Annotated in this window: 33 protein-coding genes and 3 tRNA genes; 14 read left to right on the top strand and 22 right to left on the bottom strand. The window is 58.7% G+C overall.

Annotated features, from left to right (window positions below):
* From AB5758_RS07690 to AB5758_RS07655, 8 genes are all read right to left on the bottom strand, one after another.
* On the bottom strand, window positions 1–2075 hold a 2075-nt coding region (locus tag AB5758_RS07690), incomplete at its 3' end, for a C39 family peptidase (RefSeq protein ID WP_368141439.1).
* 100 nt (window positions 2076–2175) lie between these two features.
* Window positions 2176–3909 (bottom strand): GH25 family lysozyme, encoded by a 1734-nt coding sequence (locus tag AB5758_RS07685; protein ID WP_368141440.1) that lies wholly within the window; start codon window positions 3907–3909, stop codon window positions 2176–2178.
* A gap of 262 nt (window positions 3910–4171) precedes the next feature.
* The gene (locus AB5758_RS07680; protein ID WP_368155475.1) at window positions 4172–6382 is read right to left on the bottom strand and encodes an N-acetylmuramoyl-L-alanine amidase family protein; all 2211 of its coding nucleotides are present in this window, start codon (window positions 6380–6382) and stop codon (window positions 4172–4174) included.
* An 80-nt stretch (window positions 6383–6462) separates the two neighbouring features.
* Window positions 6463–7728: a cell wall-binding repeat-containing protein gene (locus tag AB5758_RS07675; protein WP_368155473.1), complete on the bottom strand. Its 1266-nt coding sequence runs from the start codon at window positions 7726–7728 to the stop codon at window positions 6463–6465.
* A gap of 484 nt (window positions 7729–8212) precedes the next feature.
* On the bottom strand, window positions 8213–9280 hold the full coding sequence (locus AB5758_RS07670) for a glycosyltransferase family 2 protein (RefSeq protein ID WP_368141443.1): 1068 nt from the start codon (window positions 9278–9280) through the stop codon (window positions 8213–8215).
* A 12-nt stretch (window positions 9281–9292) separates the two neighbouring features.
* Complete coding sequence (locus AB5758_RS07665; RefSeq protein WP_195234479.1) at window positions 9293–10411, bottom strand: glycosyltransferase family 2 protein; 1119 nt, start codon at window positions 10409–10411, stop codon at window positions 9293–9295.
* A gap of 74 nt (window positions 10412–10485) precedes the next feature.
* Window positions 10486–11526, bottom strand: a complete 1041-nt coding sequence (locus tag AB5758_RS07660) for a glycosyltransferase family 2 protein (RefSeq protein ID WP_195645312.1) — start codon at window positions 11524–11526, stop codon at window positions 10486–10488.
* A 6-nt stretch (window positions 11527–11532) separates the two neighbouring features.
* Entirely contained in the window at window positions 11533–12636 is a 1104-nt protein-coding gene (locus AB5758_RS07655; protein ID WP_368141444.1) for a glycosyltransferase, read from the bottom strand.
* 256 nt (window positions 12637–12892) lie between these two features.
* On the opposite strand from AB5758_RS07655, the gene AB5758_RS07650 reads away from it, so the two are divergent.
* Window positions 12893–13912: a glycosyltransferase gene (locus tag AB5758_RS07650; protein ID WP_368141445.1), complete on the top strand. Its 1020-nt coding sequence runs from the start codon at window positions 12893–12895 to the stop codon at window positions 13910–13912.
* Between the two features lie 24 nt (window positions 13913–13936).
* Here the strand turns inward: AB5758_RS07650 and AB5758_RS07645 are convergent, their stop codons facing one another.
* Window positions 13937–15595, bottom strand: a complete 1659-nt coding sequence (locus tag AB5758_RS07645; protein ID WP_229030456.1) for an AAA family ATPase — start codon at window positions 15593–15595, stop codon at window positions 13937–13939.
* A gap of 55 nt (window positions 15596–15650) precedes the next feature.
* Here AB5758_RS07645 and AB5758_RS07640 point away from each other — a divergent pair, with 55 nt between their 5' ends.
* Complete coding sequence (locus AB5758_RS07640) at window positions 15651–15827, top strand: hypothetical protein (RefSeq protein WP_368155477.1); 177 nt, start codon at window positions 15651–15653, stop codon at window positions 15825–15827.
* Window positions 15828–15935: 108 nt separating this feature from the next.
* Here AB5758_RS07640 and AB5758_RS07635 read toward each other — a convergent pair whose 3' ends face one another.
* The 4 genes from AB5758_RS07635 to AB5758_RS07620 all read right to left on the bottom strand — a co-directional run bounded on the left by AB5758_RS07635 (window position 15936) and on the right by AB5758_RS07620 (window position 18976).
* Window positions 15936–17714 (bottom strand): VgrG-related protein, encoded by a 1779-nt coding sequence (locus AB5758_RS07635; RefSeq protein WP_161145064.1) that lies wholly within the window; start codon window positions 17712–17714, stop codon window positions 15936–15938.
* Window positions 17715–17842: 128 nt separating this feature from the next.
* Window positions 17843–18262: an HI0074 family nucleotidyltransferase substrate-binding subunit gene (locus AB5758_RS07630; RefSeq protein ID WP_035138648.1), complete on the bottom strand. Its 420-nt coding sequence runs from the start codon at window positions 18260–18262 to the stop codon at window positions 17843–17845.
* On the bottom strand, window positions 18249–18536 hold the full coding sequence (locus AB5758_RS07625) for a nucleotidyltransferase family protein (protein WP_055252283.1): 288 nt from the start codon (window positions 18534–18536) through the stop codon (window positions 18249–18251). The genes AB5758_RS07630 and AB5758_RS07625 overlap by 14 nt, the downstream gene beginning before the upstream one ends.
* 8 nt (window positions 18537–18544) lie before the next feature.
* Window positions 18545–18976 carry an RrF2 family transcriptional regulator gene (locus tag AB5758_RS07620; RefSeq protein WP_161145062.1) on the bottom strand — a complete coding sequence of 144 codons (432 nt, stop codon included), beginning with the start codon at window positions 18974–18976 and terminating at the stop codon, window positions 18545–18547.
* Between the two features lie 224 nt (window positions 18977–19200).
* Between AB5758_RS07620 and sufC the strand changes: the two genes are divergently transcribed.
* The 5 genes from sufC to sufU are packed head-to-tail and all read left to right on the top strand — an operon-like array spanning window position 19201 to window position 24446.
* Window positions 19201–20001, top strand: a complete 801-nt coding sequence (gene sufC, locus AB5758_RS07615) for a Fe-S cluster assembly ATPase SufC (protein ID WP_161145061.1) — start codon at window positions 19201–19203, stop codon at window positions 19999–20001.
* 12 nt (window positions 20002–20013) lie between these two features.
* Complete coding sequence (gene sufB / locus AB5758_RS07610; protein ID WP_195246950.1) at window positions 20014–21426, top strand: Fe-S cluster assembly protein SufB; 1413 nt, start codon at window positions 20014–20016, stop codon at window positions 21424–21426.
* Entirely contained in the window at window positions 21426–22697 is a 1272-nt protein-coding gene (locus AB5758_RS07605; RefSeq protein ID WP_368141446.1) for a SufB/SufD family protein, read from the top strand. The genes sufB and AB5758_RS07605 overlap by 1 nt, the downstream gene beginning before the upstream one ends.
* Window positions 22694–24019, top strand: a complete 1326-nt coding sequence (locus AB5758_RS07600) for an aminotransferase class V-fold PLP-dependent enzyme (protein WP_368141447.1) — start codon at window positions 22694–22696, stop codon at window positions 24017–24019. The genes AB5758_RS07605 and AB5758_RS07600 overlap by 4 nt, the downstream gene beginning before the upstream one ends.
* Window positions 24012–24446: a Fe-S cluster assembly sulfur transfer protein SufU gene (gene sufU / locus AB5758_RS07595; protein WP_117770218.1), complete on the top strand. Its 435-nt coding sequence runs from the start codon at window positions 24012–24014 to the stop codon at window positions 24444–24446. The genes AB5758_RS07600 and sufU overlap by 8 nt, the downstream gene beginning before the upstream one ends.
* 322 nt (window positions 24447–24768) lie before the next feature.
* Here the strand turns inward: sufU and AB5758_RS07590 are convergent, their stop codons facing one another.
* Together AB5758_RS07590 and AB5758_RS07585 are read right to left on the bottom strand one after the other, a co-directional pair.
* Entirely contained in the window at window positions 24769–25023 is a 255-nt protein-coding gene (locus tag AB5758_RS07590; RefSeq protein WP_368155471.1) for a hypothetical protein, read from the bottom strand.
* Window positions 25024–25107: 84 nt separating this feature from the next.
* Window positions 25108–25920 carry a transposase gene (locus tag AB5758_RS07585; RefSeq protein WP_368141448.1) on the bottom strand — a complete coding sequence of 271 codons (813 nt, stop codon included), beginning with the start codon at window positions 25918–25920 and terminating at the stop codon, window positions 25108–25110.
* Window positions 25921–26323: 403 nt separating this feature from the next.
* Between AB5758_RS07585 and AB5758_RS07580 the strand changes: the two genes are divergently transcribed.
* The 3 genes from AB5758_RS07580 to AB5758_RS07570 all read left to right on the top strand — a co-directional run bounded on the left by AB5758_RS07580 (window position 26324) and on the right by AB5758_RS07570 (window position 29864).
* Window positions 26324–27058 carry an iron-sulfur cluster assembly scaffold protein gene (locus AB5758_RS07580; protein WP_006235554.1) on the top strand — a complete coding sequence of 245 codons (735 nt, stop codon included), beginning with the start codon at window positions 26324–26326 and terminating at the stop codon, window positions 27056–27058.
* Window positions 27059–27076: 18 nt separating this feature from the next.
* Window positions 27077–28081 (top strand): GGGtGRT protein, encoded by a 1005-nt coding sequence (locus AB5758_RS07575; protein WP_006235553.1) that lies wholly within the window; start codon window positions 27077–27079, stop codon window positions 28079–28081.
* A gap of 256 nt (window positions 28082–28337) precedes the next feature.
* On the top strand, window positions 28338–29864 hold the full coding sequence (locus AB5758_RS07570; RefSeq protein ID WP_195246947.1) for an FAD-dependent oxidoreductase: 1527 nt from the start codon (window positions 28338–28340) through the stop codon (window positions 29862–29864).
* A gap of 215 nt (window positions 29865–30079) precedes the next feature.
* Here the strand turns inward: AB5758_RS07570 and AB5758_RS07565 are convergent.
* The 3 genes from AB5758_RS07565 to AB5758_RS07555 all read right to left on the bottom strand — a co-directional run bounded on the left by AB5758_RS07565 (window position 30080) and on the right by AB5758_RS07555 (window position 30373).
* A tRNA-Lys gene (locus AB5758_RS07565) sits at window positions 30080–30155 on the bottom strand.
* 43 nt (window positions 30156–30198) lie between these two features.
* A tRNA-Lys gene (locus AB5758_RS07560) sits at window positions 30199–30274 on the bottom strand.
* A 22-nt stretch (window positions 30275–30296) separates the two neighbouring features.
* A tRNA-His gene (locus AB5758_RS07555) sits at window positions 30297–30373 on the bottom strand.
* A gap of 148 nt (window positions 30374–30521) precedes the next feature.
* Between AB5758_RS07555 and AB5758_RS07550 the strand changes: the two genes are divergently transcribed.
* On the top strand, window positions 30522–31721 hold the full coding sequence (locus AB5758_RS07550) for a pyridoxal phosphate-dependent aminotransferase (protein ID WP_240134732.1): 1200 nt from the start codon (window positions 30522–30524) through the stop codon (window positions 31719–31721).
* Between the two features lie 141 nt (window positions 31722–31862).
* A complete protein-coding gene (locus AB5758_RS07545) occupies window positions 31863–32753 on the top strand; it encodes an ROK family protein (protein ID WP_138112797.1) in 891 nt (296 codons plus the stop codon).
* Window positions 32754–32867: 114 nt separating this feature from the next.
* Here AB5758_RS07545 and AB5758_RS07540 read toward each other — a convergent pair whose 3' ends face one another.
* From AB5758_RS07540 to argS, 4 genes are all read right to left on the bottom strand, one after another.
* Window positions 32868–33317: a VanZ family protein gene (locus tag AB5758_RS07540; RefSeq protein WP_161145054.1), complete on the bottom strand. Its 450-nt coding sequence runs from the start codon at window positions 33315–33317 to the stop codon at window positions 32868–32870.
* A 7-nt stretch (window positions 33318–33324) separates the two neighbouring features.
* The gene (locus AB5758_RS07535) at window positions 33325–34725 is read right to left on the bottom strand and encodes a hypothetical protein (protein WP_138112801.1); all 1401 of its coding nucleotides are present in this window, start codon (window positions 34723–34725) and stop codon (window positions 33325–33327) included.
* Between the two features lie 310 nt (window positions 34726–35035).
* Window positions 35036–37462 carry a transcription termination factor Rho gene (gene rho / locus AB5758_RS07530; protein WP_368155470.1) on the bottom strand — a complete coding sequence of 809 codons (2427 nt, stop codon included), beginning with the start codon at window positions 37460–37462 and terminating at the stop codon, window positions 35036–35038.
* A 943-nt stretch (window positions 37463–38405) separates the two neighbouring features.
* Window positions 38406–40259: an arginine--tRNA ligase gene (gene argS / locus AB5758_RS07525; RefSeq protein WP_055286535.1), complete on the bottom strand. Its 1854-nt coding sequence runs from the start codon at window positions 40257–40259 to the stop codon at window positions 38406–38408.
* Window positions 40260–40601: 342 nt separating this feature from the next.
* Here argS and AB5758_RS07520 point away from each other — a divergent pair, with 342 nt between their 5' ends.
* The gene (locus tag AB5758_RS07520; RefSeq protein WP_006235480.1) at window positions 40602–41087 is read left to right on the top strand and encodes a CarD family transcriptional regulator; all 486 of its coding nucleotides are present in this window, start codon (window positions 40602–40604) and stop codon (window positions 41085–41087) included.
* Between the two features lie 108 nt (window positions 41088–41195).
* Window positions 41196–41795 carry an HD domain-containing protein gene (locus tag AB5758_RS07515; RefSeq protein ID WP_161145052.1) on the top strand — a complete coding sequence of 200 codons (600 nt, stop codon included), beginning with the start codon at window positions 41196–41198 and terminating at the stop codon, window positions 41793–41795.
* Window positions 41796–41904: the final 109 nt, after the last annotated feature.

The following is a 41904-nucleotide window of genomic DNA, read 5'->3' as shown; positions in this document are numbered from 1 at the left end:
CCAGATTCTAGGACAGGGGCCGCTTGCGTTTGGCGGTCAGCCGTCGGCGCGCTTACACCAACATTTCCGACGCGATCATTACCGCCCCACAGACCATAGGAATGCCCGTTATACCAACGAGCAGCATAACGGCCCCCTGGCCAACTTCCCCACTCGGTATTCCACATCTCAACAGGTTGACCACAGGTCAGCCTGTTCTTAATGGAAGAAATTGACGAGAAAGAGACGTCTTTTGCCTGCTTGCCACTTCCAGCAGCACGCAGAAAATTATTTCCAGCAATAGTAATCGCAGGGGCGACACATCCCATGAGACCCCCGCTGCTACGCCTCGGGTTGCCATCAAAAGCGGTAACAAAGTTGCCGTTGCTTCCCTTGGGCAAGTAATAATCCGCAATAATCGTCTTACCTAAACCGAAACCATAGTAGTTAAGCAAGTTTGTAAGGGCAACCGACTCACAGCCAGTAGGAAGTTCCGGATACTGCGAATAGCAAGGGACATCGACCCAAGCGCCAACCATTGCGCCGGATGAACTGAACTTGTAGTCAGTAGAGCCGATCCAATACCAACCGTTACTCAACATTACTCCCCCACGTGCGACATCAAGGTAATACCATGTGCCTCCAAGGGAAAGCCATCCCGTTTTCATCGCGCCAGAAGCGGAATCCAGCCAGTACCAGTTGCTGCCATCGTTAAGCCAGCCGGTCGCCATTCGACCATCCGGGTTAAAGTAATACCAAGACCCAGCAATTTGCTGCCACCCAGTCAGAATTACTCCACTAGCAGAACAATAATATCGAGCACCCTGACTCTCAATCCAACCAGTTCTGGCATTACCGTCATCGTCAATCAGCTGGATTCCCGAATCGGTCATGATGCCTTTAAGGTCAATTGCGCCGCTGGATGACGAATGATACATCCAAGACCCATCACCATTTGACCAGCAATTAGCCACCATCTTGCCGGTACTATTAAATATGTATTCACATGATCCGATAGTTTGAACGCCCGTGGTCATAGCATGCGTCGAGGGGTCGAGCCAGTACCATGCACCGCTTAGGCTGAGCCATCCGGAGGCGAGGGCACCGGAGCCCGTCGCGTAGTACCAGGTCCCGCCGTCGAGCACCCATCCGGTCGCCATCGCGCCGGAGGCGCTGAACCAGTACGCTGAGTCGTTGCACGCGTGAAGGCCCGTCACCATGGCGCCGCCCGCGTCGGGGTCGAGCCAGTACCAGGAACCGCCGGTGTAAAGCCAGCCGGTCGAGGCGATGCCGTTCGCAAACCAGTACCAGGAGCCGTCGACGAGGCCCCATCCGTTAAGGGGGCCGCAGCTGCCGAAGTAGCGGCGGACGCCCTGCGCATCGGTCTGGTAGCCCGTCAGCATGGCCCCCGTCCGGGCGTCGAAGCAGTAGGGCACGCCGCCGACGGATACGGGGCCGCGCGCCAGCGCGCCGGAGCCCGTCGCGTAGTACCAGGTACCGCCGTCGAGGAGCCATCCGGTAGCCATCGCACCGGACGCATTAAACCAGTACAGTGAGCCGTTGCACTCGTGAAAGCCCGTCACCATGGCGTGCGTCGAGGGGTCAAGCCAGTACCACGTACCGTTTAGGTTGAGCCAGCCGGAGGCGAGGGCGCCGGAGCCCGTCGCGTAGTACCAGGTGCCGCCGCCGAGCACCCACCCGGTCGCCATCGCGCCGGAGCCGTCAAACCAGTACGCGGAGCCATTGCACTCATGGAGCCCGATGGCCATGGCATGCGTCGAGGGGTCGAGCCAGTACCAGGCCCCATTGGTATAGAGCCAGCCAGAATGCAGCGAGACCGGATTAACTGAATCCACATAGAACCAGTTACCGTCAAACGAATTCCAACCCTGATTCCATTTAACGGATTCTTGAGCAGACCCATCATTGATTGAATCGGAAGAATTAAGAGTCGAGGAGACAGATCGCTGCTCAGAAACAGCGGGGATGGATGAGCTTATGGAGTCCGCATTCGCGATATCAACCACACCGGGCCCAGCGAGCAGTAGAGTCAAAAGAATAATTAGGGTTAATGTAATTCGCTTTTTCTTTGCCATGCGTAGCCCCCGGTAGTAACCAATTTTTACATAAACATAGTCTACAAATGGATAGCTAAGAGCAATATGTAATTAGAAAAAAGCAATTAAAGAAGAGTTGCTAGCCGAGCCAAGCACCATTATTAGCAAAAGAGTATTTCACCCCATCGATTTCTTGAACACCCGTAGTCATAGCGTGCGTCGAGGGGTCAAGCCAGTACCAGGCGCCGCCGAGATAGGCCCAGCCGGAGGCCAGCGCGCCGGAGCCCGTCGCGTAGTACCAGGTTCCGCTGTCAAGCAACCATCCGGTCGCCATCGCTCCGGAGGCGTTGAACCAGTACGCAGAGCCGTTGCATGCGTGCAGGCCCGTTGCCATGGCGCGCGTCAAGGGGTCGAGCCAGTACCACGTACCGTTTAGGTTGAGCCAGCCGGAGGCGAGGGCGCCGGAGCCAGTCGCGTAGTACCAGGTCCCGCCGTCGAGCACCCAGCCGGTCGCCATGGCGCCGGAGGCGTTGAACCAGTACGCTGCGCCGTTACACACATGGAGGCCCGTCGCCATGGCGCCGCCCGCGTCGGGGTCGAGCCAGTACCAGGAACCGCCGGTGTAAAGCCAGCCGGTCGAGGCGATGCCGTTCGCAAACCAGTACCAGGAGCCGTCGACGAGGCCCCAGCCGTTAAGGGGGCCGCAGCTGCCGAAGTAGCGGCGGACGCCCCGCGCGTCCGTCTGGTAGCCCGTCAGCATGGCCCCCGTCCGGGCGTCGAAGCAGTAGGGCACGCCGCCGACGGATACGGGGCCGCGCGCCAGCGCGCCGGAGCCCGTCGCGTAGTACCAGGTGCCGCCGTCGAGGACCCATCCGGTCGCCATGGCGCCGGACGAATTAAACCAGTACAGGGAGCCGTTGCACTCGTGGAGCCCGGTAGCCATGGCGCCGCCCGCGTCGGGCTCGAGCCAGTACCACGTGCCACTCTGAAACAACCATCCGGTATACGCCTTGCCGTTGGAGGCTGCATAATACCAGGTGCTGTCAATTAGTTGCCAATGATAAAGAGAGACATCAACATACGCGTAGTTCATATCAACGTTGCCGTTGATTCCAGGGATTTTTCCGTTGCTCTTATACTGCCAAAAACTGTAATTACCGGTATAGTCACATTGCGAGTTATATTGAGCAATCCAATGATCCCAAGAGCTACTCTTAAAAACAGAGTCAGTCAAAATGTTGTTAAACCAATTTAAATTTGCATAAATACCAGGCTCATATCCTGCGGCAGAAATCCTATTACAAAAAACCTGCGCCCTCGATGCAATTCCGGTTTGACGTCCATTTGCAATTATCGAGTTATCCTCAAGATCGTAATACACCGGCAATCTTGGATTATGCCCAGAAAGGCAATTGATCACCATTGATGCCTCATCGGCTGCCTGCTGATTATCAAAAGCATATGAATAGATATAGACGCCGTAGGGAATTCCGAGTCGCTCGCACTCAGAAATATTTCGATTAAATTGATAGTCAACTCGACCGCCCCAAGATGGAGCGCCAAATCCAACACGCAGAATAGCGAAATCGATACCAGAAGCCTTAACAGCATTCCAGTCAATACGTCCTTGATGCTCACTGACATCGATACCCTGCGCCGTAGCCCCATCGGGAAGAATGTCCATGGACAATAAGGCTATTCCATCTTCATCGGAAGAAGCATCCTCTGCGACCAATTGCCCATCCTCATAACGCCAGGAATTCTCAACTAGGGACCGCGCAGCTTCCGCGTTCGAGGGAAAAACAAACACAGAAATGGGCGCAAGGACAATCAGCACCAACAATGCCGAAAATAACTTAAGATGTTTGCTCATGTAAACCTCGTCATTCGTTCTTGTTTGCGTCTAGCTTACAGCATGGCTGTGAAAGATTCCCGAACATCCAACTGGACAAGGTGCCATCTAGGACGACAAATAACTGCACGCAATACCACAATGTAAACAAGAACTTCCCAGCAGGGTGAAACCAAGGACTCCTAGTCCCTACTCTTTGCCCAAAGAATGCCGACATCAGTTAGCTTTCAAACCAGATGTCAAAAAGGCAGGGAGCCCAGAGAGTCCCCTACAACTCGGAATTCTAACGAATCAATATTACTTTCGATGGACCCAAAGCAGTCAAACCAGAAATACGGTTTCCATAACCGTCACTATGCCAAAACAAGTTTTCGCTCGGCGAATTGCCCCAGAAAAAGCCAATGTGACTATCGTCCGCATATGGGTTGTAAGGATTGAAGAACACAATGTCCCCCTTACGAGCCAAACCGCTACGTAGCAACTCATCAATAGAGTTGAAATAAGTCACGTTTGCGCACGTATCGATAGCGTAGCCGTACCAACGATAAGCGTTAACGCAGCCGCCCCTTCCGGGACCACCACTCCAAGGGGAATGGCTCTGCTCGGCGGCAATTGGAGCTAAATTCCCGCCCGCTTTCATATATGCATGCGATACAAATCCGCCGCAGTTCATACCGGTATACCCGTCCCAACGAGGATCACCCTTTGGATACATGCATGTTTCTTGGCTAAGATGCGTATCATAGCGTGTTCCACGGTAATAGCCATCGTTCTCGTGGCTCATAAGCCAATTGACCAGGCTGGACCTATTAACCCCTAAAACAGAACCAGACGTATTCAACCATGCACCACTTGCATTGAAGTAATAGTCAACACCATCGATTTTCAGCCACCCGTTAGCAAACATGGCGCCCGAAGGCTGGAGCCAGTACCACGTACCGCCGTCATTAAGCCATCCAGTTTTCATCTTGAATGTGGAAGGGTCCATCCAATACCACGCACCGTTGACATATTGCCAACCAGACTTAAGGACACCATTGGAAGATGCGTAGTACCAAGTATTGCCACTTTCGCCAGAAGCGTCTTTCGACAAAATCCAACCAGACGCCACGTTAATGGCACCATTCGCATCCGCATAGAAAACCGAGTCTCCAATATGAATGATACCCGGCAACGAAGACGAGTCGACGCAGCCCGATGCCACAGGGGACCCGTCGGGTGCAATAGGCAATGGATCATTCAACGCACCAGAAGAATCCGCCCATGACATCCCGTCGCTCAAGTTGATCCAACACGAAGAAGCCATCGCGCCGGAGCCAAAAGAATAATAGCGCGTGTCGCCTACCGTATATTCACCAGTGCGCATTGCGCCGGATACGTCATCAAGGTAATACCAGGCGCTTCCGGACTTTATCCATCGTCCTCGTTGAATAGCTCCGCTTGATGCGGCGTAATACCAAGTACCATCAGCAAGTGCCCAGCCTGTTGCCATGGCACCTGAGCTCGTAAGGAAATAGGTGGACGAGCCCACTTGAACAAAGCCCGTAGACATAACATGGCTTCCTGGATCCAGGTAATACCAAGAATTCCCCAGAAGTAACCAGCCTCCATGCAGCAAACCGTTGGAGTCAGCGTAATACCAGTTGTTGTCAATAAGCGCCCACTGGGAGGAGAGCATGGCCCCTGAACTGTTAAAGATATAAGGGGTGCCATTACATTCTTTCAACCCGGTGGCCATAGAACCGTCTGCAGGATCAAGCCAGTACCAACGACCCCCATCCGAGAGCCAACCTTTTACCAGGGGGCCAGAGCCGGAGAAATAGTGCCAAACGAAAGCATCAAGATGCCATCCGATAAGCATCGCACCAGAAGAAGAGAATCCATACGTGGCTCCCCCGATCTGCAGCATCGAGTCGTGGACCATCTTGCCTTCATCATCCAGCCAATACCAGTTGCTGCCGTCTGAAAGCCAGCCTTTTACCATGGCGCCAGAACCGGAGAAATAACGCCAAGCAGAAGTGGAGCCCGTAGAATCTAGGTACCAGCCGACACGCATTGCGCCCGAAGAGGAGAAGGCATACGTCGCACCCCCGACTTGAACCAACCCATCCTGAGCCATTCGACCTTCGTCGTCGAACCAGTACCAGCTACCGTTTATATGTCTCCAAGAAGAAACAGCGATTGTTCCGTCAGACAAGCCCCAACGCCAAAAACCAGCCCCCTCTTCGGGCGATATCCACCCCTGATGCCAAATAATTTGATTTGAATCCTCAGAAGGGGTCTCATTATCCACCTGAGAGTTCTGCTCGACGGCAAAGGTCGATTCGCGATGAGCATCAACGCCTGACTCGACAGAAGCAATAGCAACGTTAGATGCGGGACCTTCGTCAGTGTTATTCAAATCAAGGGCGTATAACATCGAGGGCGAACCCAAAAGGAGCCCCAAAGAAACAAGGCCCGAAAAGACCAGCACCTCGAATGAGCATTTCTTCATAGCAGCACGGTATCCAATCACGCAGCGACCCCGTCACCTCAGGGCAACGGGGCCTCAATCAAAACTAGCTCAGTAATGTACTAGCCAATTTGCTGGCAGTTTTTGCACTCTCGTGAAGCGCCACGCCTCTGGGCCTCCTGGATAGAGATCTGCGAATAGCCCTTTGCGTCCTTGCCAACGGTACGGCACTTATGCGTATGGTAAACATGGCTACCGCTCTTGTACCAAACTAAACCGTAGCCCGGAATCCACTTGCCGTCCTCGCCGACATAGTAGGAGCCAACCCAGGCATTCGTAGCCATGGCACCGGAAGACTGGAGGTAGTAGTCGCCGACCCAGGCGTCGTGGGCCATAGCGCCGGAACCGCTAAAGTAGTACCAGGCGCCGCCGACCTGACGCCAGCCGGTGGCCATCGCGCCGGAATCGTCGAACCAGTACCAAACTCCACCAACGTTAGCCCAAGAGTTAGAGGCCATAGCGCCCGAACCTCCGAGCCAATACCACGTGCCGCCATTGCTTAGCCAGCCGGTTGCCATGGCGCCCGAACCGCTCGCATAGTACCAAGAGCCGCCTGCCAAGAACCACCCAGTGGCCATTGTACCGGAGTCGCCGAACCAGTACCAGGAGCCGCCGAGGCTGCGCCAGCTGTTAGCGACCATGGCGCCCGAGCCGTCGAGGTAGAACCACGTACCGCCGATGTTGAGCCAGCCAGTGACCATCGCACCGGAGGCATTAGTGTAGTACCAGGTACCCGAATCGTTGATCCAGCCAGTCAGCATGACCCCAGATTCGTTGAAATAGTACCAAGCCCCGCCGAGATTATGCCAACCGGTCAATAGCTCACCGTCGGAGGTCGCATAGGACCACTTTCCGTAGATGGAGTCGTAGAACCAGCCACTATGCTGCATGCGGCCATCGGCGTTGGCACCAGGGGTGTTCAGGAAGTAGTTCTTGCCGTCAATCTGAACTCGGCCGTATGCCATATCATGGCTTTCGGGGTAGAAGTAGTACTTGTCCCCACCGATAGACTGCCAGCCCGAAACTGCGGTCCCGTCAGCATCAAAATAGTACCAGACAGCTTCGTAATCCTTATGCCACTGGTTCGTGACCATGGCGCCAGTCTCGGGATCGAAATAGCGAAGGTTGCCGTCCTCGAACCGAACGAGTCCGGTCTGCATTAAACCATCTTTGTTGAAATAGTATGTACCTGCGGGACGTGATATAACTCCAGAAGGATCGGTCCGCGAGGCGCTCTTATCGATAGAATTTAAGCCTACTAGAAAATCTCTGTGAGCAGTCCCCCCGGCATTGCACTCGACGCTATACCGCGTAAGAGGGCCAGACATCTGTTCATTTTGAGTGCCGTTCCAACCGTCATATCCCCAGTAAGAAATCGGACGGTTATCACCAACGCACCATTCCGTGGGCTCGTCTACCGAGGCGCTACCCCCTCCAACACCGCCAATAAGTCCTGCTTTTGCGGTCAATGGAGCGCAAGTAAGGCAGGCAGTTGCAAATGCGGCCAAACCGAAAGCCTTTAGCCCGCGCCATCTCCTTCGAACGTCTTTCATAGAACATCCTTTCCACGAATCCGGCGGAATCTATATGTTATTTTTAAACTAGCAACTGGTGAATTCAAGCGTTTTAAAGTCAGAGACCGAAATATATATTTGACTAGCCCCATTAGCATTCGCATTCAAATGTAGACAGGGCACCGCTCTACCCGAGACAAGAAGGCCCACCCAGCAAAACGCGCGGGCAGGCCACAGCAACAAGCAAAACGCAACGACGACGATGGTTTAACTAGACAACAGACATGGCCGCTCCGATCTACACATCTCTCTTTCCCAGGATATTCGCGGCCAGGCGTTTGCACGCCCGAAGGAACCCAGACCTCAAAACGTCGTAATCGAACATGAGCCTCCTGCACGCACGGGCGCTGGGCGCCTTGTTGGCAAGCGCTGCGCGGAATATGGCAGCAACAGAAGGAGCACATTGCGCAAGCGCAGCATCGCTCCCCACAGCGGAACCAGCGAGCACCGTAGATACAGCATCGAATACTTTGCCGCAGCCCGTACCCAGCAACCTGATTGCATCGTACAGCACCAAATCACATAGAAAGTATGCCAGGTCATCGGCATGCTGCGCGTCAAGGTCATCGCGATGCCAGTCAGCTAACACCGCGGAGTAAATCTTCACGTGCTCCAGCAGACGTGTTTCGTCATCGTAGCGCATGGTGTCCATGAGCGAGCCCTTGCGCGCCACACGGTAGTCATACAATTTATTCGAAATCAGCGTTGTTTTTCGCGAACGACCATATATCGCCATTTCGAAAACTTGATCTTCACCATAGCTGATAGATTCATCGAACTGAATAGCGTTATTCGCCAGAAAATCACGTCTGCAGGCAGTCCGCCACACAAAGGGACGCGAATTCTCTTTAAACAATAATTCGAAACTATATCCATGAAAAGAAACGTCCCGTGGACTCAAAACCTGGTTAAGCCACGGATACCCCGCCTCCAGCGGATACGGATTCGCGCCAAAGGTCAAAACGTCGCAGTCCTCGCGCTCAAAGGCATCGACGATCACGCGGCATGCATCGGGCGTGAACCGATCATCGGAATCCAAAAACGCGACGATAGGCGCCGTGGACGCAGCAATGCCTGCATTACGGGCGCTCGACAGGCCGCCGTTCTCCTTATCGACCAGGGTAAAGCGCGCGTCCTTTTCGCAATAGGCAGCCGCAATATCGCGCGAACCATCCGGCGAGCCATCGTTGACCAGCACGCCCTCCCAATCGGGCATGTCCTGCGCAAGCAGGGAGTCCAGGCACCAGGCCAGGCACTCCTCCACCTTATAGATGGGAACGACAACGGAAATCTTGGGGGTAGTCATAGCCAAGTGCTCCTACTGTGCGGCCGGCACGTCATCGGGATGCGGATTATCGCCGTAGGTGCGCTGATACGTCAGCACGCGCCAGACCAGCGGCAGGCCGCCAATCTTAAAGTAGTGCTTAAACGTATTGAGCTTGCCGGGCTTCTTAAAGTCAAAGCGCGAATCGATATAAGCACGGGGCGACTTGACCATCAGGCGCAAGTCGGTCTCGCCGCGCGGATCGAACAGCGACAGATCAAAGCGACCGGCATCCCAATCGGCCTTGAGCTCGGGCGAAGCCTTCTCCCAAAACTGCTCGCGCAGCTCATCGACCAGACGCTCGTCATTCCAGCGATACGTATCGACCTTCATGCGCATTAAAATGCCCTGGAGCTGAACCTTGAGCTCGGGACGTTCATCCAAAAAGCGCTGCATCTCGGCGTATTCGTCGCACACGCAAAATACCTTGTTGGGCGAATTAACTGAGCTCTTCTCGTTGTCTTGGCGATAGCACAAAATGGGGTCCGCGATAAACGCTGCACGCTCGGCGCATGCCCAAACCTTAAAGTTAAAGCCTGCGTCCTGATACGAGGCGCCCGGCGTGGGAAGGAACCGAATCTGATTGTCGTTGAGGAACTCGCGCCGATAGATGGCCGACCAAATGGAAGGTTTGCGGTAGAAGATGCCCGGGCGATCGACGGGGCGATACGCGGCGCCCGTCATATACTCGCCGATGATCCCAAACAGCTCACGGCGCTCGCTGGGCGTGGACCAATACAGATAAAAGTCGCCCTTTACCACATCGGCATGCTCAGCATCGGCCTTGGCGACCAGCTTTTGGAGCGAATCCTCAAACATAAAGTCGTCGGACTCAAGAATGCCCACGTACTCACCGCGCGCCATCTCCAGACCGCGGTTCATCGAGTCGCCGTAGCCGCTGTTGGCTTTGTCGATCATCTTTACACGGGGGTCGCGCTCCATGTACTCGCGGATGATATCCGGCGAGCTATCGGTGGAACCGTCATTGATACAGATGATCTCGATGTCCTTGAGCGTCTGCGCCACGGCGGAATCGAGGCACTCGCGCAGATAGCGCTCGACATTGCAAATGGGGACAAGCAGCGAAACTTTAGGGGTATCAGAGTTCTGCAAGAGAACCTCCTGTTGAATAGCGTGTAACAGGGTTATTTTAGCAGCCGGGTTGCGGCGGGCGGCAGCGCTTGGAATTAGATAAAGCGCTCCAGACAGGCTTTGAGACCGCGAGTCGAAAGATAGAACAGCGTGGCGTCTGCCATCGAAACGCCCGAGGTCGCCGCAACGAGCTTGTGGGCAACACGGCGAACGGCGCCCTTAGCAGGCATATCCGCCCACGCCGTTCCCAAAAACGTCGTGAGATCCATGTTGACGCGAGCCGCCACGCGATGGAAACCATCGGCATCCAAGCGCGCCAGGTCGAACACAATTAGGTCTAAAAACCAAGTTATCAGCTCGCCGGGGCACAGGTCCAAAAGACCGTAGGCCGCCCAGTCCTCCAAGACCTCCTCGAGCATCCTCATGTGGGCGTCAAGCTTTTTGGCGCGAGCATCGGCACTGTTGAACTCGTGCGTCGCCGATTCACTCTCCATCACGTAGTGGTAGAACTTGTCCGGCATGACGACGGTCTTGCGGGCAAGCGCATAAGCCGCAAATTGGAAGACGACGTCCTCGCCCAAAGCCAAACCGGGGGCGAAGCGAATGCCTTCGCGATTGAGCAGCTCGCGCGAAAAAGCCGCACGGCAGGCATAGGGCTGCGCATTCGAATGGAACAGCAGTTGGGGATCACGGGCGCCGAAGGTACCGGCTTTGGGGCTCATGAGTTGCTGGACGCGTTTGGGGGCAGCATCGACGGGTTCACAGACACCGCCAAAAACGGCAGCCTCGGCATCTGCAGACTCCATGGCATGCAGCACACGCTCGACCGTCTGGGCATCGATGTAATCGTCGGCGTCCACAAAAAAGACGGTCTCGCCCACGGCGGCATCGATACCGGCATTTCGAGCACACGAGACGCCCGCGTTTTCCTGGTCAATCACCAGTACGTGATCGTCGGCCTGCGCGATCTGGCGCAACACGTTCAACGAATCATCAGTCGAACCGTCGTTGACGCAGACAACCTGAATCGAGCGCTCGGACTGGGCCAACAGCGAATCGAGACATCGCTGAATGGAGTGCGCAGAGTTGTAAACGGGGACGACAATGGTAGCTTTAGGACACGAGGCCTCTCCCATGCCGACCTACCCCCTCAGCGATTCGATGAGGAAGGCAGCAACCACGCCTGGGCCTCCAACCGAGGCGTAATACTTAGCACGCCCCAAGGCACCATCCGTCGCAAAACTCGGGTGCTCGTCAACCCAGCCCTCAGGATCTTTGAGGATGGCAGCGAGATTTGCGCGCTTCCACGGCTTGAGGTCGTCAAGCGAAAAGTCCCCGGCGTCCAAGGCCGCCTGAAATTCCTTGGCCATCTGCACCAGGAACTCCTTATAGAACTTAGGCGCCAGGCGCACGTAGTTCCACATGTACGAATCGTACTTAATGAGCTGATTGAACTTGAGCATGCGCGCGACATCGACGCTTGCGTGGTCGTGGGCATAATCCTCTCGAATCCAACGCTCAATCTCGGCATACTCGGTATTGACGCAAAAGACCTTAGCCGAAGAATTGACCGAGGAATTCTCGTTGTCCTGGCGATACGACAACACGGCATCATGCAGGTAAACAGCCTTATCGGCGCACGCGATCACCTTAAAGGCGAATGACGTGTCCTGAAAGGATGCCCCCGGAGTCGGCAGGAACTTAATGCCGTTGCGCTCAAGAAAATCACGACGGTACACGGCCGACCAAATCGACGGCTTTTGCTTAAAGAACTGCGTCGTATCGCTCGGGTGTACCGACTTGCCGCAGTCCTTGGCTTTAAACATCTCGTGCAGCGAACGGCGCTCCTCGGGCTTAGACCAGTAGAAATCAAAGTTCGCCTTCGCAAAGTCGGAATTATTGCTTTCGGCGGTCGAGACAAGCTTTTCAAGTGCGTCGGGCGCCATAAAGTCATCGGACTCCAAGATGCCAACGTACTTGCCACGTGCCATGTCCAGTCCGTGGTTCATCGAGTCGCCGTAGCCGCTGTTGGCCTTGTCGATCATCTTGACGCGCCCATCGCGCTCCATATACTCGCGGATAATCGCCGGCGAGTTGTCGGTCGACCCGTCGTTAATGCAGATGATCTCAATATCCTTGAGCGTCTGCGCCAGGGCGGAATCGAGGCACTCGCGCAGGTAGCGCTGAACATTGTAAATGGGAATAAGCAGCGACAGAACAGGGCTGTCAGAGGCGTTAGTAGACAAATGTGCTCCTTAGGAAATACCTGTCGTTTCATGGTATCAAAGGGTCAGCGCGCCAGCGGGCGTTTATATAATCTATGGAGCCTCTTGCGGGCAAAGCAGCCCCACGTCATGCGGCGGGCCCATGGCAGGTTCCTGCGTTTTATTCAAAGCTTGCCGCTAAGGTGCGCCGAGCCTTTACAATAGGACAGTCCCAAGGACGTATTCGATAGCTTCCGTGCAGCGCTCGCCCGCCGCGCGTGAAAGGATATATTGCCCCATGCCTTCAACCCTTCCCGCCCCCATCGACAAGCTCGCCATCGTCGTCGTTACGTACAAGCGCCAGGAACTCCTGGCCAACTTGTTCGACTCCATGACCGAGCTCACGGCCGCGCCTTGGCGCATCGTGATTGTCGATAACGAGAATTCACGCGAGACCGAGGCCATGTGCGCCGCATTCAACGAGCGCCTGGCCAACCTGTGGGGCATCGACACCGAGCAGCCCGACGCGCAGGGCGGCACCGACCGTGTCATCTACGCCCCGCAGCTCGAAAACGGCGGCGGTGCGGGCGGCTTCTCCGCCGGCACCAAATGCGCCTACGACCTGGGCGCCCAGTGGTTCTGGGTCATGGACGACGACGTGCTCGTCATCCCCGAAGGCATCGAGCGCTTGGCCAAGTGGACCGACCGCTACGACGTCATCCAGGGTTCGCGCCTGGACTTTGACGGCGGCGCCTTCTTTTGGCAGTACCAGCTCATCCTTTCACTTGGCATCCCTAACCCCATCGCTAAGTGGGATCTGGGTCCCGAGGGCTACCGCACCATGAACCAGCTGTGCTTTGAGGGCGGCATGTTCTCGCGCCGCGTGGTCGACAAGATTGGCCTGCCCGATGCGCGCTTCTTTATCTACGGCGACGATGCCTGCTACGGCTACGTGGCCAGCCAACACTTCCCCGCCGCCGTTGTTGCCGACGTGGTGCTCAAGCGCGCCCGCGCCGTCTCTAACTGGGATATCGCCGGCAAGCGCCAGCTCAACTCCACGAGCGACACCAACCGCTACTACATCATGCGCAACCGAGGCTTCCTCGCTCGCTATATGCAGATCTACGGTGACTACCACCCCATGCTGTTCCGCCTGGGCAATGCCGCGACCTTCTGCAAGGAATTCATTCGCCTGGCCGCGGTCGACAAGTGCTTTAAGACCGGCATTCCGGCGCTGCGTCGAGGCATGAAGGACGCCCGCAAGATCATCAAGGATCCCAACTGGAAGCCCATGCCGCCCATGAAGGACACCGAGTAACGGAAGCCGGAAACACCTCGGCGCTTAAAGCCGCTGGCACACCGTAGCCACATGCTGCCCATCAAAACCGAACCCCCAGCGCATACGACCCACGCCGGGGCGTGGTACACGGATTTCGTCGATGCCGTCGCGCTCTATGTCGAGTAGCGACTGCACGGCCAGCAATTCCAACCCCAGCGCATCCACATCGGGGTCATACATCATGTTGATCGTTATCAGCGGACGTTCATCGAGCATACCGATCGTATCGGCTATGTCAAACACGGCGCCCGTAGGAAAAACCTGGATGTCCCAGCGATCCGCGCCACACTTTCGCCTCGAAGCAGGATTGGCATAGCCCGGCAATCCAAAGCAGAGTCCTTGCAAGAGTAGGTGATATGGCAGCGGTGTATCTGGGTCGGTCGCACCGATTCCCGCATCTCCCAAGATGCGGCTTAGCGCCCGCCTCACGGTGTCCTCGTTCCCATGGCACAGCCCGTCGCGAAACGCATCGACGTCTCGAATGTCTTCGGCAGCGCACTCAAACCACTCAACAATCACTAGACGCAAGGCCTGGCGAAGCTCTTTATTGGGCAATCGCAAAGCACGGAGACGATCGCCATGCTCTGGCTCCTCAGTCATATCCGTCGTGAGAAAACCAGACAGATACAGCGCTGTCCACATGCTATCGTCAGGCGAGACATCTGGCTCTGCAGTGCCCAAACAAAGCGGGACCTCAGCACACCCATGGGCCTCGAGCAAATCAAACAAGACCGAAAGGCGGTCGAGATTCCACCCGGCAACTACCCTACTCAGGCAATCCGCATACCCATACAAATCGGCGCGTACAGGCGCCGTGCAGCCTCGGTCCAGAAAACCGATCGCACGCGCCGGACTCGAGCAATAGACCCTACCAAACCGATATCCCTCGAGCCATTCACGCGCATCATCCAGGTATTCCTCGCGCCCAGCATGATTCAACAGAGCCTGAACCTCGGCATCCGAAAAGCCGAACCAACGGTCACACCAGGTCGAAAGCGGCGTCGTCAGACAATACGAGCAGCCATGCAAAGAAAGCGCCGCTTCAGCAGGACGGGGACACTCCCCCATCAGACACGTCAGCCGCAACGAATCGCCCGCAGTGGCAATGGCCTCGAAAAGCACGCGATCAAATAGATCCGCCGAATCGGCGCCGGAAGCGCCCCTCGCGCTCGCACGGCCCAACCACGCCGCGTCGTACCCATCAACGAGCAATACAACCTGCTCATCGCAGGCCATCTCCAGCAGCTCTATGAGCACACCGAGCACCGAGTCAACCTCGTCCGCGCTCGCCACGCCGCGCGCGACGCGTTCGATGTGACGCACCTTATCTCGAGCTAAATCCGGAGCCCCCAAGAGCGCCAACAAGCGAGCGCACTCGCCCGAAAGGACATCGCGCACGACACCGGCAACAGCGGGGCCACGCCTCGTAGCGCCAGAAAAGTCCAGCGATATCACCGGATAGCAAGCATACTCATCCCGATAACGCCCGCCGCCTGCATCCCAAATCTGAGCATCGGCAAACGAGCTCCGACCGGCGCGACCGACCGCAGGACGCTCCAGAAAAGCCCTGAGCATCGACAAGTTCATGCTCTTGCCAAAACCCTCGGGTCGACAGCACACCACAACGGACGCGTCGCAGTCCAACACATCGGCAATAAACATGGTCTTGTCAACCAGCACGCAGCAACCAAGGGCCTCCGCATAGCCGTGTATGCCAATGGGCAAAACCGCATCGTCGGCACAGCCGATCAAGCGCACGCCAAAGCCAGCAGCACAATCAACATTTGCCTGTTCAGACACCAAAACGTTCCCCCTAAATCGCAGCACGATGCCAATTGTAATGACCGCATCGCATGTACCGATGTCGCCGCGCGAACATATCGGGCAACGGTAGTCACAAGAGGTGTGAGGGGGCACAACTAATCGTTGCACAACAAAACGGGGCCCGACGCATTCGCACCGGACCCCGTCCCGATTCTTTAGTTATCTGGCAACCGAGAGGCTACTCCTCCGAGCCGTCCTCCCCAGAAGCCTTCTTCTGCTGATCGAGCTTATGCTTACCACTTACGATAGACGTAGCGCCCAGTGTGGCCAAGCTCGCGCTGGCAAGGCTCGCCATCACAATCAGATCGCCCGTCTTGGGCATGTTGCCGCCCGAGGACTTGGTAGTTGTAGTCGTCGTGGTCGTGGTGGTCACCGTTTTGGAGTCATTTTGCTCCTGGACTTGGTTGTCAGCACCGCTCTTGTCGTCGTCTTCGGACTGTTTCTTTTCGCCCTCGGTCTTGCTCTCGTCCTTCTTCTGAGCGAATTTGTCGTCCTTCTCCTCAGGGCTAGAACCCTTATCGGATTCGGTCTTCTCGGAAGCCTTGTCCTTGGAGTCGCCCTTTGAGGCTTCGGTCTTTTCCGTGGAAGCCTGATCAGAGTTGTCCTTGTTCTGGGTCGAACCGTTATTGACGCCAGCCATCAGCGAAGAGCCCAGCGTAGAACCAAGCTGCACGGAGAAAGAGGGCTTCTTGTCCGGCGAAGCAACGGGAGCGTCCGGTGCCTTATTCAAGTCGTCCTTGGAAGCATCGGAATCAGGGGTTGCGTCAGAGCCAGAGCCATTGTTAGAGCCGATGCCAACGGACGAATCGCTCGAGCCGGTGGATGAGTTAGAGGAGTCAGCGTCGGTCGAACCAGAGGCGGCGCTGTTCGTATTGCCGGCAGAGTTTGAAGACGAATCGCCCGCAGCAGGGCCGTTCGAATCGGAGCCGTTCGAGGTAGAGCCGTCATTGGTAGTGCCACCAGCAGAGCCATTACCGTCAGCATCGGTCGAGGGCGCATCCATCCTGTCATCGTTGGCATCGTCACTCGAGTCGTCATTCGAATCAGGTGTCGGCGAGGGCGCCGGCGTAGGCTCAGGCTGCACGGGCGTCGCAGCGGCAGCCTCATCCTCGGCGATAAAAACCAAGCAGTCCTTCAGCTCATTTTTATAACGATTCTTCCAGCCCTCATGATACTGGGGCTGACTTGAAAACTTGGTGGCGACATTGTTGACCACGCTATTGGAGAGCGCCATCACAAACTCGCGGTCGGACATATCGTTGGAAAGATTCGCCCAGCGGAAAAAGTCCCTGCAGCCACCAGTGCCGCACATGTTGGTAATGCTCCACACCATGCCCTTGACGCAATCGGCGCGGCCCGAAATATCAATACCCAGGCCGCTCTTGAGCCACGCCTCGGTCACCGCATAGTACGAGTTGTACGCATAGGCATCTTGAAGTGCTGAGAACTCAACAGGATCGGTGTTGTAAGCACCCTGGAAAGCCTCCTGCGCGATACGGCCCAGCTCGGTGAGCTGACCGTTCTCGGACATGGGATTGTTCGCGTTGGAAATCTCGCTGCCGCGATCAATCGCATCCTTGAGCATGCTGTATTTTTCGGGGCTGTAGTTGTAGACCTGCTTCATAAACGGAATGAGCGACCAACGGCGGTCGAACTGGTAATAGCCCAGCGCGTTGTAGCCGTCACCATACGAAAAGCCCTGGTTATAGTTGCCATGGCTCTCATATTTGGTGAAGTACTTCATCTCGGGAGTCACGTTGACAAACGAAACGCCCTGGACCGACCTCAGCACGCCCGAGAAGGACTGTTGGGTGTAAAGGCCCTTATCGATATCGGTGGCATCCGAGGCAACGCCCGGCGTGGGCTCCTCGGCAGCGGCGGGTGCCGGCGCGGAAACGGCGCCAAACGAAAGCGCCAGCGTCAGACCCGCGACAATCGCAGAATGCTTGGGCTGCATAAGATCCTCCCTGCATTGGTGTAGTTAAAGTTCAGTTTGCAAAGATAAAAATAAGTATTGCAGCTCGCCCGTTGTTGCACAACAACCCCTCGGTAAACGGCAACAACCCTCCGCGAAATCTTAAGGAATTAGACAAACTGGTCGTCGGGCGCCAACAGAAGCTCGCCGTAACGTTTCGTCAGCCCGTCTCTCAACTGACAGAAAGCGGGAATATAGACGTTCAAGATGCGCTGAATCAAATCTTGAGCGAGCTTGTTGTCGTAGATATGGACGTTCGTATTGCGGTCTCTGAGCATATCCAGCCAGGCTGCCTCATCAATAAAGTCGTAGAATCGGTAGGACTCCTTCAAGATGGCACGAGGAGACCCCGACGCGGCAAGCGTGGCGCCCTCATACTCGAGCAGACGCTTAAGGAGCTTCCAGCTCAGTTCAAATTGAAGATTGAACTTATTAATCAATCCACTCTGAACAAAATCATTGTTAAGATCCTGATTGGGCGCATCCTCAAGATTCGCCAAGGCGCTGGCAAAGTTCTCATATTTTTTCATACAGAATCACACCATCCCTGGCAATTTCATCGAGCAATTGCTGCGATAAGGGCTCATCGAGATTGACGACATCTACATCTAAAAGAGTATCAAGATGTTCCTCGATCAAATATGAGAAACGGCCGAAATCCCGGCAACCTGCTACGGCGATGTCAATATCGCTCTTGGGCAAGTTGTCGCCTCGAGCACGAGAACCAAACAACACGACCGTCTCGGCGTCACATTCCCGAGCAAAAACTTCGATTTGCTTATACACCTTGTCGAGAGATGCCATTTGCAGCCCTACAGCTTAATGTCAAAGTTGATCTCGGGGACGGCGGCCAGGTCGGCCAACGTCACGCCGTCGACGTACTTTTCGATCACGTCATCCAGACCACGCCAGAACTTGACGGTGGAACACAAGTCACTGCGGGCGCAGCTGTTGTCGATGCCATCGCACGCCACCGGAGCCGTGCTGCCCTCAACGGCACGCAAGATGTCGCCGGCACGCACCTCGGCCGGGTCCTTGCCCATCATGTAGCCGCCGCCCTTGCCACGCACGCTCTTAAGCAGGTCCGCCTTCATAAGCGGACGCACCAGCTGCTCCAGATACTTCTGCGAAATGCGCTCGCGGTCGGCAACCTCGCGCAAGGCAATCTTGCCCTCGGCGTCGCCCAGCGCCGCGATATAGATCATCAGTCGGAGGGCATAGCGGCCCTTGGAAGAAATGAGCATACCTACCCTCCCATCGCATCTGGGACAACATAACCAGGTTTGTTTGTCCCAAATTTAAAGTAAGTGGGACAAACACAACAGGTTATTTTGTCCCAGAATTTGAAAAGTCGAGTGGATTAGTCGGGTTTTCCCTTGACTAACGCCGAACCCATAGTAACTTTATTCCGAGAAGATTCCTAGGGTTTAGTACACCTATGAGTACACCATATACAGAGAGGGACAGCATGAGCGCAAATCCGCTGCTTTCCATCGAAGGTCTGACCGCCTCCGTGGACGAGAAGACCATCCTCCACAACGTCAGCCTCAACGTCGCCGCCGGCGAGACCCACGTGTTGATGGGTCCCAACGGCGCCGGCAAGTCCACCCTCGGCCACCTGGTCATGGGCGACCCCGTCTACACGGTCAACGACGGCCGTATCGTCTTTGACGGCCAGGACATCACCGAGCTCACCACCGACAAGCGCTCGCGCGCCGGCCTGTTCCTGAGCTTCCAAGCACCGGTCGAGATCCCCGGCGTGCCGCTGTCGAGCTTTTTGCGCGCCAGCATCGCCGGCCGCCCCGGCCTGGAGATGAAGGGTAAGGAGTTCCGCCGCCGCGTCAAGGAGCTCGCGGCCGAGCTCAACATGGATACCGCCTACCTCAACCGTGAGCTGGGCGTGGGCTTCTCGGGCGGCGAGAAGAAGAAGGTCGAGATGCTCCAGCTTTTGCTGCTGCAGCCCAAGCTCGCCATCCTGGACGAGACTGACTCCGGCCTGGACGTCGACGCCCTGTCCACCGTCAGCCACGGCATGGACGCGTATCGCAAGAGCTGCGACGGCTCCATGCTCATCATCACGCACAACACGCGCATTTTGGAGCACCTGGATGTCGACCGCGTCCACGTTATGGTCAAGGGCCACATCGTGCGCGAGGACGACGCCTCGCTCATCCCCTGGATCGACAAGAACGGCTTTGAGACCTTCGAGCGCGAGGCCGCCGAGCAGCGCGCCCAGGCCGAGTCTGCCGCTGCCGAGCAGCAGGCGTAAAGGGGCGACGCAATGACCAAGAACCGCACCGAGGTCGCGGACATCGACCGCAGCCTCTACGACTTCACCTATGGCGAGGAGGGATTCGAGCGCCTCGACGCCGGCATCACGCCCGACATCGTGCGCGAGATCAGCGCCAAAAAGGACGAGCCGCAGTGGATGCTCGACCTGCGCCTCAAGTCCCTCGAGATCTTCAATCGTTTTCCCGACCCGACGTGGGGCCCCTCCATCGAGGGCCTGGACATGGACAACATCGTCACCTACGTCAAGCCCAACACCGACCAAAAGCACGACTGGGAGTCGGTGCCCGACGACATCAAGAACACCTTTGAGCGCTTGGGCATCCCCGAGGCCGAGCGCAGCTACCTGGCGGGCGTCGGCGCGCAGTACGACTCCGAGCTGGTCTACCACAACATGCAGGACACGGCGTCCAAGATGGGCATCGTCTACTCCGGTATTGAGGAAGCCCTGCACGATCCGCAGTGGGAGCCGCTCATCCACGAGAAATTCATGACGCTCATCCCGCCCACCGACCACAAGTTTGCGGCCCTGCACGGCGCCGTGTGGTCGGGCGGCTCGTTTGTCTACGTTCCCAAGGGCACCAAGTTGGACTTCCCGCTGCAGAGCTACTTCCGCCTTAACGCCAAGGGCGCCGGCCAGTTTGAGCACACGCTCATCATTGTCGAGGACGATGCCGACCTGCACTTTATCGAGGGCTGCTCCGCACCCAAGTACAACGTGGCCAACCTCCACGCCGGTGCTGTCGAGCTCTTTGTGGGCAAGCGTGCACACCTGCGCTACTCGACCATCGAGAACTGGTCCAAGAACATGTACAACCTCAACACCAAGCGTGCGCGCGTGGACGAGGACGGCGACATCGAGTGGATCAGTGGCTCCTTCGGCAGCCATGTGGGTTATCTCTACCCCATGAGCGTGCTCAACGGCCGCGGCGCCCGCTCGAGCTTTACCGGCATCACCTTTGCCGGCGCCGGCCAGAACCTCGATACCGGCTGTAAGGTCGTACTCAACGCGCCCGAGACCTCGGCAACCGTCGAGACCAAGGGCATCTCCAAGAGCGGCGGCATCCAGACCTTCCGTAGCTCTATCGTGGCCACGCCCAAGGCCGAGGGCTCCAAGGCAACCGTGAGCTGCCAGTCGCTCATGCTCGACGACCAGAGCCGCTCCGACACTATTCCGGCCATGGACATCCGCGCCAAGAACGTCGACATCGGCCACGAGGCCACCATCGGCCGCATCGGCGACGACAAGGTGTTCTACCTGATGAGCCGCGGCATCTCGGAGGAAGAGGCCCGCACCATGATCGTCAACGGCTTTGCCAACCCGGTCTCCAAGGAGCTGCCGCTTGAGTACGCCGTCGAGATGAACAACCTGATCAAGCTCGAGATGGAAGGAGCGATCGGATAATGAACCAGACCACGAACACCGCTGCTACCACCCTTGAGCAGGTCAATGCGATGCCAGCTGCCACTTGGGGTTGGCTGAAGATGAACCAGACCAAGCTCGAGCTCTCTGACGAGCTTGCCGCCGCTCCCACCGAGGCTGTTAAGGTCGAGGGCTTGGACGAGCAGTTCCGCGGCGCTGCCGACGCATTTAACGCCGCCATGGACGCCATGGCCGAGCGCTTCCCCGAGCGCCGCGCCTCCGCCCCCGGCGACGCCGCCGACCGCGCCCGCATCACGCCCGAGACCGAGCTTGACGTGCCCGCCACCTCCATCTACCAGGCCGGTGCCATCAAGCTCGAGGAGGAGCTCTCCCCTGCCGAGGCCTTCGAGACTGGCATGGGCGAGGCTACCTACACCTACTTGGCCGAGCACGCTACCAAGCGCATCGTCATCGATGTGCCCGCATACAAGCACGCCACGGTTACCGTGCGTGTGAGCGGTGTCGATGCCGCCGCGGCCATCGCCGCCATCGACGTCGTCGTCCGTCCGCAGGCAACGCTCGACCTGCAGATCGCCCTGGACTCCCCCGTTGCCGGCGAGGGCGTCGTGGGATCCGTGCTGCGCGTGTGCGCCCACGAGTACGCCACCGTCAACGTGGCCTGCACGCAGACGCTCGACGATAGCTGGATCGCACTCGACGATACCGGCCTGTTCCTGGACGAGGGCGCGCGCGTCAACGTGCAACACACCGTCCTGGGTGCCGGCGCCAGCGCCACCGGCCTTGCCGGCGACCTGCTGGGCGATACCGCCAAGGTCACCATCGATACTGACTACCTTGGCGCCCGTGAGCAGGTGCGCGACTTTAACTACGAGCTGCGCCACCGCGGTCGCAAGACCGAGTGCGAGATCGACGCCAACGGCGTGCTGACCGGCACGTCCAAGAAGGTCTACCGTGGCACCATCGACCTCGTGCACGGCTGCAAGGGTGCCGTCGGCACCGAACGCGAGACGGTGCTCTTGGCCAACAAGGGCGTCGACAACAAGACCATTCCCGTCATTCTCTGCGACGAGGACGACGTCGCCGGCAACCACGGCGCCACCATCGGTCACGTCCGCGACGAGCAGCTGTTCTACCTCGCCTGCCGCGGTCTTGACCAAAACGCCGCCGAGGACCTGTTCATCCGCGCCAAGCTGGAGGACGCCGCGCTTTCCGCCACCGACGAGCGCACCCGCGCCGGCATCGTCCGCCTGGGCAACAACCTGATCGACAACTTTGAAGAGGAGCTCGCATGATCGACACCGAGCACGTTAAATGCGACACCTGTACCGCACCGGAGCCTATGGAGCTCGACGCCAGCGACGAGGCCTCGCGCGGCTGGCCTACCGTCGACATCGAGACCAATCCCTACAAGGCGCAATTCCCGCTTTTCCAGCAGCACCCCGAGATCGCCTTCCTCGATAGCGCCGCCACCGCGCAGCGCCCCGCCTGCGTGCTTGACGCCGAACGCGACTTCTACCAGCGCATGAACGCCAACCCCCTGCGCGGCCTGTACTCGCTGTCCGTCGAGGCAACCGACACCATCGCGAAGGTCCGCCAGCAGATCGCCGACCTCATCGGCGCCTCACAGGCCAACGAGGTCGTCTTCACCCGCAACACGAGCGAGTCGCTCAACCTGGTCGCCAAGAGCTTTGCGCCCACAGTGCTCAAACCGGGCGACGAGGTCGTCATCACCATCATGGAGCACCACTCCAACCTGATTCCGTGGCAGCAGGTCTGCCGCAAGACCGGCGCCAAGCTCGTCTACCTCTACCCCACCAAGACCGGCCAGCTCACCACCGAGGAGGTTCTTGCCAAGGTGGGTCCCAAGACCAAAATTCTGGCCGTGGGTCAGGTTTCTAACGTGCTGGGCGTCGAGAACCCGGTCAAGAACCTCGGCAAACTCGTGCACAAGTACGGCGGCTACCTGGTCGTCGACGGTGCGCAGTCGCTGCCGCACATGCCGGTCGATGTGGCCGACCTGGGCGCCGACTTCTTTGCCTTTAGCGCGCACAAGGCCATGGGCCCCATGGGCATCGGCGTGCTGTGGGGCAAGATGGACCTGCTCAACGCCATGCCGCCCATGCTCACCGGCGGCGAGATGATCGATTCGGTCACCGAGCAGGACGCCGTCTGGGCGCCCGTCCCCGAGAAGTTCGAGGCCGGCACGCAGGACGCCGCCGGCATATTCGCCACGGGTGCGGCACTCGACTACCTGGTCAACACCGTGGGTTACGAGAACATCCAGGCCCGCGAGCAGGCACTCGTCCACTACCTGATGGGCGAACTCATGCAGCTCGACTTTGTCCAGATCATCGGCTCCATCTATTGGGACAACCACCACGGCGTTGTGAGCTTTAACGTCAAGGGCATCCACCCGCACGACGTCGCGAGCATCATGGACATGGACGGCGTCTGCATCCGCGCCGGCCACCACTGCGCGCAGCCGCTGCTTACCTGGCTGGGCGTCGAGAACCTTGCCTGCTGCCGCGCCAGCGTGGCCTTCTACAACGACAAGGCCGACATCGACAAGTTCATCGCCGGCCTGCATCACGTTTGGAGCACGTTCAATGGGTAATCTGTACACCTCCACCACATTTATGGAGCACAACTCGCACCCCGACTATAAGTACGAGATGGATGCTCCCACGCACGAGCACGACGGCATCAACCCCAGCTGCGGCGACGAGCTCACCCTGCAGCTGCGCGTCGAGAACGGCGTGATCGAGGAGGCCTCCTTTACCGGCCACGGCTGCGCCATCAGTCAGGCCAGTGCCGACATCATGGCCGACCTCATCACCGGCGAGACCGTCGAGGAAGCTCACCGCCTGGCAGAGCTCTTCCTCGCCATGATCCGCGGCGAGCAGCTCTCCGAGGAGGACCTGGAAGACCTGGACGAAGCCGCCCAGCTCCAGGACATCTCGCACATGCCCGCCCGCGTCAAGTGCGCCGAGCTCGCCTGGCGCACCCTCGACGGCATGCTCGAGGGGCAAACAAACCAGTAGTTTATGCCCCGAATCCAAGGTTTTTGATTGCCGAGCCGCCCGATACGGGCGGCTCTGTTTTTACCTAATGAGCGCGAACGCACAAAGTCCGCGCGTCCGGCGCCCCGTCTGACATTTGCCACACAGCCAGACGCGAGCACGGGCTTTTTCCACAGCACCAAAGGCCTGCGGCAGGGCCCCGGGCCCGCCAAGCAATGCGCCAAGCCCCGTTCTGCGAAGCTCCGACTCGCTTCGCGCCTGCCGCAGACGGGTCCCATAGGGAGCGGCGTGCATATTTGCGAGTATTCAGCACGCCAAGCTGTGTGTATACGCATCGAAAGCGTTAATCAACGTCTTTAGGCGCATATATATTGTGTTTTAGAACAAGCATCGCGGTCTCAGGGATCACATACATGCGCTTCGGAGGCGCATCGGAAGGCATAAATAGCTTCGGAACCTGTATGTTGCAAGATTGCGGCAGTGCCGACAGCACCACGATGCTGAAAACTCCGTTTTTTGCACGGCGCAGACGGGGGTAGGCACGGGCAAACCCGGACTGAGCTGTTATTTTATGCAAGATGACGATTGTTCTATGCATATTAAGAAGTGCAGTTACCGTACCAAGCTTTTAGAACAATGGTTGTGGCATATGGGCGACCCCAGCTGCGGTGCACAGGCAGTCCTACGCCACGTTTCGGCCAGTCTGCACCGCCGTTCGTGCACAGGCACGCACGATACGAGAAACGGTACTTTTGCCAATCCCCGTATATCGCTCAATCTGACGCACCGTAAAACCGGCATCGTGCAATCCAAGAATGACGATGTTGCGCTGCGCCGACGGCGCGGCTTTAACCCCGTGGAGCGGAACCCCGAGGCTCTTCGCCATCTTGTCGGCAAAGGCGTGGCGTTCCCACTCTGTCTCTTTCATATCGCACAGCGCCGGCTCGCTACCGTCGGGCGTCGAAAGCGAATAGGCAATAAAGCCCTCGGCAGAACCAAAAAGTTCAAGCACGCAAGAAGGATCAGAAAATCCCCTCGCGGCATCTGCCGCATCACTGTCGTAAGCGCGCAGATGCTCCGCAAAGCTGCTCCATGGGTAACGCTCGATTAGGCTCATGCCCGCCTCCTGCGGATCGGCGTGAACGGAGCGAATAGCCTCCATCACCTGCCAGTCGGTATCGAGCGAGCGCCGGTCAAAACGGTTCTGGAACAGATGCCCTGTGCGCCCCGTGCGTTTATTGAACCGCCGCGCGTACGTCAAAAGCAGCCGGTGCATCGCCGCGCTCATCGCGTCCTCGTAATCTGCAAGCACCAGACGCACGTGATTGCCCATAAGGCACCAGGCGATAACCGTCACGCCCGCCTTGCGGCAGCACTCACGCATCAGCTCCAAGAACTCCCACCGGTCTTCATCGCCCTCAAAGATGAGCTGCTTGCCCGTACCGCGGGCACAGACATGGTAAAAGCCGGTAACCGTTCTCCAAACGCGCTGCATGGCGCTCCCTTCGCCGGGATCTGCTTGCCATCCAATACAGCACGATTGAAGCGTGCCATCAAAACATTCACGCAAAACAATACACTCGCGCGGCCAAAGGCAGTAATCAGGCGGCGAACGGCATCGTTGCAACAGGTCAACCCCCGCAATGCTTACAAGAGCTGACCAATAGCTTGCCCAAGACGGACCCCCTCTACGGAAGTTCACGACCACAGAACATAGAGTTAAACCGTTTCAATTAAAACTTCAGGACTTCTCGATGCGAAAACTGAGCCGTTCGCCGAATATTCCGTGCATTTCGCGGTATTATAGGGGCTGCATGTCATGTCCCTTTCGAAGGGTCGCCCGGCAATCGCCAGCCACGACCCCCAAACGGGACGCCAACACGATAGAGAGGAGAGGCATGCAGTACTCACAGGAAGTGGAGAACATGTGCCCCGTTGCCAAGGGTGCATACCACGGCCCCGCACCCATCCCCGAGGAGGGCAAGTGGGTCCAGGCTAAGGAGATTTCCGACATCTCCGGTCTTACGCACGGTGTGGGTTGGTGCGCACCTCAGCAGGGCGCCTGCAAGCTCACGCTGAACGTCAAGGACGGCATCATCGAGGAGGCCCTCGTTGAGACCATCGGCTGCTCGGGTATGACCCACTCTGCCGCCATGGCTTCCGAGATCCTTCCCGGTAAGACCATCCTCGAGGCCCTCAACACCGACCTCGTCTGCGACGCCATCAACGTTGCTATGCGCGAGATCTTCCTGCAGATCGTTTACGGCCGCAGCCAGACCGCGTTCTCCGAGGGCGGCCTGCCCGTGGGCGCCTCCCTCGACGACCTCGGCAAGGGCCTTCGCTCTCAGGTCGGCACCATGTTCGGCACCAAGGCCAAGGGCGCTCGTTACCTCGAGCTCGCTCAGGGCTACGTCACCCGCATGGCTCTCAACGACAAGAACGAGATCATCGCATTCGAGTTCCTGAACCTCGGCAAGTTCACCGACGCCGTCAAGGCCGGCAAGACCCCCGAGGAGGCCATCGCTGGCGCTATGGGCCACTATGGTCAGTGGGAGAACGCTGCCAAGTACATCGACCCGCGCACCGACGAGGAGACTCACTCCGTCGCCAGCGTGTTCCCGGTTCACGAGTAGAAAGGGAGGGAAATAACTATGACTGTTACGTTCGAAGGTTACGAGCGCCGCGCTGACAAGATCAACAAGTGCCTCGCCGACAACGGCATCGCCTCCCTCGAGGAAGCTCTGCAGATCTGCACCGACAAGGGCTTCAACCCGCGTGAGATCGTCAACAACACCCAGTCCATCGCCTTCCAGAACGCCGAGTGGGCCTACACCCTCGGTTGCGCTCTCGCTGTCAAGCGTGGCGCCAAGTCCGCTTCTGAGGCTGCCGCCATCATCGGCGAGGGCATCCAGGCCTTCACCGTTCCCGGCTCCGTCGCCGAGGACCGCAAGGTCGGTCTGGGCCACGGCAACCTGGGCGCTATGCTGCTCTCCGACGACACCGAGTGCTTCGCCTTCCTGGCCGGTCACGAGTCCTTCGCTGCCGCTGAGGGTGCTATCGGCCTGGCTCTAAACGCCAACAAGGCTCGCAAGAAGCCGCTGCGCGTCATCCTCAACGGTCTGGGCAAGGACGCTGCTCAGATCATCGCCCGCATCAACGGCTTCACCTACGTGAAGACCCAGTTCGACTACTTCACGGGCGAGCTCAAGGTCGTCGAGACCATCCCCTACTCCGATGGTCCCCGCGCCGCCGTCAACTGCTACGGCGCCGACGACGTCCGCGAGGGCGTTGCCATCATGTGGCACGAGAACGTCGACATCTCGATCACCGGTAACTCCACCAACCCCACGCGCTTCCAGCACCCCGTCGCTGGCACCTACAAGAAGGAGCGCCTCGAGGCTGGCAAGAAGTACTTCTCCGTCGCTTCTGGTGGCGGCACTGGTCGTACCCTGCACCCGGACAACATGGGCGCCGGCCCTGCCTCTTACGGCATGACCGACACCATGGGCCGTATGCACTCCGACGCCCAGTTCGCCGGTTCTTCCTCCGTGCCTGCGCACGTTGACATGATGGGTCTCATCGGCATGGGCAACAACCCCATGGTCGGTGCCACCGTCGCCTGCGCTGTCGCCGTCGAGGAGGCCCTCAAGGCCTAATCGCGCCCGCGCGATGCTCATATAGTTGAGCTTTGGAGCCACTACCCACCCAGGTAGCGGCTCTTTTTGTTTGCGCTGTCGCAGGGTAGCTAATGCCGATATATCAGTTGGGGCGAAATACAAGATGTGATGAGATGGAGCGTCAGAGCGTCCATGACGCCCACCTGCCATATTTGCCCTTTACCGATTTGCCGAGTCTTTGCGGCCCCATTGCCGATCACCCGTGCGACAATGCGCCGGACGAGAAAGGAATCCGATGGAATCGACTGATGTACTGGTAATTGGATCTGGCATTGCGGGCCTTTGCGCCGCCATCGAAGCGGCACGCACGGGTGCAACCGTCACTGTGGCAAGCGCCGGCAAGACTATGAGTGGATCGAGCTTCTTCCCCGGAACCTGGGGCCTAGGGCTTATCGGACCCGTTAACGAAGACGACGAGCAGGACCTCATCGACACCATCCTGGCCGTCGGCGGCGGCGTTGCCGACCCCGAACTCGTCCAAGCGTTCGTCCACGGCATTCCCCAAGCGATTGACTGGCTCGAGCAAGACCTGGGCGTTGAGCTCCAGCGTCCGCAAAGCGCCAAGAGTGCTCAACAAAAGCAATTTATCCCCTGCTTTGACCACAAGACGCGCATGTGGCGCGGCCTCACCCGCAAGCCCCTTGAGGACGCTCTGACGACCTGGATCGAGTCGCTCGGCATTCGCCTGCTCCCCCGCCATGAGCTTATCGACCTTGTTGAGGACACGAACGGCAGAATAACCGGAACCGTACTCTACGACCTTACCGAAAATCGAATCGTGCCCTTTGCTGCCAAGGCCACGGTCATCGCAGCCGGTGGCACAGGCGGCCTGTTCGAGCGCAGCCTTACGTCGGCTGATGTGCTCAGTTCCTCGCAGGCCATCGCGCTGGCGCACGGCGCAACACTTACTAATATAGAGTTCATGCAGATGATGCCCGGCTTCATTGAGCCCAAGCGCAACCTCGTCTTTAACGAGAAGACCTGGCGCTACGTCAAATTCGATCAGTCGGTTGACATCGACGACGACAAACTGGACAAGCTGCTTGAGCAGCGCTCCGGATACGGCCCCTTCACGTCACGCCTGGATTCACGTGCTATCGACCTTGCCATCGACCAAGCGGGCGCCGAGGGCCTAGCGCTGCATTACGACTTCCCCAGTGAGGACGTCCCCGAGTTTGTCCAGACCTTTGCCACATGGCTCCAGGACGAGCACGGCATTGCTCCGACTGACGAGATGCGCGTAGCGATGTACGCCCATGCCTCCAACGGCGGAATCAAGATCGACAAGGCAGCCGCGACCGGCGTTGCGGGTCTCTACGCCTGTGGCGAGGCAACGGGCGGCATGCACGGCGCCGACCGCATTGGCGGCCTGTCAAGCGCCAACGGTATCGTGTTCGGACGGATTGCGGGTGCATCGGCGACTCAGGCGGCGCTGGACGCCCCTGAGACGCCCTTGAAGACGGATATCGCCCTCCCCCAGCGCGGCCTCGCCAAGGCAGATGCAGAGCGTCTGGCTCGCAGCCTCAAGCACACGATGAGTAGCTACTGCATGATCAACCGCACCGAGACGGGCCTATCCGAGGCACTACACGAGCTTGAGGGCTTGAAGACAGAGGCAACGACCTTGAGCACACAGAAAGCCCAGGACAGCGAAGTCGCAGCCCTCGCCCGCCTGCAATCGCAGATTCAACTAGCACAGGAAATGGTCAAAGCCATGCGTAAGCGAACTGAAAGTCTCGGGTCGCACTATCGAGCGGACTAAGTCGATTCTCACTTTGAGTTTGATCACAATTTCTCAACATGCATCGAGCCCCGTAAGCATGATTCCCTTAAGGAGAACACGCTTACGGGGCTTTTGCCGTGTTTTCCCTAAGGGAATCACGGTGCAGACTTCGCGGCTCCGCGCCCTTTCGGGTTCGACCCCATGCGAGGTCAACAAAAAAGCGACCAGCCGAAGCCAGTCGCTTTAACTTGCTTTGGTGGGCCGTCAGGGGGTCGAACCCTGGACCTTGGGATTAAGAGTCCCCTGCTCTACCAACTGAGCTAACGACCCAAAGCTAAAGTCCGTTGTGGCGGACTTTAGAGGAGATATCGTGTGGTGGGCCGTCAGGGGTTCGAACCCTGGACCTTGGGATTAAGAGTCCCCTGCTCTACCAACTGAGCTAACGACCCGATATCAACACGAAGCAAAAACTGGGGTGGGTAAAGGGACTCGAACCCTCGACCTACGGGACCACAACCCGTCGCTCTAGCCAACTGAGCTACACCCACCGTGTCCTGTGCGCTTCGCGCTCGACTATTATTGCAAGGAACGCCACGCGATGCAAGCCCCAATTTTCAAGAATTTTGAAAAGAGTTTTTCGAGACCATTTCGAGCAAATCCCACCGGTTTCATAGGAGTAAACTTGCCCCACTGCAAATGCTCGAAAGGACCGTCATGAAAGAACTCTCCAACCGCACGGCAACGTTTACCGATTCGGTCATCCGCCGCATGACACGCATCTCCAATAAGTACGGCGCTGTCAATCTCTCGCAGGGCTTCCCTGACTTCGATCCCCCAGCGCAGCTGCTCGATAGCCTCAGCACCATCGCCACCGACCCCAAGCCGCTTTACCACCAGTACTCCATCACCTGGGGCTCCCAGGCCATGCGTGAGGCGCTTGCCGCCAAGCAGGAGCATTTTATGGGCATGTCGGTAAACCCCAACGAGAATATCGTAGTCACCTGCGGCTCCACCGAGGCCATGATGGCCGCCATGATGACGGTTACGAACCCCGGAGACAAGGTCGTCATCTTCTCGCCGTTCTACGAGAACTACGGCGCCGACACGATCCTTTCGGGTGCCGAGCCTATCTACGTGCCGCTCAACCCGCCCACATTCGACTTTGACCGCGAGACACTCGAGGCGGCCTTCCGCGACAACGACCCCAAGGCCATCGTCCTGTGCAACCCTTCCAACCCTTGCGGCAAGGTCTTTACGCGCGAGGAGCTCACCTTTATCGCCGACCTCTGCAAAAAGTACGACACCTACTGCATCACCGACGAGGTGTACGAGCACATCGTCTACGCGCCCCACGAGCACGTCTATATGGCCACGCTGCCCGGCATGTTCGAGCGAACCATCAGCTGCAGCTCGCTGTCCAAAACGTACTCCATCACCGGCTGGCGTCTGGGCTACACCATTGCCCCGGCCCAGATCACCGAGCGCATCAAGAAGGTCCACGACTTCCTCACCGTGGGTGCCGCCGCTCCCCTGCAGGAAGCTGTCGTCACCGCCCTCAACTTCGACGACAGCTATTACCAGGAGGTCCTCGACCTCTACACCGCCAAGCGCGACCTGTTCTGTCAGGGACTCGGCAGCATCGGCCTCACGCACAACGTGCCGCAGGGCGCCTACTACGTCATGATGGACATCTCTGAGTTTGGCTATGACAGCGACCTCGAATTCTGCGAGGACCTCGCGTCTAAGGTGGGCGTGGGCGCCGTGCCCGGCTCGAGCTTCTTCCGCGAGCCCGTCAACCATCTGATTCGTTTCCACTTTGCCAAGCGAGACGAGACGCTTAACGCGGCGCTGGAGAACCTCAAGTCGCTACGTGATAAAATCAAGCCGCGCGGGTAAGGACGGCCCGGCAACTAAAGCAACCAAAGAAGCCCCGCACCGCCCGCCGCGTTGCGAGGCTTCTTTCTATAGCGCTTTCTTAAATAGTTTAGAGCTCTATACTTTAGTCACGGAGCAACTCGTCCCAGAGAGAGGAATACTATGGCAGAGCAGCAGCTTATCGGAGCGCTCGAGGCCGGTGGCACCAAGATGGTCTGCGCCACGGGCTATGCGGACGGTACGGTCCTAGAGCGCGAGCAGATCGCGACCACGACCCCGCAGGAGACCGTTGAGGCCGTCAACGCATGGTTTGCCGACAAGGGCATCGCCGCGCTGGGCATCGGCGCCTTTGGCCCCACCGCAGTCAACCCTGCCTCGCCCCAATACGGCAAGATCCTGGAGACGCCCAAAACGGCATGGCGCTACTTTGACCTGCTGGGCACTATCCAAAACGAGCTCAATATCCCCTGCGGCTACGATACCGACGTCAACGTCGCCTGCCTGGGCGAGGTCACGTTTGGTTGCGCCAAGGGCCTCACCGACGTGGTCTACCTGACCATCGGCACCGGCGTGGGCGCCGGCGTGCTCTCGGGCGGTAAGCTCGTGCACGGCATGATGCATCCCGAGGCCGGCCACATCCTGGTCACGCGCGACCCGCGCGACACCATTGGCGAGCACAGCGCCTGCCCCTTCCACGACAACTGTCTCGAGGGCCTCATCGCCGGCCCCGGCGTTAAAAAGCGCTGGGATGGCAAGAGCGCCGGAGACATGGCCGATGACCCGGAGGCCATGGACCTGCTCGCCGGCTATCTGGCACAGGCGCTCATGACCTACACGCTGTGCTACGCGCCGCAAAAGATCATCATCGGCGGCGGCGTGGCCGACCACACCCCCATCGTGCCGCTCGCACGCAAGAAATGTGCCGAAATGCTCAACGGCTATATCGTCACGCCCGAGGTCAACGACATCGATACCTACATTGTCAACAACAGCCTCGAGGGCAAGCAGGGCATCATGGGTTGCCTTGCCCTGGGCGCACAGGCGCTTCAGTAACAGACGCACCCACGGGGCGTGGCGCGCCCAGCAAATCCGACCAATGGAACGACGCCACCACGCCTCATATAAGCCCTCAAATAAAAAAGGCCGCCTAGGACCAAACAATACGTCCTAGGCGGCCTTTTTGGCGTACATCAGCGACCGTAAGAGATATCGGAGCACAACGCCCATTGCCGCTCCACAGCAGTCGATCATCACATCGGTGATCATGCCGGCGCGTCCCGGCACAAAGAGCTGAATCGTCTCGTCGATCGAGGGAATCAGCAGCAGGAACACCGCCGTGGGCAGCAGCACGTCAAAGGTGTGCCGGCCCTCAAAATCAAAAGCGTGCGTTGCCAGGATGCCGAGCACCATATACTCGGTAAAATGCGCGCACTTGCGAACAACAAAGTTGGTCACCCATTCATATGGAAGTCCCACGCCGTGCAGGAAACCGCGGATAGCTTCCATGACCGTTAGGCTCAGCGAGCCCGACCCCGAGCCGGGAACCAGCGAATTGCCCCAGATCAAGAGCGCCATCAGGCAGGTCACGACCGCCCATTTTCGATTCATCTTAACCATGCAGAAGTTATGCCTCCGCGCGGAGCGGCGCGAAGCTGGCGGTACCGCCCTCGATAACGCTCAGATAGGCACGGCCCGTACGCTTGGCGGTAGAGGACTGCAGGCGCTCGATCTCTTCCTCGAGGATCTGATTGACGCGCTCGTGACGACGATTTTCCATAATGCCGGCGGCAATAGCCTCGGCCCGCTCGATGCTCTCGCGCGAGATACGGGCGGTATCCTCGGGGAACACAGCGCTGTGACGGCCGACATAGGCGGGAGCAGCAGGCTGAGGGGCAGCGACGGGAGTGGGGACTGCAACAGGAGCGGGCTCGTCAATCTCATCCAGAATCGCGGTGGCGGCGGCCCACATGTCCTCGTGGCCCGAGTAATCGGCCATGGGGACATCGACCTCGAGCGAGGCGTCCGGAAGGTCGCCGGTGTCGATGCGATCTTGGGCATCAATCGATGCGGTGATGGCTGCAGGTTCATCGAGGTCGTCAAGATCGATGTCCGCGGCACCGGAGATGATAGGCATGCTGGCGAGGTTTGCGTTGTACGGCGCAGCCTCAGCCGCCTGCTGCTGAGCAGGAGCGCCCCAAAGCGAGCTCTCGGCGGCACGGCGGGCGGCAACGGCCTCCTCGTCCGCGGTAATGGCTTCATCAACGTACGAATAATCGGCAGAAGCGTTCGCGTCGCCCGAGGTAGCGTTGTAGGCGTTATTGGCTGCCGCGTTGGCAACGAGTGCCACGAAAGCCGCCGTGCTGCCCGCAGGGGCGGCCTGGGAGCCCGACACGGCGCGCGCCGCGGCGGCGATGTCGTCACGATTGAAGGAGCCGGTCTGCCCGCCGTTGGTAAGCTCGTCGATGGCGACTTGATAGACGTCGCGCGAGTGTGCAGGGTCGCAGCTCACCGGCGAATCGTCGTCGAGCATACTGTCGATCATGGACCAAGCCTCGGCCTCGTCCATAGCATCTGCGGCTCGAGCGATGGTAGGGACACCATCATCGGCATGACGGCGCTGGAACGCACCAGTCAGGCCGGAAAGGTATGCCGAGGTAGACTGCTCCGCCTGAGCCTGAGAAGCAGAAGCCGCAGCGTAAGGAGTCGCATCCTGCTGCTGAGCCGGAATCGAGGCGGTCTTGAACTCACTTTGATGTTGATTGAGATTGGCAGCACCGCCCATGGCATCGGGCTGGAACAGACGCTCTTCACGCTGCGCACGGTACTCGGAGATGCCCAGCGAGGCGGCATAGATACCCACGCCCGCCACCGCGCCCACGGCGAAGGGAACCGCACCCGCCACGACCGTCTCGTTCACCGACGAAAACGGCAGCGTCGCGGCATACATAACCACGGGGGCGGCCAGGCCGATCCCGCACGAAAGTCCGGCAAGGACTGCTCGTTGTGTTGCATCAGAAGAAGCCATGAGCTCTCCCCATCTTCCAGCACCCAAATCGCATCATTCAGTTGGCTGCGCGAGAGAAGATGAAGCGGGGCTATGCCCCAAAGCAACGGTATATGGTTCGTTTCATCTGCGTTTTCCGTCGCGAAGCTTAAAAGCTATTATGTGAAACCGCCCTGTCGATTGCAAGCGACGATGTCGGATTGAAACGGGAAACCTGCTGCTTGCCAGTCTTATGGTCGATAACTGGCGCCGAGTGGCGATATAAAAAGGGCCGAGGCGCAAGCCCCGACCCTTCATCGCGCCGGCAATAACGCCGCGTGCGGTTGACGACTTAGAACGTCTGCTCGTAGTCGCTATGCTTTTTGGCCGAACGCACCAGGAACTCCTGGTTGGTGTTGGTGCCCTTGAGGCCCTTGATAAACGATGCGGCCGCGCGCTCGGTATTGTTCATGCCGGCGAGGATGCGACGCAGACCAAAGACAAACGGGCGCATCTGCTCGTCGACCAGCAGGTCCTCGTTGCGCGTACCCGAGGCAACAGGGTCGATGGCCGGGAAAATGCGGCGATCGGCCAGGTCGCGGTCGAGCTTGAGCTCCATGTTGCCGGTACCCTTGAACTCCTCAAAGATGACCTCGTCCATCTTGGAACCGGTATCGATGAGTGCGGAGGCCAGGATGGTGAGCGAGCCACCGTTCTCGATATTGCGGGCTGCACCCAGAAAACGCTTGGGCGGATACAGTGCCGCCGAATCAACGCCGCCCGAAAGGATGCGGCCTGAGGCGGGCGCCGCCAAGTTGTAGGCGCGGGCAAGACGCGTGATGGAGTCGAGCACAACTACAACATCGCCGCCCAGTTCCACGATGCGCTTGGCGCGCTCGATGACGAGCTCTGCCACGCGAGTGTGGTTGTCGGCGGGCATATCGAAGGTCGACGCCACAACCTCGCCCTTGATGGAACGCTGCATATCGGTGACCTCTTCGGGGCGCTCGTCGACGAGCAGGCAGATGAGGTGCACCTCGGGGTTGTTAATCGAGATAGACTGGCAGATTTTCTTGAGGATCGTCGTCTTGCCGGCCTTAGGCGGGGACACAATCAGGCCACGCTGACCCTTGCCGATCGGCGACACGATGTCGATGGCACGACCGGTAATGGAATCCTTGCCATGCTCCATGCGCAGCGGCTCGTTGGGATAGACCGGGGTGAGGTCGCCGAACTTGGGGCGATTGCGAATCTGCTCAGGATCCATGCCGTTGACGGTCGTGATCTTGGCGAGGCCGGCGCGCTTGTCGCCGCCGCGCGAAGGACGCAGCGAGCCCTCGATGACATCGCCCGTGCGCAGACGCGCGGAACGGATGAGGTATGCGGGCACGAAGGCGTCGTCGTTGGACTTCATGTAGCCATGGGCGTGGATGATGCCGGAGCTGTCTGGGCGAATCTGCAGAATGCCCTTGATATCGCGGAAACCCTCGGCCTTTGCGGCGGTAGTGTAGATCTCCTCGACGAGCTCGGCCTTCTTCTTGCCGGTCGTCTCGATCTCGAACTCCTTGGCCTTCTCGCGCAGCTCGGCGACCTTCATGGCCGCGAGCTCCTCGCGCGAAAGCGTGGGCTCAGTCGGAGCGGCATTGCGCTCCTTATTGCGCTGCTTGCGGTCGCGCTGACGGTTGCGGCGATCGTTGTTACGCTCGTCCTTGCGCTCGTTGCGGTCATTACGCTCGTCGTTGCGCTTGTGCTGACGGCGGTTGGGGCGAGCGCTCTCTTCGGTCTCGACGGGGGCGGTGCCATCGGTTGCGGAGGCGTCTTCGTTAGCCGAAGCATCATCGCTGGCCTCGGCATTGGAATCGCCCTGCGGCTCGGCCTCGGCATGCTGCTCGACGGCCTTGGCCTTAGCGGACTTCTTGCGACCGCGCTTGGGCTTCTCGGACGCAGACTGTTCGACGTCTTGGGGCTCGGCGGCATCAGTCGATGCATCGGCGGTCGTCTCGGCGGAAACCTCGGACGCACCCTTCTTGGCAGCCTTGGCCTTGGACGTGCGCTTAGCAGCAGTACGATGGCTGCGACCAGGACGGACGTCGGCGGGCTCGACATCGGCAGAAACGGCCTCGGAAGTCGTAGCATCCTGGACGGGCGCGTCGGCAGCGGTTGCAGGCTCGGCGGTCGCCGCAGCATCCCGAGCGGCGGCGGCTGCGGCTGCGGCCTTCTCGGCCTCGACGAAAGCCTTGGGCTTGCGACCGCGACGGTGCGGGCGCAAAGCCGGATCGACAACGGGAACTTCGCTGGCCTCGACAGGCGCAGCGGGCTCAACAGGCGATGTGCCCTCCCCTGCCGCGGAACGGACCGAAGCCTCAGCGAGCTCGGGGGTTACCTGATCGGCAACCTGCTCGGCCTTAGCAGCCGTGCGACGGCGTGTGCGCGGTACCGGCTTCTCGGTTGGCTGGTCGGCGACAGGGGTCTCGGTGGCGGCAGGCGTCTCGGGCACAAACGGAGCTGCAAGCTCGGTCAGAGCCGCGGCCTCACGCTCGGCAGCACGACGGCGGGCGCGCACCACCTGAGCCTCGCTAATCTGCGCCAACGCACGTGCCTGCGCGACCTCATCGGAAATCGGCGCCGAGGAGTCAGCTGCAGCGGTACGCTTGGCGCGCGTCGTGCGCGTGGTACGGCGCTTGGGCTTGGTGACCTCCTCGCCGTCATCGGCAGGCTTGGCCGCGCGGCGCGTACGCTTGGGCTTTGCCGGAGCAGCCTCCTCACCAGTTGCAGACACGGCCTTCTCAGCCGCTACAGGCGTAGGCGTCGAAGCAGCCTTAGGCGTCTCAGGAGCCGAGGCTTGCGCGGGCGCCGCGACCTGGTCCGACGCAACCGGTGCAGCGGGAGCGGCTTGCGTCGTCGTTATTTCGTTTTCTTGCTGTTGATCAGACACAGTGTTTGCTCAACTTTCTTTTCAAGCCCTGTGATCACATGCTCCCTGCATAAACCTTCAGGGCGGCTAAACAGTCTAGCTCCGTCAAATACCGACGGACATCATTGATCTGTATCGAGATATTTGCGTCATATATGCAGCTTTAGTGTAACACAACCGCCGCCACCTGCAACTTAGTCATTGGACGTTCTTAAACGCCCAGTCATCAGGGACACTCCTCCTCAAAAGCGCCTTGAAATGTCGCGCCAGAGGAGTGAAGCCGTGGCACCTGGAATAGCCGCGCCACGAATCGCGCCCATCTGCTACGTTTGCCCCGAGCCCCTGACCATACCCTTGTTTTTTCAAAAACAACGAGTCTGCTACCTGCGGTTTTAATATCGTACTTTTCGGCATGGTTCGGGATATGCGTCCAAACGTAGGAGATGAGCCCAATTCGTGACGGACGGTATCCCGCCACCCCTCTTCGAGACAAAAATGATCCGTTTTCCTCCGTCCCCAAGGGACAATTTTCAAAACTACGCCGGATTACGGGGCCAGGATGCTGCAAGCCAACCATACCCTGCATTATCAAGAAACAATAAGCCATCTACCTGCGGGTTTAATTTCACTATTGGCACCATGGTCGCCAGTTGGCGATTCAGCCCCGTAAACCGGTATAGTTGCAATTTGGTAGCATTTCCCAGCAAACCAAATAGTCTCACCAAACGCAAAAAACCCGACCTCCGCATGGAGATCGGGCTTATAGGGCTCAGCAAAGCCGAACCTACACGGTCAAATGATCCGTAGCTTACATCTGCTCGGGCGCGGAAACGCCAACGAGGGTGAGCACCAGGGCGAGCGTCACGCGAACGGCGTCGCAAGCGGCCAGACGGGCGCGCGAAAGCTCGGGGTCGACGGGACGGCCCTCGCTCGGCAGAACCTGGCAGGCAGCGTAGAAGCTGTGGAAGTCGCCGGCGAGTTCCTCAGCAAAGTGCGTCAGACGGAACGGGGCGCGGTCGCGAGCGCAGCTGGCAATCAGGTCGGTGAGCTCGTTGAGCTTACGCGAAAGGGCGAGCTCGGTCGGGTCGGTCAGCAGCGAGTAATCGACGTTCTCACCGATGGCCTTGGCGGCGACGGCCTTCATGCCCATCTCGTCAGCCTGCTCGGGCGTAACGTCGGCGGCACGGCGCAGGATGGAGCACACGCGGGCGTGAGCATACTGCACGTAATAGACCGGGTTGGAGTTATCGCGCTTCTTAACGGCCTCAATATCGAAGTCGACCATCTGGTTGGAGCTCTTGGAGATGAGCGTGTAGCGAGCGGCATCGGAGCCGACCTCGTCGACAAGCTCCTGCAGGGTCACCATGGTGCCCTTGCGCTTGGACATACGGACGGGCTTGCCGTTACGCAGCAGGTTGACGAGCTGGCCCAGCAGAACCTCAAACTTGCCGGGATAGCCAAGAGCGTCGCAGACGCAGCGGACGCGCTCGATGTAGCCGTGGTGGTCGGCGCCCCAGATGTCGATGACGTGGTCGACGCGCTGGAACTTATCCCAGTGATAGGCGACGTCGGAGGCGAAGTAGGTGTACTCGCCGTCGGACTTGATCAGAACGCGGTCCTTGTCATCGCCCAGGTCGGTGGAGCGGAACCACAGGGCGCCGTCCTTGGTGTAGAGATAGCCCATCTTGTCGAGCTTCTCAAAAGCGCGGTCGACGGCGGAGGTGCCGGCGGTCTCGCCCTCGGTGTCCTTCACATACAGCGAGCGCTCGGAGAACCAACGATCGAAGTCGCAGTTAACGGCATGGCAAAGGTCGCGCATGTTATCGACCATCTTTACATAGCCGCGCTCGCGGAAGCTCTCCATGCGCTCCTGCGGATCGGCGTTGACCCACTTATCGCCGTCGGTGCGCCAGAACTCGGCGGCCTCGTCGATGATGTAGTCGCCGCCGTAGGAGTCCTTGCCCAGGGTCTCGGCAAAGTTGTCCTGATACGGATGGGTCTCGGGATGCTCGTCGTTCTCGTCGGCAACAAAGGCGTCGCGGTCGGCGATCAGCAGCTTGTGAGCCTCGTCGATATCCACGCCCTGCTTGGCGATGATGTCGGCAAGCTGCATATAGCGCGTGCTGATGGAGTTGCCGAAGGTGTTCATCTGAGAGCCGTGGTCGTTGATGTAGAACTCACGCTGGATGTCGTAACCGGCGTGATCCATAACGCGGCAGAGCGAGTCGCCCAGCGCGGCCCAGCGGCCGTGGCCGATGTGCATGGGGCCGACGGGGTTGGCGGAAACGAACTCGACCTGGGTCTTCAGGCCACCACCGACGTTGGACTTAGCGAAGTCCATACCCTTCTCGCGAGCCTCGCCAAAGATGGCATTCTTGACGGCAACGGAGAGGTAGAAGTTGATGAAGCCGGGGCCTGCGATCTCGACCTTCTCGATCGCGGGGTCCTCGGGCATATGGGCAACGATGGCCTCGGCGATCTTGCGCGGGGCGCAGTGGGCCAGCTTGGCGGACTTCAGGGCCATGGTAGAGGTCCACTCGCCATGAGAAGTGTCAGCCGGTCGCTCGATAGCGCAATCGTCAAGTTCAAATGCGGAAAGGTCGCCGGCCTCCTGGGCCGCAGCAAGCGCAGCGCGTACCAGCTCTTCAATCTTCTCGGGCATAGATCCTCCTTGTGTTAAAGCCCCCGAGCTCTTGGTCACTCGTAGGGCAAAAGCCAGAGTTTGTAGCACTCTATCACAAGCGACGGGCACTGTCGCAGGGTAAAGCTAATAGATATTGCATATGCACAAAAATGACTACAGCTTGTATGGAGTCACTCAAAGATGCCGGTCTGCCTGCAGATTATGCAGGCGTTGAAAATGCATAAAGGTGTGAATGAGCTGCGTCTGTTATCGAATACTCTTACCTATCAGAGTTGTGTGCTTTTCCTGCATAAAGTACGGGTTTGCGCACGTCAGCGTGTTATTCTAGACATACGTAAATTCGTATAAGTTGGAGGTAGCATGTTCTCAATCGGTCAACACGTCATTCATCCGGGCCAGGGAGTCTGCACCGTCGTCGGTTTTAGGGACGACACACCGCAGCCCATGCTGCTGCTCGAGACCAAGCAGGGACATGCGCAGACGATCCTCATGTACCCCGTGGCGCAGGCCGACCGTCTGCACGCCGCCATCTCTCAGCAAGATGCCGAGCACCTGCTGAGCCACTATGACGAGCTGGAGTGCGACACCTTTACCGAGCGCAACAGCTCGCTTGAGGAGACACACTTTAAGCAGCAGCTCAAGCTGGGCGCGCCCGAGACGGTCCGCGTGGCAAAGACCATGATGCACCGCATTCGCCAGGCCGAGGAAGCTGATAAAAAACCCAGCTCCTACTACATGCGCGTACTCAAGGAGGCCAAACGCCGCTCCATCGAGGAGTTCGCCGTGGCCCTTGGCGTCACCGAGGAGGCCGCCGAAGCCCGCCTAGCCCAAGCCGCCCTCAACTAACCCATCCGCGCCAAAAACCACCACAAAGGGAACAGGCACCTTTGTGGTGGTTTTCTTGTTCTAGTAGTATTCATTCTTATCGATACCCACGAGCACAAGGAGTCTCTTATGGCAGAGCCGCTTACCGCCGGAATCACCCGCGACCGCGCGTTCGAACTGCTCAATGAGCACAACAAGGACCCGTTCCATATCACCCATGGCGAGACGGTCGAGGGCACTATGCGCTACTTTGCGCGCGAGTTCGACCCCGAGAACGAGGAGTTTTGGGGCATCGTCGGTCTGCTGCACGACCTGGATTGGGAGGAGCATGAGGACGACCCCATTAACCACACCATCTATGCTGCCGAGATTCTTGAGGGCGAAGGTGCGTCTCCCGAGCTCATTCGCGCCATCCAGACGCACACGTCGGACTTCAACACCTCACTGCCCAAGCCCGAGCTGCAGATGGAAAAGATCCTGTTTGCCTGCGATGAGCTCACCGGCCTGATCGGCGCTGCCGTCATCATGCGCCCGAGCAAGAGCGTTATGGACTTTACGACTAAGTCGCTCAAGAAGAAGTTCAAGGACAAACGCTTTGCCGCCGGCTGCTCGCGCGACGTGATTTCGCAGGGCGCCGAGATGTTGGGCTGGGAGCTCCCCGAGCTCTTTGACCGCACCATCGCGGCCATGCAGTCCTTCGCCCCCGACCGAGATACCTTCCAGGCCTAACCGTCAACGCCACCTAAAACCACCACAAAGGGGGCTTATAGGACAAAATGTGTGTCCACGTTGGGGGCATCGGCGCAGGTCGATGCCCCTTTTTCAGCCGTTTAAATTC

The organism is Collinsella aerofaciens, assembly GCF_040926405.1.
Lineage (GTDB): Bacteria > Actinomycetota > Coriobacteriia > Coriobacteriales > Coriobacteriaceae > Collinsella.
The sequence above is the reverse complement of the archived record's forward strand: the minus strand, read 5'-3'. Positions and strand labels throughout refer to the sequence as shown.

Excerpts from the sequence above, each read along its gene's own strand:
- AB5758_RS07600 (WP_368141447.1), top strand. The coding sequence starts at position 22,694 with ATGATCGACACCGAGCACGTTAAATGCGACACCTGTACCGCACCGGAG.
- AB5758_RS07550 (WP_240134732.1), top strand. The coding sequence starts at position 30,522 with ATGCTCGAAAGGACCGTCATGAAAGAACTCTCCAACCGCACGGCAACG.
- AB5758_RS07515 (WP_161145052.1), top strand. The coding sequence starts at position 41,196 with ATGGCAGAGCCGCTTACCGCCGGAATCACCCGCGACCGCGCGTTCGAA.
- AB5758_RS07630 (WP_035138648.1), bottom strand. The coding sequence starts at position 18,262 with ATGAAAAAATATGAGAACTTTGCCAGCGCCTTGGCGAATCTTGAGGAT.
- AB5758_RS07640 (WP_368155477.1), top strand. The coding sequence starts at position 15,651 with ATGGGCAAAACCGCATCGTCGGCACAGCCGATCAAGCGCACGCCAAAG.
- AB5758_RS07590 (WP_368155471.1), bottom strand. The coding sequence starts at position 25,023 with ATGCATAGAACAATCGTCATCTTGCATAAAATAACAGCTCAGTCCGGG.
- AB5758_RS07625 (WP_055252283.1), bottom strand. The coding sequence starts at position 18,536 with ATGGCATCTCTCGACAAGGTGTATAAGCAAATCGAAGTTTTTGCTCGG.
- AB5758_RS07645 (WP_229030456.1), bottom strand. The coding sequence starts at position 15,595 with ATGTTTATTGCCGATGTGTTGGACTGCGACGCGTCCGTTGTGGTGTGC.
- AB5758_RS07540 (WP_161145054.1), bottom strand. The coding sequence starts at position 33,317 with ATGGTTAAGATGAATCGAAAATGGGCGGTCGTGACCTGCCTGATGGCG.
- AB5758_RS07580 (WP_006235554.1), top strand. The coding sequence starts at position 26,324 with ATGCAGTACTCACAGGAAGTGGAGAACATGTGCCCCGTTGCCAAGGGT.
- AB5758_RS07685 (WP_368141440.1), bottom strand. The coding sequence starts at position 3,909 with ATGAGCAAACATCTTAAGTTATTTTCGGCATTGTTGGTGCTGATTGTC.
- AB5758_RS07605 (WP_368141446.1), top strand. The coding sequence starts at position 21,426 with ATGAACCAGACCACGAACACCGCTGCTACCACCCTTGAGCAGGTCAAT.
- AB5758_RS07660 (WP_195645312.1), bottom strand. The coding sequence starts at position 11,526 with ATGGGAGAGGCCTCGTGTCCTAAAGCTACCATTGTCGTCCCCGTTTAC.
- AB5758_RS07650 (WP_368141445.1), top strand. The coding sequence starts at position 12,893 with ATGCCTTCAACCCTTCCCGCCCCCATCGACAAGCTCGCCATCGTCGTC.
- sufU (WP_117770218.1), top strand. The coding sequence starts at position 24,012 with ATGGGTAATCTGTACACCTCCACCACATTTATGGAGCACAACTCGCAC.
- sufB (WP_195246950.1), top strand. The coding sequence starts at position 20,014 with ATGACCAAGAACCGCACCGAGGTCGCGGACATCGACCGCAGCCTCTAC.
- AB5758_RS07620 (WP_161145062.1), bottom strand. The coding sequence starts at position 18,976 with ATGCTCATTTCTTCCAAGGGCCGCTATGCCCTCCGACTGATGATCTAT.
- sufC (WP_161145061.1), top strand. The coding sequence starts at position 19,201 with ATGAGCGCAAATCCGCTGCTTTCCATCGAAGGTCTGACCGCCTCCGTG.
- AB5758_RS07680 (WP_368155475.1), bottom strand. The coding sequence starts at position 6,382 with ATGAAGAAATGCTCATTCGAGGTGCTGGTCTTTTCGGGCCTTGTTTCT.
- AB5758_RS07675 (WP_368155473.1), bottom strand. The coding sequence starts at position 7,728 with ATGTCTGGCCCTCTTACGCGGTATAGCGTCGAGTGCAATGCCGGGGGG.
- AB5758_RS07535 (WP_138112801.1), bottom strand. The coding sequence starts at position 34,725 with ATGGCTTCTTCTGATGCAACACAACGAGCAGTCCTTGCCGGACTTTCG.
- AB5758_RS07575 (WP_006235553.1), top strand. The coding sequence starts at position 27,077 with ATGACTGTTACGTTCGAAGGTTACGAGCGCCGCGCTGACAAGATCAAC.
- AB5758_RS07545 (WP_138112797.1), top strand. The coding sequence starts at position 31,863 with ATGGCAGAGCAGCAGCTTATCGGAGCGCTCGAGGCCGGTGGCACCAAG.
- AB5758_RS07570 (WP_195246947.1), top strand. The coding sequence starts at position 28,338 with ATGGAATCGACTGATGTACTGGTAATTGGATCTGGCATTGCGGGCCTT.
- AB5758_RS07635 (WP_161145064.1), bottom strand. The coding sequence starts at position 17,714 with ATGCAGCCCAAGCATTCTGCGATTGTCGCGGGTCTGACGCTGGCGCTT.
- AB5758_RS07585 (WP_368141448.1), bottom strand. The coding sequence starts at position 25,920 with ATGCAGCGCGTTTGGAGAACGGTTACCGGCTTTTACCATGTCTGTGCC.
- AB5758_RS07670 (WP_368141443.1), bottom strand. The coding sequence starts at position 9,280 with ATGACTACCCCCAAGATTTCCGTTGTCGTTCCCATCTATAAGGTGGAG.
- AB5758_RS07520 (WP_006235480.1), top strand. The coding sequence starts at position 40,602 with ATGTTCTCAATCGGTCAACACGTCATTCATCCGGGCCAGGGAGTCTGC.
- argS (WP_055286535.1), bottom strand. The coding sequence starts at position 40,259 with ATGCCCGAGAAGATTGAAGAGCTGGTACGCGCTGCGCTTGCTGCGGCC.